This is a genomic window from Paraclostridium dentum, from assembly GCF_012922555.1.
Taxonomy (GTDB): Bacteria; Bacillota; Clostridia; order Peptostreptococcales; family Peptostreptococcaceae; genus Paraclostridium; species Paraclostridium dentum.
Genome location: NZ_WIPK01000003.1, coordinates 1 through 57,671, shown reverse-complemented (window position 1 = coordinate 57,671; position 57,671 = coordinate 1). Strand labels below are relative to the sequence as shown.

The window sequence follows — 57,671 nt, the reverse complement described above, 5'->3', positions numbered from 1 at the left end:
TATAGTATAATAGATTTCGTTACTATAATTTTACTATTTTATTATAACACATTCTTTTTTTTATTTACAAGTACCGCATTGATATGAACTAGCTTTGAAAATCGCCTTATTTCATCGCATTTCGACCAAAATATCCACCTCTGACGTTCTTGATTTCAGATACTGCTACAAATGCCCTAGAATCATAGCTATTTATAGTATTTTGGAAATTATGAAGGTGCTTTCTATCTAAAACAACTTGTAGTATATACTTTACGCCTTCTCTTCCTCTACCTTCTATGACAGTAACTCCAAAACCATGCTGTCTTAAGTACTCTGCAAATTGATCTACATCTTCACCAGTGAAAACTTGAGCTGTTATTAATCCTATTGCAAGTTTTTCCTCAAGTGTGATTCCAACTACGTTACCTGTTGCAAATCCAAGCGCATATGACATTACTTTTACTATGTCCCCCATGTCACCTAACACTTTATCCATAGCAAATAGGTATATTAAAATTTCAAGAAACCCAATGCAAAACGCAAGTTTCTTTTTACCTTTTACTACAAATATAGTCCTAATTGTTGCTAATGTTACATCTGAACATTTAGCCAAAAATATGAGTAAATACCCCAAAACAAATTCCATTTACTAATCCCCCTAAATTATTTTTATAACCTTATCTCATCAATACTCACATTATCACTAGATATTTCTAATATAACAAAACTTCTATAATTTACTCCTCTTGGTAATGATATGCTACCTGGATTTATATATAGTATGTTATTTTTTTCTTTTATTACTGGTGTATGCGTATGCCCAAATATAACAATATCTGCACATATATTTTTAGCTTTTTCATGTAATTGTTCAAGTCCATATTTAACGCCATACTTATCCCCATGACAAACAAATATATTTTTATTTTCTATCTCAAACTCTAATTCATCTTCTGTATTTTCAAAATCGCAGTTCCCTCTAACTGCCATCATCGAAACTCCAGTCATCTTATGAATATATTTTGAATCTATAAAATTATCTCCTGCATGTATAATTAAGTCACATTCTTTTAAATATGGAATAGTTTTATCTATAAACCTATTCATTCTATGAGTGTCACTTATTACCCCAATTTTCATTACTTCACTATCCTTTTATTAAATTCATCTTTCATAAGTTTTAAAGAATTTGCTCTATGACTTATTGAATTTTTTATTGAACTAGGTAATTCTCCAAATGTCTTATTATATTGATTCACTATAAATAATGGATCATATCCAAATCCATTTTCACCTTTTTCTTCAAATGCTATAGTTCCTTCACAAGTTCCTCTTACTACAAACTCTTTTCCACTTGGGAATACTACAGCTATAGCTGATACAAATCTTCCTGTTCTTTGGCTCATAGGTACATTTTTCATAGCTTTTACAAGTTTTTCTCTATTTTGCTCATCAGTTGCATTTTCTCCTGCATATCTAGCTGAGTAAACCCCTGGCTTTTTACCTAAAGCATCCACTTCAAGACCAGAATCATCTGCAACTGCTACCATATTTGTAGCTTTAGCTATAGTTCTAGCTTTTATAAGAGCATTATGCTCAAATGTATGACCATCCTCTACTATTTCTATTCCTGCTAAATCCACATCTTTAAGAGAATATATTTTACAATCAAAATCATTTAGTATAGCTGAAATTTCTTCTAATTTATGAGCATTATTTGTAGCTATAACAACCTCATCTGGAATTTCTTCTCCAAGAACTTCACTTGCTATTTTTCCTAATGCTTTTCTTTGAACTTTAATAAGCTCTTTATTTCCTTTTTCTCCTAATTCAAGTAATGCATTTAAATCTTTTCTAGTAAATGGAGATTCTTCTCCTGTTCCTTGAACCTCTACAAATTCACCTTTGTCTGTCATTATAACATTCATATCAACATGTGCATTTGAATCTTCTTCATAGCATAAATCTAAAACATGTTCTCCATTAACTATACCTACACTTATAGCTGATACAAAGTTTCTTATAGGTAAAGTTCTTATTTGTTTATTTTCATATAAAGAATATAAAGCTTCTGCTACTGCTACAAAAGCTCCTGTTATAGATGCTGTTCTAGTTCCTCCATCAGCTTGAATTACATCACAATCTACCCATATAGTTCTCTCTCCTATTTTAGATAAATCAATAACTGATCTTATAGCTCTTCCTATTAATCTTTGTATTTCTTGAGTTCTTCCATCAACTTTACCTCTTGATGACTCTCTTATTTTTCTTTGGTGTGTAGATCTTGGTAACATAGAATACTCTGCATTTATCCATCCAGTTCCTGAATTTCTTAAGAAAGGAGGTACTTTATCTTCTATAGAAGCTGTACAGATAACTTTAGTTTCTCCCATTTCAATTAATACAGACCCCTCTGCATATCTAGTAAAGTTTCTAGTTATTTTAACTGGTCTTATTTCATCATTTTTTCTACCATCAATTCTCGTCATTTATATTACCTCTTTCAAACATTTTTTAATACCTAGGAAATTGCATTTAGCCTTGAACTATTATAAAAGTAATTTCCAACTTATAAATTTGAGCAACGGACCTGGTTTTTAAGGTCGTTGGCGACATGAGCAAAGCGAATTTTTTTATAGCGAATTCAGACTAATTAACTTACCCGAACTGTAACTCAAATATTGTATATACTATAATATATTAGCATTATTTAACCCTAAATAGTAGTTATTTATTAATATAATTTCCCCAATATTTTTACTTAATAACTTCTTGAACTTCTTCTTTTGAGCTTAAGTTTAATATATCTAAAAACTTAGCTTCATCAATAACTTTGACTCCTAATTCATTAGCCTTTGTAAGCTTTGATCCTGCCTCTTCTCCAGCTAAAACAAATGTTGTAGATTTACTTACACTAGAAGTTGCTTTTCCTCCTCTTGCCTCAATCATTTCTTTTGCATCATTTCTTTTTAAAGTAGGTAAAGTACCTGTTAATACAATCTTCATTCCTTCAAAAATATTAACTATGGATTCATCTTTGTTTTTTATAGATTCTGTATTAACTCCAGACTCTTTTAATTTATTTATAACCGTCATATTTTTTTCTTCTTTAAAGAACTCAACAACACTGTTTGCCATTATATCTCCAAATTCTTCAAGATTAGTTAACTGAAATGCATCTGCATTTATTATTTCATCTAAACTATCAAAATTCTTAGCTAAAACTTTTGCACCTTTAACTCCTATATATTTAATACCTAATCCATTTATTAATCTATATAACTCATTTTGTTTAGATTTTTCTATTGCTTTAATTAAATTTTCAGCTGATTTTTCGCCCATTCTTTCTAAGTTTATTACATCTTCTTTTTTTATGTAATAAAGGTCAGCTATATCTTTAATTATATTATTATCAAGTAATAATCCAACTATAGATTCTCCTAGTCCTTCTATATTCATTGCATCTCTTGAAGCAAAGTGTATTATTCCTCTTCTAATTTGAGCTGGACAACTAATATTTATGCACTTAACTGCAGCTTCTCCCTCTAATCTAACAGTAGGTTCTGAGCATACAGGGCATTTATCAGGGAATTTAAATTCTATTTCATTTCCATCTCTATCATCTTTAACAACTTGAACCACTTGTGGTATTATATCTCCAGCTTTTTGAACTAAAACTGTATCTCCAATTTTTATGTCTTTTTCATTTATATAATCTTCATTATGTAAAGTTGCACGAGAAACTGTTGTTCCAGCTAATCTAACTGGTTCAAGTATAGCTGTAGGCGTTATAGTTCCTGTTCTACCAACTTCAACTATAATATCTATAAGCTTCGTTTTCTTTTGCTCTGCAGGGAATTTATATGCAATTGCCCATCTTGGACTTTTAGCTGTATAACCCATAATCTCTCTTTGTTGTAAATCATTAACTTTAATAACCATTCCATCTATTTCAAATGGTAGTTTTGATCTATTTTCTGTCCAATATTCAATATGTTCTATAACGCCCTCTATATTTGAACAAACTTTGTAATCTGTGCTAACCTTGAATCCTAAGTTTTTAAGATATTCTAATGATTCACTATGACTTTTTAAATTTGTATTTTCAATATACTCTAGGTTAAATATAAATATATCTAAAGGTCTTTTAGCTGTTAACTTAGAATCTAACTGTCTTAAAGTTCCTGCTGCTAAATTTCTAGGGTTAGCAAATAATTGAAGGCCTTGTTCTTCTTGTAATTCATTTATTTTTTCGAAATTTTGCTTAGATATATATACTTCTCCTCTTACTACAACTTCTTCTGTGTCATTAATTTTTAAAGGTATAGTCTTTACTGTTCTTAAGTTTTCTGTTATATCTTCTCCAACTACTCCATTACCTCTTGTTGCTCCCTTTTCAAAAACTCCATTTTTATATGTTAACCCAACTGATAATCCATCTATTTTGAATTCAACTACGTATTCAACACTATCATCAGCTAATTCTCTTACTCTTTTATCAAAATCTTTTAAATCCTTATCTGAGTAAGCATTTGATAAACTAAGCATAGGTATTTTATGTGTTATTTGCGTAAATTTATCTAAAGGCTTACCTCCTACCCTACTACTTGGTGAATCCGCTCTTTTTATTTGAGGATTTTCTTCTTCAATTTTTATAAGTTCTTTCATTAAATTATCATATTCATAATCTGATATCTCAGGAGCATCATCATTATAGTATTTATTGCTATGATAGTTTATTTGATCTATCAATTCATCCATTCTAGTTTTTATCTCCATATAAATCACCTCTTTTAAAATCTATGTAAATCGTACTAATTTCAATGCAATACTATCTTAGTATACCATAATTTTCTTCTTAAAATTACAACTAAACTATTAATATCCTTTTTGAATATTTACAACGTTTTTAAGCTCTTTATTGTTTATGTAATTCTTTAAATTTTCATATATAGTATTAAATGTTCTACTTCTATTTTTATCAGATATCCATGAATTATGAGGGGTTATAGTTACATTTTCAAATTCCCAAAGTTTATTTTCTTTATTTAATGGTTCACTTTCAAATACATCTAAACAAACACCTTTAAACTTACTTATATTATTGATTAAATCATTTTCATTTATTATGTTTCCTCTACCAACATTTATAATTACCGATCCATTTTTCATAGTTTTTAATTTTTCATCATTAATCATTCCTATAGTTTCTTTTGTTGATGGCAAGGTAATAACTACTACATCACATTTTTTTAACCCTTCGTTTATATTTCCTATAGATATACATTCATCAAATCCTACAACGTCTCTACCATCTGTATTAACTCCATAAACATATACTCCAAATGCTTTTAGCCTATCAGCAGCATTTTTTGCAATTGTACCAGTTCCTATAAACATTACTTTTTTATCAGTTAGTTCTTCTAAGTTTATATCTAATTTCCACTTCTTTTGTGCTTGATTTTCATACATTTGTTTTGTATTTTTATATACATTTAAAATATACATAACTATATATTCAGCCATAGGAATACTATAATTTCCTTTGTTATTACATACCGTAATATTATTTTTTATAATTTCATCTTTTGGTATTTGATCTATTCCAACACTACTTAATTGAATTAGTTTCAAATTTTCTAGTTTCGATATATCAAGTGTGTTAAATGGATTATAACCTACTAGCACTTCAATATCTTTATTTTCATTATTTACTTCAGCCTTGGATTCCTTCATATATATCACTTCATATCCTAAATTTACTAATTTACTTATTTCATTATCCTCATATTTATTTGTAACTAATAATTTCATAAAACATCTCCTCCCATATCTAATAGTTAATTATATTTTATCTTAAAAATAAAAGTCCTTTAATTATTAAATAATTAAAGGACTTAATCTATTTTATATAAATACACTATATATTAGAATGCCATCACTGAGGTGTTTTGTGTATTTATTTAATAATATATTGTCCAGTTTTTAATTTTTGATTCTTAAGAAATTATAAGCTTTTAATGTATATAATTTCCAAATTATAAATTTGAACAACGGACCTGTTTTTTATTTATATATTATAGTTTATATTTTCAAATATAAGTTAATACTTTTAATATGATAATATTTTTTAAGGGGTGATTTTATGCTTAAACTTCATCATGACGATAGTTTAAGATATTATATTGAAAATTATAAAATAAATAATATGTTTGATGTAAATTTGAACTCTCATATGGAGCTTCATTGTTTTAATAAAAATGAACTTATAGTTCTTAAAAATACAACTCCAGATTACTTATATTTTCTCGTAGAGGGAACTACTATTAAATTAGAAAATTCTTTTGATAATAATAATATACTTAAATCTTCTATAAATAATTTAAATATTATTGGCTCTTTAGAAATATTTACAGAAAATAAATTTGAATATAGTTTAAGAGCTTTAGATGAATGTATTTTTATAGGAATACCTGTGTCAATTATAAAAGATGTAGCATTTAAAGACCCTACTTTCCTATCATATTTTTGTAAGAGTTTTGCAAACTCTATTTACAATAATGATTTAGAAACAAGTTTTTTAAAAAAAGAAAAAGATGCTATATAGCATCTTATAAAAGGGAATAGATAGTGTTAAAGTCTATCTATTTTATATAGAGTTTTTTTTGTACTAATAAAACAAAAAAAACCATGAAAGTTTTAAAACCTTCATGGCCTCTTTGAGTCATATGTACTTATACCATAATGATAGCAGAATCATTTAGGCTTCGCAACTACTATATTTAATTATTATAATTTTAAATATCCACTTTTTATTTTTCTATGTATAGTAGAAGAATCTATCCCTATTTGTTTTGATGCTTGTGTAATAGAGCCATACTTATCTATTGCTCTAGGTATAATTATTTGATCTACTATTTTATATGCTTCATTTAAATTTACAATACCATTTACAACTATTGGAGATTTCAAGTCATTTTCCTTAGATAAATCATCTAAATTTATTAGCATGTTAAACTCATCTTCTCCTATCGTATTTTTAACTGATAAAACAACAAATCTTTCGATAATATTTTTCAGTTCCCTTATGTTTCCAGGCCAAGAATGATTATTTAACAATTCCATAACCTTAGGAGAAATGCTTATTTCTCTATTATATTTAGTGTTGTATAAATCTAAGAAATATTCAACTAAAGGCATTATGTCTTCTTTTCTTTCCCTTAATGGAGGTATTTTTATAGGTATAACACTAAGTCTATAATATAAATCCTGTCTAAACTTCAAATTATCATGTAAATCCTCATTTGAAATATTAGTAGCACTTACATACCTTACATCAATTTTTATCGGTTTAGTTCCTCCAACTCTAGTAATCGTATTTTCTTGTATAACTCTAAGTAATTTTTTTTGCATTTGAAGTGGCAATTCGCCTATTTCATCTAAAAATATAGTACCTCCATTTGCTTGCTCAAAAAGACCTTTTTTCCCAGACTTTTTAGCTCCAGTAAAAGAACCTTCTTCATATCCGAAAAACTCTGATTCTAGGAGCTCATTAGGAATTGCACCACAGTTAATTGCTATAAATGGTTTATCCCTTCTATGACTATACTTACATATTTTTCTAGCTATAATTTCTTTTCCTACACCAGACTCTCCAGTTATAAAAATGGAAGAATCAGATGCTGCTGCTCTCTTTACTACATTTTTTATATTATCCATAACTTCACTTTTGCTTATATATTCCGAGTTAGTGGCTGTTGTACAATCTTTGGCGTGAGGAGAATCTAAGTTTATAACTCTAGAAATATCTCTACCAGTTAACACTCCCCCTTTTACTTCTCCCTTGTTATCCCATATAGGAACTGCTGTGTATGCTATAACTTTACCTCCAGGATAAACTATATTTTTATAAGTTTTTTTCTTAACTCCTAGCATATTTAGTATTATCGGTTCTTCTACTAATCCCATATAAACTAGTTTGTCAATTTTTCTCCCAAGAACTTCTTTTCTTTTAAATGGTAATATCTCATCACATAAGCTGTTCATCTTTTCAATAACACCATCTTTATTAAATATAACTACAACTTCATCTATATGTTCAATTATGTCCTCTACAACCTTATCTGTTATCATAGATTTTTCAAATAAATAAATATACTGTAATTCATTTTTATAATCTCTAATCGAATAAACATCTACGAACATATTTAAATCTCTAAGCTGTATTTTTTTTCTATTGTTGGAAAAATAGTCATTTTCATTAAATGTACTGTCCAAAACAGATATATTTGATGGCTTGTCCACATCAACAAAATTAAAAATCTTTTTCATTTGTGCATTAAAATCTAGTATTTCCCCAGTTTCACTGCATAAAATTGCTGGATTTTCTAAGTGATTAATAAAGCCCCTAAAATCATTATACACTCTATTCAGCCCTTCCTTATTTAGTAAATTACACCCCTATTAAATATAAAAAACCATTTTCCTACCTAAGAACATTATATCATCTACAATCCATTAATTATAAAATTATTGTTATTTTTTTATTAAATTTGTCATTTTGTCTAATTTAATATGTTTTTTTATATTTTTATGTAATTGGTACTAATTAAATTTAGCCCTAATTATATACTTAGACGCTAAATTAAATAATCCTTGTATATAATATTAAATCACATTATACACAAGGATTATTTTGATTAGGTTTACTATAATATATAAGTTTTTACGACTAGATTAATTTTATAAAATCTATGCATTAACTAGTTCGATTAAATCATCTACACTATCAAGTTTTTCTGTAAGTAATGGAACTATATCTTTAACATCTCCTACTATACCATAATCTGCTATATCAAGTATTGGAGCTGTTTCATTTTTATTTATAGCTATAATAAAATCAGAGTTTTGCATACCTGCTAAATGTTGTATAGCTCCAGATATACCACAAGCTATATACAGATTAGGTTTAACAGTAGTTCCTGTTTGACCAACTTGATGAGAGTGGTCTATCCATCCAGCGTCAACAGCTGCACGTGATGCTCCTACTACTCCACCTAATTTATCAGCTAATTGTTTTAACATTTCAAATCCTTCAGGACTTCCCATTCCAAGTCCTCCAGATACTATTATATTTGCATCTGTTAAAGATACTAAATCTTTTTTAGTCTTAACAGTTTTTATAACTTCTACTCTTATATCATCTTTACTTAAGTTAAATGATATAGGAACTATTTTTCCATTTCTAGAATCATTTTTCTCTGCTTTTTCCATAACTCCAGGTCTAACTGTAGACATTTGAGGTCTAGTGTTAGGGCATATAATCGTAGCCATTATATTACCACCAAACGCTGGACGAGTTTGTTTTAACTTTTTATCATCTGGATCTATTTCAAGTTTTGTACAATCTGCAGTAAGACCAGTACTTACTCTTGAAGCTATTCTTGGAGCTAAGTCTCTTCCTATATGTGTAGCTCCATAAAGTACTATTTCTGGTTTAAATTCATTTATTGCATCAGTTATAACTTTTGTATAAGCATCAGTTGTGAATTTTTCTAACAATTCATCATCTGCAGTGTAAACTGTATCTGCTCCATAAGCAACTAATTCTTTAGCCATAGAATCTACATTTTTACCTAATAATATTGCACAAAGGTTAACACCTATTTCATCAGCTAATTTTCTACCTTCTCCAAGTAATTCTATTACAACTGGTGTTATTGCACCATCTCTTTGCTCTGCAAACACCCAAACATTTTTGTATGAGCTAAAATCTTTTATATTTTCATTTATATTTGTATTCATCTTAACCTCCAACTTATATAATGTGCTTTTGTTTTAGTCCTACTAGTACCGTATTCACAATATCTTCTGGATTACCTTTAAGTATTTCCCCTTTACCTCTTGGATCTGGTGTAAATGATTTAAATACTTTTGTTGGTGATGCTTTAAGTCCTACTTCTTCTCTATTTACATCTAAATCGTCTATAGTCCAAACTTTTACTTCTGTTTTAAATGCTTTTACTATTTTATCAACAGACATATGTCTTGGTTCATTAAGTTCTTTAACAGCTGTTAAAAGAACAGGTTTTTTTACTTTTATTACTTCGTATCCATCCTCTAATTGTCTTTGTACAGTTACTGTATCTCCATCTATAGAGAAATCTTGCACATATGTAACTTGTGGTATATCAAGTTTTTCAGCAATTTGTGGTCCAACTTGAGCTGTATCCCCATCTATAGCCTGTCTTCCAGCAAATACTATATCATAATCGCCTATCTTTTTGATTCCTGCTGCTATTGTATTTGAAGTTGCCCAAGTATCAGCTCCTCCAAACGCTCTATCACTAAGAAGGATTGCTTCATCAGCACCCATAGCTAAACACTCTCTAAGCATAAAGTCTGCTTGAGGAGGTCCCATAGTTATTACTGTTACTTTTGATCCTTCATGTTCATCTTTTAATCTTAATGCCTGCTCTAATGCATTTGCATCATCAGGGTTTAATATACTTGGAACACCATCTCTTATAAGAGTTCCTGTCTCTTTATTTATTCTAACTTCATTAGTATCTGGAACTTGTTTAACGCAAACTAATATTTTCAAAGTCTTTACCTCCATTTAACTAGTATAAAATATTTTTAAAGGCTTAATTTATTTTAAAATGCTTGAAGATATTACCATTTTTTGAACTTCTGATGTACCTTCATATATAGACATTATTCTAGCATCTCTATATATTCTTTCGATTGGATAATCTTTTATAAATCCATATCCACCATGTAATTGTAATGCTTTATAAGCAACTTCATTTGCTATTTCAGCTGCATAGTATTTAGCCATAGCAGATTCTTTAGTCATATTTACTCCTGCATCTTTCTTTTCAGCTGCATCATAAACTAACCATCTAGCTGCATTTACTTTTGTTTCCATATCAGCTAAAGTAAATTGAGTATTTTGGAATTTAGAAAGTGTTTTCCCAAACTGTACTCTTTCTTTTGTATATTTTATAGCTTCATCAAGTGCACCTTGTGCAATACCTAATGCTTGAGCTGCAACACCTATTCTACCAGCATCAAGAGTATTCATAGCTATTTTAAATCCTATACCTTCTTTTCCTAATAAGTTTTCTTTTGGTACTTTTACATTTTCAAATATTAGGTCTGAAGTTTGAGTTCCTCTTATACCCATTTTATCTTCATGAGCTCCGTGAGAGAATCCTTCCCATTTACTTTCTACTATAAATGCAGATGTTCCTTTTAGACCTTTTGATCTATCTGTAACTGCAATTACTATAGCAACATCACATATAGGAGCATTAGTTATAAATGTTTTTCTTCCATTTAATATATAATAATCTCCATCAAGTTCTGCTGTTGTTTGTTGTGCTGAAGCATCAGATCCTGCTCCTGGTTCTGTAAGACCAAACGCTCCTATCATTTCACCTGATGCGATACCTCTTAAATATTTTTGTTTTTGTTCTTCAGTTCCATAGTTAAGTATCGGTAATGATACTAGAGATGATGCTGCAGTTGCATAAGTTCCAGTTGATGCACATCTTCTACTAAGTTCTTCCATTATTATTGCATATGATACGTAATCTGAACCTGCTCCCCCATATTCTTCAGGTACAGTAACGCTTGTATATTTTGTTTTAGCCATTTTGTCTAATAATTCTCTTGGCATTTCCCCAGTTTTATCAATTTCTTCTGGTAAAGTTGCCAATTCTCTACTTACGAAGTCTCTTACTGCTTTTCTTAAAAGTTCTTTCTCCTTATTAAATAACATATTCTCCTCCATTTTATATTCTAAAATTTTTGATATGAGATATTATTAAAAACGAAATCCTTATAAATAATTTCTAGAATCAATATTTAGTTTATTAAATATAAAGATTTCGCTTGTTACAAATATAAATTTTAGGCGAAGCTAAGCATCTCAGAGAAGGCTTGCACACGAGTTCTTACTTGCTCATTGTTTGATGTCTGTTGATCTACTTCTATATATAAAGTAGGAATATCGCTTGATTCTATATCCTTTTTAACTACTGGATAATCATATTCCTCTGGATCACAGAATTTCATCATACAGAATACTACCCCATCTGCTCCTTTAGCTTTTACTTCATCAGCTATCATAGAACCACGTTTTTTATCTGGATCATAAGCTAATGAACAGCCTTCTACATTTGACCATTGTCTTGCTAATCTTTCTAAAGCATCTTTTCCATCTGGAACTAAAGTTCTAAATTGTCTAGATTCTTGAGCTAAATCATCTGCAACAACTGTTATATTATTTTCTTCTAATATCTCTAAGATATCTTTTGAGTCCAGTGATATACCAGTAAGTACAACTTTGCTTCCTGTACATTCTTCAACTTGCATTTTATTTAGTTTAGATATAAGGTTTTTAACTAAATCAGTATGTTCCTCTTTTCTCATAAAGAATCCACTTTTTATAACTAAGTTTCTAACTGAAGGTTTTATTGTTTTTGAATACTTAGGAGCTAACGCTACAAACTCTTGCATTACTCTTCTATGTTCATTGTAAACTTCTATACTTTCATGTAATTTTTCTTCTGTTATTTCATGACCACATATTTTTTCTAATTCTTTTTTTACATGTTTAAATTCATTAACTAAGTATTTTACCCCTGAGTCTAGTTTTCTATTTTGTGGATAAACTAAAGCTATATAAGGTACTTGTGGAACTGCTACCTTCCAGTTTTGACCTAAACATATTAATGTATCGCACATTCCAGGTATTATAACAGCTGAAAGTTCATTGTAAGCTCCTTTAAGTCCATATTCTAGAGATGATTGCATTATTGAACATGCAAATGCTGGAAAATACTGTTTTGCTAGATCTAATTCAGTATGTCCACCCCATATACCTACAGGAAACATTCCTGCTGCATGGATTATTTCTTCTGGACAGTAAACTGGGAAACATCCTATAGCTTTATTTCCAGTATCTTTTTTAAATTTTTTGATAACCTCATTTGGATTATCAATTACCTCTTGCATTCTTGCTAACATAGCTTCCATTATATTTCACCTCTGTTAAGATTTTTTCTCTCATCCATAACTTCAACTAGACCTTGTATTCTAGTTTCAAATTGAGCCTTAGTAAATCCTCTAGGATCTGCTTGGTCTCCATCAAAACCAGCTGATGGTATTCCTGTAATTTCTTCAGTTTTTCTTTGCATTTCATACTGAATTAAACTCATAAGTTTACAGCTTCTATTCATATGATAGAAAGCTCCATCACATTTACCATCTCTTAATGAGTTAACTCTAAACTCTGTCATTTGATCTAAGTTAACATTATTGAACATTCCACTGTAAGCTCTTGCCATTCCATCTAAATCATTAACTTCATATTGAAGAGCCCATGCATGTGGGTAAACACTACCTGTCATATTAACTCCATATTTAGCTAGTGTTTTCATTTTATATCCTATATAAGGCCAACAAGGAATTCCTTCCATCATTATTCTATATTTTTCTTCTCCTCTAAATGTAGAGACTTTATTTCTTTTATTTTCTTCTAATTCATCTATTAAAAGTTTAAATGCTTCTGTAGTTTCCTTTTTACCTCTTGCACAAACTATTACTGCCATATAAGTGAATAAATCAAATCCATTCATTGGAGATGGATCTGAACCTTCAGGTAAACTCATTGAGTATTTCCAAAGTCTACCATTCTCAGCAGATGTCTTCATTACATCTTCAAACTTTTTAGGATCAAATTTTTTGCCTGATATTTTTTCAAGTTGTGTTATAGCTTCTTGGAATTGAGCTTTTATATATTCAACCCTTTCATCTGTAACATGATCTTCATCATTGAAAGGTAAATCTATCATTATCATAGGTATATTTAACTCTTTTGATATATTTTCATACCATTTTATTACTTGGTTACATATATTGTTGCAACATAGTAAAAAGTCTGGCTTTGGCATATCTAAAGTATCACTTTTTCCTTTTTCTAAAAAACCAAAATTTGTTCTAGCATAAGCACATAAATCTATAGAATACCCTTGAGCTTCTGATCTTTCGCATAAATCTAATGATTCTTTTTTTGCAGCTACTCCTGCTGCTTGATTTTCTGGATAACATAAATTTAAATCAAATACCTCTGCTAATTCTTGAGGAAATACTGAAGTTGACCAACCAACAGGTCTACCTTCTTCTTTAGCTTTAAAAGCATTTGCATACTGTTGAGCTAAGAGCTCATTTATTACTGTTTTAGCATCTTTTTTTTCAGACATTTTCATCCCTCTTTACTATTATTTTTTTGTTTCATTGTAGGCATATATAGCTGCTCCTAAGGCACCTGTAAGTTGAGGTATCTCAGGAACTATTATATTAGTCCCTAACTCTCTTTCCATAGCTTTAACGACGCCTGAATTTTTAGCAACTCCTCCAACCATAACTACATCCTCTTTAACTCCAAGTCGCTTTACCAAACTGGCAACCCTTTTAGCAACTGAAGTATGTATTCCTGCAACTATATCCTCTATAGCTATATCATTTGATAAATGTGATATAACTTCTGATTCTGCAAAAACTGTGCATGTATTACTTATGGATACTTCATTTTGAGATCTCATTGATATATCTCCAAGATCAGATACATCCACTTCAACGATTTTTGCCATAACATCTAAAAATCTACCAGTACCTGCTGCACATTTATCGTTCATTAGGAAGTTTAACATAACCCCGTTATTATCTAACTTAAGTGCTTTAGCATCTTGTCCTCCGATATCTATTACTGTTCTAGCTGTAGGTACTAAAAATTTTACACCCTTAGTATGACAACTTAATTCACTTATTTGTTTATGAGTTTCAGCGTATTTCATACGCCCATAACCAGTTACTACAGTATTTTGAATATCAGAACCTTTTATATTAAGCTTTTTATACAAATCTTCAAGAACTCTAGCAGGCCCGCTAGTTCCAGTTCCTGAAGATATTGTAGAGTAAGCTACTATTTCTTTTCCATCTTTTAAAATAAGTCCTTTAGATGCAGTTGACCCTATATCTAATCCCATTGTGTACATTTTGAGCGCCCCTTTTTATCTCTAAACTAGCTCTTTTGAATCATCTAACTTAACAGCTTGAGAGTTAACCATATTTAATATTTCTTCTTCTGTATAACCTAACTCTTTAAGAACTTCTTCTGTATGTTCTCCTACTCTTGGAGCTGGTGTATATTCTTTTATTCCCATAGTTTTAAACTTAACTGGTCCGTTTACTAGCACACCTTCATTTCCATTTGCATATTTAGTTTTAAATAGAAAATCGTTTGCCCAAGCTTGCTCATCTTCAAGTATATCTTCACAACTTTGAACTTTTTCAAATGGAAGGTCTGCTTCTTCTAATAATGCTGACCATTCATCTAGTGTTTTCTCAAGCATTGCTGCTCCAACTATTTCAACCATTTCATCAACGTGTAATGGCATTACTTTTATATCATTGAATCTTTCATCTTCCATTATTTCTGGTCTATTTATAACGTTACAGAATTTTGGAAGCCATTTATTATATTGAATTAATGCAAGTTGTATCCATTTACCATCTTTACATTTGTAAGTAGTCATAAGTGGACTATTTGGCTTAGCTCTTGATATAGGCATTGTGTTTCCATATTGAGCTGTAGTAATCATCATTCCCATTCCATAAAGTGCTGTATGGTATAAACTTACTGTTACTCTATCCCCTTCACCTGTCATTTGTTTTTTGTAAAGAGCTGCTAAGATACCTGCTGTTAATGAAACTCCTGCATAGTGATCTCCAAATGCTGCTGCTGTATTACAAGGAGAAGTTCCTTTTTCCATAAGAGATTGACTAACTCCACCTCTTGCAAAGTATGCTGTATAGTCAAATCCTGGTTTATCTTTTAATGGTCCATTTTCTCCATATCCAAGTATATGAGCATGTATAAGAGCAGGGAATTCATCTTTTAATTGATCATAAGTAAGACCTATTTTTGAAAGAGCTTGTTCTCTAACATTAGTGATAAATATATCAGCTTTAGCTAAAAGCTTATGAATTATTTCTACTCCTTCTTTTGTTTTTACATTTACACTTATACCTTTTTTATTTCCATTCTCTAATTCAAACATTGGATTTTCTTCATCTGTACATGGAGATTTGAAAGTTCCACCCATAACTCTTATTCCATCTCCACCAAGTGGCTCTATCTTAATTACTTCTGCGCCCCAATCCCCAAGTAATTTGGCGCAGCAAGGAGCTGCTACGAAACTTGATAATTCAACAACCCTAACACCTTTTAGTAATGCTTTATTATCCATAACTCAACCTCCTATAATTATAAACATCATATAATATTTAATTTAATTTAATAATTAATAATTCTAAAAATAAGTTTTAAAAACTTTTGAGATAAATTTTATTTTGATACTTATTTTGTTAAGCATTTATCGTGCCAAAAGTTATTTTTTTAATGAAATAGTTAATTTTTACACATTCTCTTGTGTTTTGTTTTTTTATATTTCTATTAATTAATCTAATTTCCATTGCAAAATACCTCTAGAGTATTGCAATTTGCAAGACTTTTTATTTTCACTATTTTTCAAATATATATTTCATTTAAATTTGATTGAAAATTTATCCATTTAGATTGTTGTAAAATTAACTAAGTGTATGTTATGATTTAATCATAATAGCATATTGTTAGTTAATTATTTAATTTCCATATGCTATTTATAGTTATGTGCTTTTTTATATTTTGACTATAATTTGTCATTATATAAATAATTATTATAATAGATGAGCTACTCATATAAATATATTGTTATAGTGTTTTATTTATATTACTTTTTTAATTGTATAATAGCTTGTCTATTAAAAAATAAGGGGGCTTTAATATGAAAATATTAATGTTTAGTACACGTGAACATGAATTACCTGCAATAGCAAAATGGATTGAGGAGAATGGGAACAATGTTCAAGTCGATACAATTGAAGAAGGCTTATCATCAGTGACTGTTGACAAAGCTAAAGGGTACGACGGAATTTCTATTCAACAAACTAATCCAATTGATGACGCTATAATTTATGAAAAATTAAAAGAATTTGGAATAAAACAAATAGCTTCTAGAGCAGCTGGTTTTGATATGATTGATTTAGACCAAGCTACTAAAAATGATTTAGTTATAACTAATGTACCTGCTTATTCACCAAACTCAGTAGCAGAACTTGCGGTAACTCAGACAATGAATCTCCTGAGAAACATGCACCTTATTAATAGAAATGTTAATACTGGGGACTTTAGATGGTCAGCTAATTTAATTGCAAGAGAAATTAGATCTACTACAGTAGGTATAGTAGGTACAGGTAAGATCGGTTCAACTGCTGCACAGTTATTCAAAGGACTAGGTGCAAATGTTATAGCCTATGATGCTTATCCTAACGAAGATCTAAAAGAAATTTTAACTTACAAAGATTCTTTAGATGATCTTATGAAAGAAGCTGACGTTGTGTCTTTACACACACCTCTTACTGAAAGTACAAAACACATGATAAATAAAGATAACCTGAAATTAATGAAAAAAGATGCTTTTTTAGTTAATACAGGTAGAGGTGGAGTTGTTTGTACAGACGATTTAATTGAAGCTTTAGAAAATAAATATCTATATGCTGCTGCTTTAGACACATTTGAAACTGAAGGTACTTTCTTAAACAAAGTAATACCTCATCACGACCTTACTGATCCTCAAGTAAAGAAATTATTAAATATGGAAAATGTCCTATTTACTCATCATATAGGCTATTTTACTACTACTGCAGTTGATAATTTAGTAAGCACTGCATTAAATTGTGTAAAAGAAGTGTTAGCTACTGGTGATAGCGTTAATAATGTATTAAAACTTGTAAATGCTTAATAGCTTTTAGCTATATTTAAATAAATTTATAAACTTAAAAGGCTATCTTAAATCACATAAAGTGACTTAAGATAGCCTTTTATTATATTTATATATATATTAATTTAATTTACTAATCACGGCATAATAATGCTACAGATTCAACGTGCATAGTATGTGGGAACATGTCTACTGGTTGAATTTCTTTACATTTATATCCTCTTTCATCTAAATAAGCTAAATCCCTAGCTAAAGTTGATGGATTACACGATACATATACAACTTTATCAGGTTCCATAGATACTATAGTATCTAGTACTGACTCTTCACATCCCTTTCTAGGTGGGTCTACAACTACTACATTCGCTGTTTTGCCTTCTTTGTATAACTTAGGAACTACTTCCTCTGCTTTACCTACAAAGAATTCTGTGTTTTCTAGCTTATTTAATTTTGCATTTATTTTAGCATCTTTTATAGCATCTCCAACAATTTCAACACCATAAACCTTTTTTGCTTTTTGAGCTAAGAATAAAGATATTGTTCCTATTCCGCAGTAAATATCAAATACTGTGTCATTTTCTTTTAAATCAGCATATTCTAATGCTTTATTATATAAAACTTCCGTCTGTGATGGATTAACTTGGAAAAACGATAATGGAGATATTTCAAAAACTAAATCTCCTATATAGTCATTTATCTTCCCATCACCATATATAACTTTATTTTCTTTTCCTAAAATTACATTAGTTTTTTCTCTATTTGTATTTAAAACAAGAGTTTTAAAACCTGGCACATTTTCCTTTAATACTGACGCTAATTCATTTAAATATGGAAGTTTCTTTCCGTTCGCTACTAAAACAACCATTACCTCTTTAGTTTCAAATCCAACTTTAGTTACTAAATGTCTTAATACTCCTGTATGAGTCTTTTCATCGTATATACTAACATTATAAGCTTTTATATAAGTTTTTATTATTTTAATTATTTTATCATTTACATCATGTTGAATTATACACTTATCTGTAGGAATCACATCGTGACTCTTCTTTTTATAAAAACCTATAACTGTTTTTCCATCTATTTTTTGTATTGGAAATTGAGCTTTGTTTCTATATCTAAATGGATTCTCCATTCCTAATGTTGGATGAACTAGTGTATCATTTAATTTACCGATTCTACTAATAGTTTGCTTTACTTCATTAGTCTTTATGTCTAATTGCTTTTGATAGTCTAACTCTTGTATTTGACAACCTCCACAATCAGATAGTTTATCTGAGCATACTCTTTCAACTCTAAATGGAGATTTTTCTATTATTTCTACTATTTCTCCAACTGCATAGTTTTTTTTAGATTTAGTTATTTTTACTTTTAGCTTGTCGCTTATCAAGCCACCATCTACAAAAACTGTAAACCCGTCATGCTTACCAATTCCAACGCCACCTTGACCTATATCAACAACGTCAACTTCATACTCTCTGTCTTTTAATAGCATAGACTTTTCCTCCGAACATAATAATTAAACTACAAAAACTTATTTTACCAAAAAAATAGGAGCTTATAAAGCCCCTATATTAAATATAGCACAAATTTTTTGAATTTATAGTTTTATAATACTCTACTTGCTCCTCTATATATAACGCCTCTAGCTGTATCAACTGTGATTACTTCACCATCATTTACTAAGTCCATTATATTTTTAGCTGAAACTACTACTGCTTTATCTAGGTTTATACCTACTATAGCAGCATGAGATGTCATTCCACCATCTTCAGTTATTATAGCCCCACATTTTTCTATATATGGATTCATATGTGCATCTGTCATATGAGTTACTATTATATCGCCTTCTTCGAAGTCTAAAACTTCATTTTTATTATCAAATATTCTTACTCTACCTTCTACAGTTTTAGTTCCTACACCTATACCATTAGTTATTTCTTCACTTACTACATGAACTTTTATTAAGTTAGTAGTTCCGCTAACTCCAACTGGAACTCCTGCAGTTATAACAACTAATTCTCCATTTTGTAAGTAAGAAGCTTCTTTAGCTGCATTTATAGAGTTTTCTATAACTTCATCTGTATTTGTAGCTTCGCTTGCCATTATAGGATATACACCCCAAGTTAAAGCTAATCTTCTCATAACTTTTTCATCATTTGTAGCAGCTATTATAGGACATTCCGGTCTGAACTTAGATACCATTCTAGCTGTGTGTCCTGAAGATGTTGAAGTTATTATAGCTGAAGCTTTTAAATCTACTGAAGTTGTACATGTTGCATGACTTATAGCATCTGTAACATTTACTCCGTTAAGTTTCTTATTTTTTAATAATTCATTGTAATTTAAAGTTTCTTCTGTTCTCTTAGCTATAGTAGCCATTGTTTTTACAGCTTCTACAGGGTATTTACCAGCTGCAGTTTCTCCTGATAACATTATTGCATCTGTTCCATCATATATAGCGTTTGCAACGTCTGTTACTTCTGCTCTTGTAGGTCTAGGATTTCTTATCATAGAATCTAACATTTGTGTTGCAGTTATTACTGGTTTACCTAATTCATTACATTTTCTTATCATCATTTTTTGAGCTATAGGTATTTCTTCTGTAGGTATTTCAACACCTAAGTCTCCTCTAGCAACCATTATACCATCAGAAACTTTTAATATTTCATCTATATTATCTACACCTTCTTGGTTTTCTATTTTAGATATTATTTGTATATCTGTAGCATTATTGTTTTCTAATACTTCTCTTATAGCTAAAACATCTGATGCCTTTCTTACGAAAGATGCAGCTATGTAATCTATACCTTGTTGTATACCAAATTCTATATCACTTATGTCTTTGTCTGTTATAGCAGGTAAATTTATTTTTACTCTCGGTACGTTAACACCTTTATGATTTTTAACTATTCCTGAGTTTTCAACTACACAGTGTATTTCTTCCCCTTTTACTTCCTCTACTCTAAGACCAACTAGTCCGTCATCTATAAGTATAGTGTCCCCAGTAGTAACATCTTCTGCAAGACCTTTATAACTTACTGTACACATTTCCTTAGTACCAACAACGTCTTTCATTGTTATTGTGAACTTTTGTCCTTCTTCTAATAAAACCTCTGGATCTTGGAAGTTTCCTGTTCTTATTTCTGGACCTTTAGTATCTAATAATATAGCTACTGGTTTATTTAATTTTTCTCTAACCTTTTTAGCCATATCGAATCTTTCTTTGTGCTCTTCATGAGAACCATGAGAGAAGTTGAATCTGCATACGTTTAATCCATTTTCTACAAGTTGAGTTAAAGTTTCCTCGCTTTGTGATGCTGGTCCTAATGTACAAACTATTTTAGTCTTTTTTATCCCTTTTAACATGTTAGATCCTCCTAATTTATATAGATAATATTTTTACCAATTCATAAGTTTCATCATCAAATTTTCTTTTCATAGCTAAAGCTTCATATATATCTAAATCTATAATCTTATTATCTTTTATACCAACTACTCTAGCTGATTTACCATCTAATAATAATTCTACAGCACGTACACCCATTCTACTTGCAAGTATTCTATCGAATGCACTCGGACTTCCACCTCTTTGAACATGTCCTAATACTGTTATTCTTAAATCAGCTCCTGTTCTAGAAACTATTTCTTTTCCTAGCTCACTAGCGTTTCCAACCCCTTCAGCTAAAACAATTATACTATGTCTCTTTCCTCTTTTTTGAGTAGTTTTTAATCTTTTACAAACATCATCAATTTTGAAATCTATTTCCGGAACTATAACTGTTTCTGCTCCACCAGCAAGACCTGCATATAAAGCTAAATCTCCACAGTGTCTTCCCATAACCTCGACAATGTTAACCCTTTCATGAGATGAAGATGTATCTCTTATTTTCCCTATTGCATCTATTATAGTATTCATTGTTGTATCAAAACCTATAGTATAATCTGTATATGGTAAATCGTTATCTATAGTTCCTGGTATTCCTATTGCTGGGAATCCTAAATCACTTAATTTTTGAGCTCCATTAAATGATCCATCTCCACCTATAACAACAAGACAATCTACTTTATATTTTTTAAGTATTTTTACTGCTACAGCTCTTCCTTCTTCTGTTTTAAATTCTTCACATCTAGATGATTTTAATATAGTTCCACCTCTATGTATTATATCCCCAACTGAAGATAAATTCATTTCTTGTATGTCTTCTTCTATTAATCCTTTATACCCTCTATTTATTCCATAAACCTTACACCCATAGTATATAGCAGATCTAACAACAGCTCTTATAGCTGCATTCATACCTGGCGCATCTCCTCCACTAGTTAATATACCTATAGTTTTCATTAACATTACCTCCTAGTTGATTAATATATTTCATTTTTTAAGGGACATTTTAAGTCCCTATATTATATTTTCATCCCAGTGTAATTAAAAAAATTCAGATAGTAGCGAAACTATCTATTTTTTGTCTATTATATCATAATTTCGCTACTTTTTTATATAATAAAATTTTAAATACCCTTAAAATTTTACTTTTATATTTGTTTTTGGCAATATATGTTCCAATTCATTAATTAAATTTTCGTTTATATTAACCTTTATATGGTTCCATTTATATACCTGTTTTATATTTTCTGCATATATATATATATCATTTTCTCCCGGGTATTTAGTTACTACCGATATTAAATCATTTACTAAGTCTTTATTTTCTATAGAATTAATTTTCAAGTATAAAGTAGGCTTATCTTTATTCCCACTATCATTCATATCTCTTATTTCTCTAGCTATAAGTTTTGCATTTTCGTCTTCTTTTATACTCAATCTTCCATCTATATAAATAATTTTATCTTCTTGGATAATTGTATTATATTTTTGAAGAACTTGAGGAAAAACTATAACTTCTATAACTCCAAATAAATCTTCTAATTCAATTATGGCCATTAAATCATTTCGTTTTGTTGTTCTTATAGTTTTATTTATTACTATACCACCCATCGTTACTTCTCTTTCATTTAAATTTAGATAAGTAATATAGTCGTCTTTTATTTCATTTAGTTCAGCATTATTTATTGTAGTATTTCTTTTTATTTCATCTTTATATTGAGATAATGGATGCCCACTTACATACATTCCTAATACTTCTTTTTCTAAATAAAGTCTTTCTTTTTCTTCTAATTCTTTTACATGTGGTAATGTATACATACTTTGTATATCATTATTTATAGATTCATCCATTTCAAATCCATCAAATAATGAAACTTGTCCTGCTAAATTTTTCTTTCTATCCATAGATATACTTTCAAGAAGTTTTTCATATCCAAGAAGTAAGCTAGCTCTATTGTCGCCCATTTCATCAAAAGCTCCACATTTTATAAGACTTTCAATTATACGTTTATTTAGATCTTTTGAATCTAACCTTTTACAAAACTCATTAAAATCTTTAAATTCTCCGCTACTTTCTCTTTCTTTTATTATATTATTTAATACATTTACACCTACATTTTTTACTGCTGCAAGTCCAAATCTTATACTTTTATCTTCAACTGAAAATTTAGTAAAACTTTTATTTATATCTGGTTTTAAAACATCTATTTTTAGGCTATTACACTCTCTTATATATTCAACAACTTTGTCTGTATTACCCATGACGCTAGTTATTAATGCTGCCATAAATTCGACAGGATAATGAGCTTTTAAATATGCTGTTTCATATGCTAAAACTCCATATGCAGCGGCATGACTTTTATTGAATGCATACTTCGCAAAGTCAATCATATCATCGAAAATTTTGTTACCTATATCTTCAGGTACTCCATTTCTAACACATCCAGCTATTTCAAGTTCTCCATTTTCATCTGTCTTACCATGGATAAAATATTCTCTTTCTTTTTCCATTACATCCATTTTCTTTTTACCCATAGCTCTTCTAACTAAGTCGCTACGTCCGTAACTATATCCACCTAAGTCTCTAACAACTTGCATTACCTGCTCTTGATAAACTAAACACCCATATGTAACTTCCATTATAGGTTTTAGTTTTTTATGAAGATATTCTACATTTTCAGGATTATTTTTATTATTTATATAAACTGGAATAGAATCCATAGGTCCCGGTCTGTATAAAGATATTCCGGCTACTATATCCTCAAAATTATCCGGTTTAAGCTGCTTCATAAAGCTTCTCATACCAGCACTCTCTAACTGGAATACCCCTAGAGTGTTTCCAGATGAAAGCAATTCATAAACTTTAGGATCATCATACTCCATTTTGGAGAAGTTTATTTTTAAATTATGATTTTTTTCTATTAAATCAAGTGCATCTCTTATTACTGTTAAGGTTCTTAATCCTAAGAAGTCCATTTTTAATAGACCTAGTTCCTCTAAAGTTGTCATTGTAAACTGAGTAGTTATAGCATCTTGATGCTTATATAAAGGGACATACTCATCTATTGGCTTTTTAGATATAACAACTCCTGCAGCATGTGTTGATGCATGTCTTAACATTCCTTCTATTTTTCTTGAAACATCTATTATTTCTTTTGTCTCTGAATCTTCTTCATATAATTTTTTCAGATTAGGATTTGTATCTAATGCTTTATCTATTGTCATTCCTAGTGCAAAAGGAATTTCTTTTGCTATATTATCAACTTTGTTATAACTAACGTCTAATACCCTTCCAACGTCTCTTATAGCAGCTTTTGCTCCCATTGTTCCAAATGTTATGATCTGAGCAACATGATCTTCACCATATTTCCTTTTTACATAATCTATAACTTCTTCTCTACGCTCATAACAAAAATCTATATCTATATCGGGCATAGATACACGTTCTGGGTTTAAGAATCTCTCAAATAATAGAGAATATTTTATTGGGTCTATATCAGTAATATATAAAGTGTATGAAACTATAGATCCAGCAGCACTACCTCTACCTGGGCCTACCATAATACTATTTTCTCTTGCAAAATTTATAAAGTCCCAAGTTATCAAGAAGTACTCTACGTAACCCATTTTCTCAATTACACCTAATTCATACTCTAATCTATCTAAAATCTCTTTTGAAGGCTTTTTATATCTCTCTTTAAGCCCCTTAAAGCATAACATCCTTAAATATTCTTGAGGTGTATATCCATCAGGAACATCGTATTGAGGTAAATGTATAGTATTGAAATCAAATTCAACATTACACATTTGTGCAATTTTAGAAGTGTTATCTAAAGCTTCTTGAACTTCAGGAAAAATTTCTTCCATTTCTTCTCTAGATTTAAGATAGAATTCATCACTCCCAAATCTCATTCTAGCTGGGTCATTTACAGTTTTACCCATTTGTATACACATTAATATATCATGTATCTTTGAATCTTCTTTTCTTACATAATGGACGTCATTAGTTGCTACCAATCCAACTCCAATTTCTTTAGAAAGTCTTATTAACTCTCTGTTAACTTCTTTTTGCTCAGGTAAATTATGATCTTGAATTTCTAAATAATAATTTTCTTCGCCAAAAATTTCTTTATACTTCAAAGCTATATTTTTAGCTTTATCATAATTTCTATTCATCAATGCTTGTGATACATCTCCTGCTAGACAAGCAGAAAGTGCAATGATACCTTCACTATGTTTTTTAATTTCATCTATATCAACTCTTGGTTTATAATAAAATCCTTGTACATATGCTGCTGATACTAACTTAATTAGATTTTGATATCCTGTAGTATCTTTAGCTAGAAGTATTAAATGTCCCTGAGATTTATCAAAATTAGGGTCTTTATCTTTCATTCCTCTAGGTGCTGTATAAACCTCACATCCTATAATCGGCTTTATTCCTTCTTTTTTTGCTACTTTAAAAAAGTCTATGGCCCCAAACATACATCCATGGTCAGTTATTGCAACTGCACTCATATTTAATTCTTTAGCCCTGTTTACTAAATTTTTTATTCTTGAAAAACCATCTAGCAAACTATATTCTGTATGAACATGTAAATGTACAAAATCTTTGCTCAAAGACCTCACCTCCTGCTTATAGAAGTAATTTTACCACAATATATCCCTCTTAATCAAAAAAAGAGGCATAATGCCTCTTATTCGAATTTCAATCTTAAATTATCTGCTATTTGTTCTATTTTCCTTAACCTATGGTTAACTGCTGATTTACTTAATTGAGGACTAGCCATTTCTCCAAGTTCTTTTAATGTTAAATCTTCATACTCTATTCTTAAAACTGCTATCTCTCTTAAGTTTGGTGGAATGTGATCTAATCCTACTTTTTGTTGTATATACTTTATATTTTCTATTTGCCTAACAGCTGCATTAACAGTTTTTGATAAATTAGCTGTTTCACAATTAACAATTCTATTTACGTTGTTTCGCATTTCTTTTACTATCTTTGTACTTTCAAGGCTTAATAAAGCTTGGTGAGCTCCTATTATATTTAATAAATCTGATATTTGTTCACTTTCTTTTAGATATACTACGTAATTATTTTTTCTAGATACAGTTTTTGAATTAAATCCTAACGAATTTATAAGATCCTTTAAGGACTCTGCAAATTCTTCATTATTTGTTACAAATTCTAAATGGTAATTTTTTTCTGGATCGCTAATAGAGCCTCCACCTAAAAAAGCACCTCTTATAAAAGCTCTAATACAGTCATTGTCTTTAATAAGACCCTCAGGAACTTTATTCATCGTAAAGAAATAATCTTCTTGAGATAAAATACCTAACTCTCTTAATAAATTTTCCGCACCCATTTCACTAGTAACCATAAGTACATAACTGCTATTTCGTTTTAACATTTGATTTTTGTTTACCGATATCTCTGTGTTAATTCCAAAATTAGATTTTAATAATTTAAAAATCTTTCTAGCAGTCGAGTTTAACTCAGTACTTATTTTTAAATTTAATTTTTTATACCCAGCGATTTGTATACTTCCTGCTAATCTGACTATTGCAGAAAGTTCACTTATATTACAGCATTCATTATCCGAAAAAATTCTAGCTAACTCATTTTTTGTTTCTGCTGAAAAAGACATCTTTCATCACCTATAGTTAATTCTTTTTTAATCTTTTTTTAATCTCGTCTAAAGCAACTTTTATAATTTCTTTTTCATCGTCATATCTAGCTAAATCTACTACTCTATCTAAGTGAACAAACTTAGCATCGATGAAACCTTCCTCTTTTTGAGGAATAGTATCCATATTTCTTGCTTGCATTAAATACCAATATACAGTTTTATGAACTGCTTTATTTTCATCCCAATTTTCCTTGAAAGTATAATGTATTTCACCTAAATACTTTAGTATATCAGCCTTTACACCTGTTTCTTCTAGAACTTCTCTAAGTGCTGCATCTTCCTTATTCTCTCCAATTTCAACTTTTCCTTTAGGCAATACCCAGTCTCCATTAAATTTTCTAAGTAAGAGCACTGCATTACCAAACAATACTACGCCCCCGGCACTAACCTCTTCTCTCATTGGTGTTCACTCCTTAAAATAACATAATAATAAGGATTTCTACATAAATTTTTAAAATCCTTTTTTACTTCTCATTATCATAAATATGACTTAGTGCCAAATTAACAACTACATTAGATATGTAATCTGCATCGTGTCTTATATAGTTACTTTTTATTTCTACTAAATTACATTCTACCACTTTTATTCCCATATCTTCCAGTGTTTGTTTTTGTTTTTTGTCTAATAATACTTGGCTTGCACCATCTTTGTTATAAATTTCAAATACAGGTTTTGGTAAAACTTCATTGTTAGTTATTACTATATCAATTATATTTTCCCCACAATGTTTATTTATAGCATTTATATGGTCTACAACATTAAAGTTATCAGTTTCTCCAGGTTGAGTCATTATATTTGATATATACACTTTAGGAGCTTCAGATTCTTTTATTGCATCAATAACTCCATCTACTAATAAATTAGGCATTATACTTGTATATAAACTTCCTGGACCTATAACAATAATATCTGTGTTTTTTATAGATTTAATAACTTCATCTAGTGGTTTAGCATTTTTAGGTTCTAGTTCTATACTCTTAATTTTTGTATTTTGAACTCTCACTTGATTTGGTATGTTGGATTCACCTTTTACTATATTTCCGTTATCAAGATTTGCTATTAAATTTATATCTTCTAGCGTTACAGGTAAAACTCTACCTGTTATAGCAAAAACTTCACTCATTTTATAAACAGCGGTTTCAAAACTTCCGTAAACTCCATTCATAGCTGCTAAAAATAAATTTCCAAAGCTTTGACCTTTTAAAGCACCCTCTGTAAATCTATATTTCATGACAGCATCCATAGTAGGCTCCATATTAGCTAATGAAAGTAAACAGTTTCTTATATCTCCAGGAGGTAACATACCTAAATCTTCCCTTAATACTCCTGATCCTCCACCATCATCAGCAACAGTTACTACAGCCGTTATATTAGGAGTGTAATGTTTTAGTCCTCTTAAAAAGACTGATTGACCTGTTCCTCCTCCTATTACAACTACTCTAGGTTTTTCTTCTTTTATATTATTTTTTATAGTTTTATTAGAGTTTTCTTTTTTTTCTTTAAGGTATAAAAAAGCTACGCTTATTGAAAAAATCCACCCCACTAATCCTATAAAAATTATTACTGATGTCATAATTCCCTCCAAATTTTATCTAAGAGTGTAATCTCTATGTTTTTTTACAACTCTATAGCCCTTTTTGATCAAATCGTCATAAAGTAAATTAGAAATTGTTACAGATCTATGTCTCCCACCTGTACACCCAATAGCTATAACTAAATGACTCTTTCCTTCTTCAATATAATGAGGTATTAAGAAATCCACCATATCTTCTAACTTAGCAAAAAATTCTCTACTTACATCAGAGTCCATTACGTAATCTCTTACAACTTGATCTTCCCCTGTTTGAGGTCTTAACTCTTCTACATAATATGGATTTGGTAAAAATCTAACATCAAATACTAAATCTGAATCTATAGGTATTCCATGTTTAAATCCAAATGAAACTACAGATATTGTAAGTTTAGGAGTTTTTTCTCCTTCTATATATAACTTGCTTATTTCATCTTTTAAATCCCTAGGTTTCATATTACTAGTATCAATTATACTATCAGCCTTATCCCTTAAGGTTTGAAGAATTTCTCTTTCCTCTTTTATTCCTTCTGTTATTTGAGTAGATTTAGCTAATGGATGATTTCTCCTAGTCATTTTATACCTTTTTACTAAAATATCATCTGCGCAATCTAAAAATAAAACTTCATATTTATAATTTTCTTTTTCTAAGTAACTTAAACTTTCATGTAATGTCTCAAAGAACTCTCTTCCTCTTATATCTATCCCTAAAGCCACTTTGTCTATATTAGAGTTTCCTTGATAACATAACTCCGCAAATTTAGTTATAAGAGTTGGAGGTAAATTGTCTACGCAATAAAATCCAATATCTTCTAAAGATTTCATAGCTTCACTTTTTCCTGATCCAGATAATCCTGTTACTATTATAAATCTCATACTATCTCCCCCTCTTAAAGTTTAATATTTTTTATAAGGCTAAAATCCAAGTTTGCTTCTTTTGCAATTTCTAAGGCTTTTTCAAAATTACCAACGTTATTTGGAGTATGTGCATCTGATCCTATAACAAACTCTACACCTATATTTTTCACCTTGTTTATTTGCTCAACACTCAAGTTGCCATGATGTGAATTTATTTCTAGCAAAGTATTGTGTTTAGCAGCCGCCTTTGCCACTTCATCAATATATACGTCCCCTTTATCTCCAGGGTGAGTAACTATAAATAAATCATTATTTTCAATGGCATTTATTACAGCTCTTGTGTTGTAATCTTTGCAATGTCCTTTAATTCTTAAATAATTAAATGTATGGTTAAGAGCGCTTTTTATAGATGTAGGCATTGATCCAAAATGATAACCCGCCATAGTGTAATCTAACATTTTAGAGATTTTATAATCTACATCTATATTTCCTTTATCATCTAATATATTACATTCCATCCCTAAAAGTATTTCTATTTCAGTATACTTTTCATTAAGCCTGTCTATTTCTTCTCTCATTTTCGCTATATTATCATATTTAACTCCATATGCAATATGCTTATACCCATGATCTGATATACCTATCTTCTCGATATTTTTTTCAATAGCCACTTTTACATTATCTTCAATGCTTCCTTTTCCATGGCTGTATACAGTGTGAGTATGATAATCAGCTATTATTTTCATATTATTATTCATCTCCTAGTATTTTAACTTCCTCTTCTAGCATAATACCAAATTTAGAATTCACTATATTTTTAACTATATATATTAAATCTAGTATATCTTTAGCTGTCGCATTTCCTAAGTTGACTACGAATCCAGAGTGTTTTTCTGAAACTTGAGCTCCTCTTAAAGTTAATCCTTTTAATCCACTATCTTCTATTAGTTTTGCTGCAAAATACCCTTCTGGTCTTTTAAATGTACTTCCTGCACTTGGTAGATTTAAAGGTTGTTTTGTCACTCTACTTTTTGTTAATTCTCTCATAGATTCTCTTATTTCTTCAAAGTTACCTTCTTTCAATTCTATAATTGCAGATAATACAATATATTCCTTTTTACTTATTATACTCTTTCTGTAAGAAAACTGCATTTCTTCATTACTTAATTCGCATATATTTCCTTCAAAATCCATAAGTTTAACACTTTTTACTATATCTTTCATTTCTCCGCCATATGCACCTGCATTCATAGCTACAGCTCCACCTAAAGTTCCTGGTATACCTGCTGCAAACTCAAACCCTGTAAGGCTTTCATTTAATATAGCTTTACCCATAAAAGAAAGTAATGCTCCTGATTGTGCATAAACAGTATTTCCTTCTATTCTAAACTCATTGAAATTGTCAGCTATTTTTATAACTACACCTCTTATTCCTCTATCTCTAACTAAAAGGTTTGATCCATTACCGACAATTAAGTATGGTATCTCTTCCTTTTTTAATAAAGATACTAAATCTTTTAGCTGTTCTTCATTTCTTGGTTTTACTAAAAAATCCGCTGGACCTCCTACCTTAAACGATATGTGATTTTTCATCGGTTCGTCTAAAAGTATGTCTTCCTTATTTAATATATTTAATAAATGTTTATATATAAATTCCTTATTCATTATATTTCCTCCTAATTGGTGTTCTTTATTCATTTAATTTCTTCTTTACATTAAAATTATCCATATACTATAATAATGTATTAAAAACAAAATAACAATATACAAAAAACCTTGAATTGAGACTAAAAAACGTTGATATAACTATCAACGTTTTTTATTTGCTATTAAAGTTTAATCAATCTTCTTTTAAATAACAATTATAATATATATATGGAACTATAATAGCCCCTCCAACTATATTCCCAAGTGTAACTGCTATTAAATTAAAGATTAATTGTAAAATCGATACATCAGCTCCTAGTGCCATTCCCATAGGAATAAAAAACATATTAGCTATACTATGTTCAAATCCACATAAAACAAATAACATAATAGGAAACCAACACGAAAAAATTTTAGAAACTATATCTTTTCCTGCGGTTGCAAACCATACAGCTAAAACAACAATAATATTGCACATTACTCCTTTTAAAAAAGCACTTGTAAATCCTAAGTTTGCTTTGCTTTGTGCTATATTTATAGACTTTATAGCTGCATCTTTAACCAAAGTATCACTAAAATAAACAAACGCCACAAGTGTAATTGCTCCTATAAAATTTGCTATATATACTAATACCCAATTTCTAATCATTTCCTTCGTTGTTATTTTTTTATCCATAACTGCCATTGTCATAAGGTTATTTCCTGTAAATAACTCAGCTCCACAAACTACAACTAACATAAGTCCTATTGGAAATATACTTGCTCCTGCAAATTTTGCTAATCCTGGGTCTTTTATAGTCTGACTAATTAAAATATTACCTAACGCCCCTAACCCGATAAATAAACCTGCTAAAATACCTAGTAATATACTTTTTTTCGTAGATAATTTTGATTTCTTTATCCCCGATTCTATAGTTGCATTCGCTATTTCTATTGGAGTCAAAAAATTTTTATCCATAAAAATTCCCCCTAAAATTTATATATTTAATTATATGAAGCTTGTTGTAATTAATTTCACAAATAATTAGAAACATTACTATAATTTAAAATTCATTTTTAAATTTATCAAAATCTAGTCGAGCCAAGACTTTGACTAAACTTTCTCAATGTTTGAAATTTAATTAAATAAAATAATTTTTTATTTCCTAAATTTTGTATTTTCTTGTATGTCGTTTTTTGTATACAAAGGAATTAATTTGTTGTATAATTGTTGAAGTTGTGTATTTATAAAATTTTTAAATTAATTATAATATTTTTTGTATTAGGAGGAATTTTAAATGAGTGATAAAAAAATGCTTACACCTGCTGAAGTTGCTGAGTATACTTTACATGCAGGAATAAAAAAAGCTACTACTCCAACTAAAAAAGTTTTAGTTTCTGCATTTTTAGCTGGAATGTATATAGCTTTAGGAGCTTTAGGTTCTATTGCTGCATCATATAACTTATTAGCTAATCCAGCTACTTACGGATTAGGAAAAATGGTTGCTGGACTTATGTTCCCTGCTGGTCTAGTACTTATATTAATAGCAGGTGGAGATTTATTTACAAGTAACATTCTTATAACACTAGCAGCGTTAAAGAAAAAAGTAACTTGGGGCCAAACTTTTAAAAACTGGTCTTTAGTTTGGATCGGAAACTTAATAGGTGCTGCTTTTGCTGCCGCTTTAGTTGCTAAATCTGGTGTATTTGACTGGAGTAATGGTTTATACGGGGGAGTTGTTATAAAAACTGCTGTTGGTAAATCAAACATAGAATTCTTTGCAGCTATAGCTTCAGGTATAGTATGTAACTTATTAGTTTGTGCTACTGTTTGGGCTTCATATGCAGCTAAGTCTGTTTCAGGAAAAGTAATAATGGGTTGGTTAGGAATATTCGTATTCGTATGTATAGGAGTAGAACACGTTGTTGCTAATATGGGATATTTATTAGCTGGTTTAATTGTTAAATTAAACCCAACATATTTAGAAGCAGCTCATAAAACTTTAGCTGATGTTGCAAACTTTAACTTTGGAAATGTTTTATTACATAACTTCCTACCAGTTACTATAGGTAACATAATAGGTGGTATGATAATCGCAGGATCTTACTACTTCTTATTTATGAGTAAAAACGAAAATTAATATTATATATTGTTAAACCCTCTTATTATGCATAAGAGGGTTTTTATATGGTTAAATTTTTGTCTTTTTGTTATAATTAATATAATTATCCAATTACGTAAAATGCATTTCAAGGAGGGGATTATCATTTTATCTGTAATTTTTTCATATGAATTTTTGGTTATAGCTCTATATGTTATTAACTTTTTAGTCATTCTTAATATGATATTTAGAGAAAGAAGAAGTATAGAATCTTCAGTTGCTTGGATTTTAATTTTAACAATAGTTCCTCCAGCAGGTTTTGTTTTATATATAGTGTTTGGTAGAAAAATGAACAAAGTTAATATGTTCAAATTAAAAAAAGAGGAAGATAAAAAATTAAAAAGCAGAATGATTGAATCTGCAGATTTCTTACAGTACTCAGAGAAATTTGAACCTAGTATAGTAGAACATAGAGATATGATTTACTCTTTAGCTACCTTAAATAGCGCTCCATATACTACAAACAATAAAGTTTCAATTTATACTGATGGTTACGAATTCTTTGATGAATTAAAAGCTCAATTAAAAAAAGCTAAAAAATATATTCATATTGAGTTTTATATTTTTAAAGACGATGGAATAGGAAATGAAATTTTAGATATTCTTATTGAAAAACTTTCTGAAGGTGTAGAGGTTAGACTTCTATATGATACAGTTGGAAGTAGACTTTTATCTGAAAAAGGAATTCAAAGGCTAAGAAAAGCTGGGGGTAAGATCGGAGCTTTCTTCCCTTCATTCTTAAAGATAATAAACTTCAACTTAAACTTTAGAAATCACCGTAAAATAGTTGTAATCGACGGCGAAGTAGGATTTGTTGGTGGATTTAATGTTGGGGATGAGTACTTAGGAAAAGATCCTAAGTTTGGTTACTGGAGAGATACTCATACTAAAATAGTAGGATCTGCAGTAAATGATTTAAATCTTAGATTTATGATGGACTGGAGATATACTACTCATGAAGATATTAGTTTTACTAAATATTTAAATGATGATATTAATCCGTATAACGGCAATGTAGGAATACAAATAGTTAATAGCGGTCCTGATTTATCAGAAATAGATGAGATTAAATATGGATACTTAAAAATGATTCAAAAAGCTAAAAAATATTTATATATCCAATCTCCATATCTTATATTAAATAGTTCTTTGCTTGATGCTCTAAAAATAGCATGTTTATCAGGTGTAGATGTAAGAATAATGATTCCATCTAAACCAGATCATCCATTTGTATATTGGGCAAGCTATTCTTATGCTGGAGAACTTTTAAAATTTGGAGCTAAAATTTATACTTATGATAAGAATGCTTTTCTTCATTCAAAAACAGTGGTTATAGATGACTCAATTTGTTCTATAGGTACTGCGAATATGGATATCCGTAGTTTTGAACTTAATTTTGAAGTCAATGCATTTATGTATTGCTCTGATGTTGCAATTAAACAAAAAGAGATATTTGAGTCAGATATAGAAAAATGTGTACAAGTAACTCAGGAAATGTATGATAACAGATCTAGAGTTATTCAGTTTAAAGAATCTATATCAAGGCTTCTATCTCCTGTTTTATAAAACAAAAACACCTAAAATAAATATATTATTTTGGGTGTTTTTATTTTATTTTTTGTTATTTTTTTATTTTTTGAAAATTTAGAAATTTGGTAAAAACTTTATAGTAAATACGCTATAATATGTATATCACGACAAATATATTAATATATTATAAAATAAAGTTTTAGTTTAATATCAAGGAGGTTCTGTATGTGTAGATGTTCTCAATGTAACAATGATGTATTTGAAGAATTAGATGAATTTATAGATTCTTTACCTACTAAAAAAGGGGCTCTAATTCAAGTTTTACACCATGCACAAGGTCTATTTGGTTATTTACCAAAAGAAGTGCAACTTCATATTGCAAAAAAATTAGATGTATCACCAGCTAAAGTTTATGGTGTTGTAAGTTTTTACTCTTACTTTACCACTGAACAAAAAGGTGAATATAAGATAAGTGTCTGTCTAGGCACGGTTTGTTTCGTAAAAGGTGCAGACAAAATACTTTCTGAATTTGAAAAACAATTGGGGATTAAATCTGGGGAAACTACATCTGACCTTATGTTCTCTCTTGAAGGTCTTAGATGTGTTGGAGCTTGTGGCCTAGCTCCTGTAGTTGTTGTAAATGGAAAAGTTTATGGTCAAGTTAAGGTTGGTCAAGTAAAAGATATAATAGCTGAATATAAACAAATAGAAGCTACTTGTTAATTAAGGGGGAAGGGAATAGATGAGTAAAATAAAGTCATTTAATGAGTTAAGAGATCTAATCGATGAGTTAAAACCAAATTTATCTTTAAGAAATAATACAATCCATGAAAATAGTAAAAAAGAATTACTAGTTTGTGGAGATACAGGCTGTAGAGCTGCAAATAGTATGCCTATAATCGATAGTCTGAAAGCCGAAATAAAAAATGCAGGTTTAGAAGATATTGTGAGTGTATCTTTAACAGGTTGTTTTGGTTTTTGTGCTCAAGGTCCAATTGTTAAGGTTCATCCTGATAACGTTTTTTATGTAAAAGTTAGTGCCGATGATGCCAAAGAAATTGTTCAAGAACATTTAGTAAAAGGAAATGTAGTAGATAGATTGTTGTATTTGGAAGCTTCAGAAAATAAAAAGGTACATGCTTCTGAGGATATTTCTTTTTATAAACAACAAATGCGTATAGCTCTACATAATTGTGGATATATAAATCCTGAAAAAGTTGAAGATTATATAGCAAACGATGGTTACTTAACGCTTGGTAAATGTATAACTGAGTTAACACCTGAACAAGTTATAGAAGAAGTAAAAATTTCAGGACTTAGAGGTAGAGGCGGTGCAGGATTCCCAACAGGAATAAAATGGGAAGCTACTAGAAAATCTATCTCTGATCAAAAGTATGTTGTTTGTAATGCAGATGAAGGTGATCCTGGTGCATTTATGGATAGATCTATATTAGAAGGAGACCCGCATAAAGTCCTAGAGGCTATGGCTATTTGTGGTTATGCAGTAGGTTCAGATACTGGTTATATTTATATAAGAGCTGAATATCCACTTGCTATAGAAAGACTTCAACTAGCTATATCTCAAGCTAAAAATTTAGGACTTCTTGGTAATAATATATTAGGAACTGATTTTAACTTTAATATAGAACTTAAATACGGAGCTGGTGCATTCGTCTGTGGTGAAGGTACAGCATTAATGAGATCAATAGAAGGTAATCGTGGAGAGCCTAGAATGAAAACTTATAGCTCAACTAAAAAAGGTCTTTGGGATGTTCCAACTTGTGCAAATAACGTTGAGACTTTTGCCAATATACCTCCTATTTTGAGCAATGGCGGTAATTGGTATAAAAATATAGGAACTGAAAAATCTTCTGGAACTAAAGTTTTTGCTCTTGGAGGAAAGATAAATAATGTAGGACTTGTTGAAATACCAATGGGTACAACTCTAAGAGATGTAATATATAATATAGGCGGTGGTATACCGGATGGTCGAGAGTTTAAAGCAGTACTTACAGGTGGTCCATCTGGAGGTTGTATTCCTTCTGATTACTTAGATACTCCTATAGATTTTGATAATTTAAGTAACCTAGGTTCTATGATGGGTTCAGGAGGTATGCTTATTTTAGATGATACTGACTGTATGGTTGATATCGCCAAGTTCTTCTTAGGATTCACAGTCGAAGAATCTTGCGGTAAATGTACACCTTGTCGTATAGGTAATAAGAGACTACTTGAAATATTAACAAAAATAACAGATGGAAAAGGTACTGAACAAGATTTAATAGATTTAGAAAATTTATCTAAAACTATAGTAAGTACATCTTTATGTGGATTAGGAAAATCTGCTCCTAACCCAGTTCTAAGTACTCTTAACTATTTCTATGATGAATATAAATCTCATGTTATTGATAAAAAATGTCCTTCTGGCAAATGTCAAGCACTATTAAACTTTGTTATAACTGATTCATGTATAGGGTGTACAAAATGTTCTAAAGTTTGCCCTGCTGGATGTATATCTGGTTCAGTTAAAGAAAAGCATGAAATAGATGTATCAAAATGTTTGAAATGTGGAGCTTGCATGGACAACTGTAAATTTAATGCAATAATTAAGAGATAAGGGGGATAATCGATGAGTCTAGTTAATTTAACTATAAATGGTAAAAATATATCTGTTGAGAACGAAACTACAATACTTGATGCAGCTAAAAAATTAAATATAAAAATTCCAACATTATGTCATCTTCATATGGATGAAATAAATATGCATAATAAATGCGCTTCTTGCCGTGTATGTATGGTTGATACTAAAAGAGGTTTAGTACCTGCTTGTGCTACTAATGTTAAGGAAGGTATGGAAGTTCAAACTAATACTCCTCGTGCTTTAAATGCAAGAAGAACTGTGGTTGAACTTTTATTATCAGACCATCCTCAAGATTGTTTGGTTTGTGATAAAAATGGAAATTGCGAACTTCAAACTATTGCTCATGACTTAGGAGTAAGAAATATAACTTATCAAGGTGAAAAAACTAATTTAGGAATTGATAATTCTAGTAAGTCTATAGTTAAAAACCATGATAAATGCATACTTTGCAGAAGATGTGAAACTATGTGTAGTGAAATACAAAAGGTAGGAGTTTTATCAGGAGTTAATCGTGGATTTGAAACTATGGTATCTACATTCTTTAACGAAGATATGGCTAAAACTAACTGTTCTTTCTGCGGGCAATGCGTTGCTGTCTGTCCTACAGGAGCTTTATCTGAAGTTAATAATATAGATTTAGTTTGGGATGAGATTAATAACCCTAAAAAGACAACAGTGGTTCAAGTTGCTCCAGCTGTAAGAGTTGCTTTAGGTGAAGAATTTGGGCTTGCTCCAGGTACTATAACTACTGGAAAGATGGTTTCTGCTCTTAAGTTATTAGGTTTTAAATATGTATTTGATACAAACTTTGCAGCTGATATAACTATACTTGAAGAGGCTTCTGAATTTATAAATAGATTAAAGGAAAATAAAAATTTACCAATTTTAACAAGTTGCTGCCCTGCTTGGATAAACTACTTAGAACACCATTATCCTGAATGTTTAAATTTAGCTTCTAGCTGTAAGTCTCCTCAAAACATGTTTGGAGCTATAGCTAAAAACTACTTTACTTCTAAAATAAATATATCTCCTAAAGATATAACTGTAGTTTCTATTATGCCTTGTATCGCAAAAAAATATGAAGTTTCTAGAACTGAACTAGGAAATGATGGTATTTTAGATGTTGACGTATCTATCACTACTAGAGAACTTGCTAAAATGATAAAAGAATCTGGAATAGATTTTTTAAATTTAGATGATGAAAATTTCGATAATCCAATGGGCGAATCTACAGGTGCAGCCGATATATTCGGTACTACAGGAGGCGTATTAGAAGCTGCTCTTCGTACATCTTACGAATGGGTTACTGGTCAAGAACTAGAAAGTTTAGATTTTAAATCTGTTAGAGGTCTTGATGGAATAAAAGAAGCTAGTATTACTATTGGAGACTCAATAATAAATGTTTGCGCTGCTAGTAGTTTAGGAAATGCAAAGAAAATAATGGATGATGTTAAAGCTGGTAATTCTAAATACCACATAATAGAAATAATGGCTTGTCCTGGAGGATGTATAGCAGGAGCAGGTCAACCTTATCACCGCGGAGATTATTCTATAGTTAAATCAAGATCTGAAGGATTATACAATATAGATTCTAACAAAGAAATCCGTAAATCTCATAAAAATCCTGCAGTAAATACACTATATGACGAGTTTTTAGGTAATCCATGTGGTGATTTAGCTCATAAATATCTTCATACTCACTACTTCGATAAAAGCAACTTTTTCGAATGTGATGAAGAATTAGCTAAAGCTACTGAATAGTAAATTTGCTTATATTAAACATAAAAATAAGGTATGACAAATCGTCACACCTTATTTATTTTTATCTATTAAAGTCGCTAACTTCTTTGTAAACTCTTTTGCTGCATCATATCCCATACGCTTTTGTCTAAAGTTCATAGCTGCAACTTCCAAAATCATAGCTGTATTTCTTCCTGGTTTTACTGGAACTATTAGTTTTTCTACATCTATTCCTAATATTTCCTCATACTCTTTATCTAATCCTAGTCTATCATAATAAGTCTTATCATTCCAAGATTCTAATCGTATAACTAAATCTATAACCTTAGAATCTTTAACAGCACCTATTCCATACATGCTTCTTACATCTATTATACCTATTCCTCTTATTTCCATAAAGTGTCTTAATACTTCTGGAGCTTGTCCCATAAGTATATTCTCATCAACTTTAGTTATTTCTACTGCATCATCTGCTATTAATCTATGTCCTCTTTGAACTAGTTCTAACGCTGTTTCTGATTTACCAACACTACTTTCCCCTCTTATTAACACTCCAACTCCAAATACATCAACTAAAACCCCATGTATAGTAGTTGTAGGAGATAATTTTGAGTCTAGGTAATTAGATAATTTATTTATTAATCTTGTAGTATTACGCTTTGTTGCTAAAACTACTCTATTATGTTTTTTAGCCATTTCTATAACATCATCTTTTACTGTTAAACCCCTAGAAACTATTAAAGCTGGAACTTCATAACTAAAAAATTTATCTAGAACCGACCTTCTCACATTCTTATCCATATGACTAAAATAAGTGTATTCTGTTCTTCCTACTATTTGGATTCTATCATAAGTAAAGTGTTCAAAATAACCTGCAAACTGTAAACCTGGTCTGTGTATATCTTGATAGTGAACATAATATTCTACATCATCAGGTAAATTTACTACTTCTAAATCTAAATCTTTTATTAATTGCCTAATTGAAACTGACTTTTCACTTCTCTCATTATCTATTTCCATTGTGTAATTTACTCCTTTATAAAAGTTATTTGTTGTTAAAAAATTTAAATACACTTTCTGCTGAAGACTTATTCATTCCCTCTACTTCTAATAAATCTTCGAAACTAGCAACTTTTATTTCTTCTATGCTTTTAAAGTGACTCAATAATGCTTTCTTTCTTTTTTCTCCTATTCCTTGTATATCATCTAACACTGATTTTGTCAAAGATTTATTCCTTAAACTTCTATGATATGAAATAGCATAGTTGTGAACCTCTTCTTGTATGCTTGCTACAAATCTATACAAATTAGATGTTTTATCGAGTTCTATTTCTTTTTCCTGGGAAATTAATCCTTTTGTTCTATGTTTATCGTCTTTATACATGCCCCATAGAGGAATATTGACACCATATCTGTCTAAAACTTTTTTAACTGCGCTTACTTGACCTTTTCCCCCATCTAACAGTATTAAATCTGGAAAGTTTTCATACTTCATTCTTCTTTCCACTATTTCTGCCATAGAGTCATAATCATTTGGACCTTCAACTGTTTTTATCTTATATCTTCTATACTCTTTTTTATCCTTTTTACCATCTGTAAATACAACCATTGATCCAATAGAATCTACACCTTGTATATTTGATATATCAAATGATTCTATTCGTTTTGGTGTATCTTTCAACCCTAAAATATTTTTAAGTTCTTCAAGAGCACCTATACTCTTTTGATACTTTAATTTATTTAGATTTGAGAACTTTTCTAGATATTCAATAGCATTTTTTCTAACCATTTCTATCAAGTTCTTCTTGTCACCCTTCTGAGGAACCTTTATGTTTACCTTTTGACCTTTTTTATCTGTTAACCATTCTTCTAAAACAAAACTATCTTCTATCTCATCTTCTATTATAATTTCTTTAGGTATATAATCTTGAGATATATAAAACTGTTTAACAAAAGATGATAAAATAGATTTACGAGAACTATCCATAACACCTTCTAAAATAAAATGTTCTCTTCCTACTATTTTTCCATTTCTTATAAAAAACACTTGTACACAAGCTTCGTCATGTGCTCTTGCCATAGCTATTATATCTTGATTTAAATCTGAAGTTCCTGAGTCTATTTTTTGTTTTTGAACCATATCTTCTAAACTTCTAATTTTATCTCTATAAATTGCTGCATCTTCAAAATTAAAATCCATTGCACATTTATTCATTTTTTCTTTTAAAATTTCTATTAATCTTTCTTCTTTTCCAGATAAAAACAAAATTACTTCCTCTATCATTTTATTATATTCTTCTTTACTTACTTCACCTGTGCATGGTCCTATACATTTTTTAATATGTTTATTTAAACATGGGCGAACTTTATTTGCTATTGCTTTTTCTATATCTATATTACATGTTCTTATAGGATACGTATTTCTTATTATCTCAAGAGTATCATTTACAGCAGTTATATTTGTATATGGCCCAAAATATTTAGCCTTATCCTTTAAAACCTTTCTTACTTTTAAAACCCTTGGATAATCTTCATTTACAGTTACTTTTATATATGGGTATGTCTTATCATCTCTAAGAAGCACATTATACTTAGGTCTGTATTGCTTTATCAAATTACATTCTAAAATTAATGCTTCTAATTCTGAATCTGTTATTATATATTCAAATTTGGCAATGTTCTTCACCATTGATTTTACTTTCGATGTATGATTTTTAGAGGATTGGAAATATTGCCTTACTCTATTTTTAAGAGATATAGCTTTTCCAACATATATAATCTTATCATTTTCATTTTTCATTAAATAAACCCCAGGTTCTGCTGGAAGCTTTTTTAACTGTTCTTGTATATCAAACATTATTTCACCTCGGCTTTAATTTATAATAAAATTATACCCTAAATTACATTCAAATAATAAGATATTTAAAGTAAGTCTTAAAATAATTAAAGAAGGATAAATACAAGTTTTAATAACTTTAAAAGCCTTTTATAGCTTAAAGTCTACCTTATATTTATCCTTCTAATTTAAATTACTTTATATTCAAATTTTTTATTTCTTTGCTTTTCCTCCATTAACTTGTAAGAAATATGTTCCTGCAGATTCTCTTGTTTTAAACTCTGGAGAATCTTTGTATTTATCAACATTTTCAGAAGTTAATCCTACTATATCTATAGATCCTGTCTCATATAAATTAAGAGCTGCATTTGCATCTTTAACTATCTTAGTATTTACTTTATCTATCTTAACTGAGCTTGCATCCCAATAATCTGGATTTTTACTCATTGTAAATACATCTTCTATTTTCCAATTGCTTAATGTAAATGGTCCATTATAGTATATCTTATCTGCCGCAGTTCCGTACTCACTTCCGAATTCTTTTACAGCCTTTTCATTTTGTGGTAAGAATGATTTGAAGAACATTAAACTATCAAAATAGTGAACTGGTCTTACTAAATCTACTTTTAATGTATAATCATCTACTGCTTTTATTCCTACACCATCTGCATTATCTGTTTTTCCTAAATTGAAATCTTTAGCTCCTACTATATCATACATAATGAATCCGTAAGTTGATGCTGTAGCTGGATCTAAAGTTCTCTTCCATGAATATTCAAAGTCTTTAGCCGTTACTGGGTCTCCATTTGACCATTTAGCATCTTTTCTTAAATGGAAAGTCCATGACTTACCGTCTTCTGACTTTTCCCATTTCTCAGCAGTTCCTGGAATTAGCTTACCATCTTTATCTTGTTTAACTAATCCTTCCATAGTATTCATCAATACTTCTGATGAAACTGTATCTGTAGCCTTACTTATATCCAATGTAGGTATATCTGATGTAAGAGATAAGTTAAGTTCTTTTTTACCTTCTCCTAATTCTACCCAGTTATATATTGCATCAACTCCAAAAGTTGGAGTAAGTCTTCCACTTACATATGGTTTTTGAAGGTAAGATACACCTTTTTGGTAAAGAGGAGATAAGAATCCATCTTCTAACATCATCTTTTCAGCTTTTGCATATTTTTCCCAACTTTCTTTTTGACTTCCAGCTGTTTTACCTTCTTCTAAAAGTTTATCATATTCTGGATTACTATATCCTGTGTTCTTAGCATATTGTAATCCACTTTGCATAGTCTCTAAGAATGTTAGTGGGTCTGGGTAATCTGGTGACCACCCTGAATGAGTAAGTTGGAAATCTCCCTTTTCTTCTAATGCAAGTTTTTGTTTAAATGGCTGTACTTTTATCTCTACTTTTAATCCTGGTAATGCATTTTGAAGTTCTGCTTGCATAAACTCAACTTCTTTTTTAGCACTTTCTGAGTCAAATGATAATAATTCTAATGTTACAGTATCAAATCCAACCTCTTCTTTAGCTTTTTCCCATAGTTTAGTTGCTTCTTCTTTGTTGTATTTATAACCCATGTCTCCAGCTACTTCTCTATAATCCTTGCCATCTTCATTAAAAGCTAATTTTTCTGCAACTATATAGTCAGCTGCTGTACATCCATTATTTATTATTGTGTCACATAGAGTTTCTTTGTCTATAGCCATAGATATAGCTGCTCTTGCATTTTTGTTAGCAAGCACTTCATATGGATCTCCTGCTGCTCCACTTCCTGATGAAGAACCACCACTGTTACTACATCCAACCATACTCATTACAGTTATTGCTGCAGTAGCACTCATTAAGGCCATTTTCTTTTTAAAAACCATTGAATTACCTCCCCAAATAAGTTAATTTTTAAGTACTTTTGTGATAATGCATATATATGTTTTTATATTATATGTGCCTAAATTTGTCCTTAATTCCTAGATTTATATTTTTATAATAAAATAGCAGGAATATATAACTTTTGATACATTCCTGCTATTTTAAATTTTAACTAAAGATTACTTACTAGCACCTTTACCTCCATTTATTTGGAAGAAGTTTACTGAAGCTTTTAATGTTGTTTTAAATTCTGGAGAATCTTTGTATTTATCAACATTTTCAGAATTTAATATTGCTATATCTATAGATCCTGTTTCATATAAGTTAAGAGCTGCATTTGCATCTTTAACTATCTTAGTATTTATTTTATCTATCTTAACTGAACTTGCATCCCAGTAATTAGGGTTTTTACTCATTGTGTACATATCTTCTATTTTCCAGTTGCTTAGTGTAAATGGTCCATTATAAACAACCTTATCTGATGCAGTTCCGTACTCACTTCCAAACTCTTTTATAGCTTTTTCATTTTGTGGTAAGAATGATTTGAAGAACATTAAACTATCAAAGTAGTGAACTGGTCTTACTAGATCTACTTTTAATGTATAATCATCTACTGCTTTTATTCCTACTCCATCTGCATTATCAGTTTTTCCTAAGTTGTAATCTTTCGCACCTACTATATCATACATAATGAATCCATAAGTTGATGCTGTTGCTGGGTCTAAAGTTCTTTTCCATGAGTATTCAAAATCTTTAGCTGTTACTGGATCTCCATTTGACCATTTAGCATCTTTTCTTAAATGGAAAGTCCATGATTTACCATCTTCTGATTTTTCCCACTTCTCAGCAACTCCTGGAGCTAACTTACCATCTTTATCTTGTTTAACTAAGCCTTCCATAGTATTCATAAGTACTTCTGATGAAACTGTGTCTTCAGCTTTACTTATATCTAATGTAGGTATATCTGAAGTATTTGTTATGTTAAGTTCTTTTTTACCTTCACCTAATTCTACCCAATTGTATATTGCTGGAACTCCAAACGATGGAGTAAGTCTTCCGCTTACATACGGTTTTTGTAAATATGAAGATCCTTGTTGTACCAATGGAACTAGGTATGCATCATCTAACATCATTTTTTCAGCTTCTGCATATTTAGCCCAACTCGCATCTTGAGTTTCTGAATTTTTAGCTTCTTCTATAAGCTTATTATATTCATCATTTTTATAACTTGTATTTTTAGCATATTGTATTCCTGGTTGCATAGTTTCTAAGAATGTTAATGGATCTGGATAATCTGGATTCCAAGATGCATAAGATAAATCAAAATCGCCTTTACTTTCTAAATCAAGTTTTTGTTTAAATGGTTGTGACTTTATTTCAACTGTTAATCCTGGAAGAGCACTTTGAAGTTCTGATTGCATAAATTCAGCTGTTCTTTTACTACTTTCAGAATCAAATGATAATAATTCTAATTTTACTGTATCAAAGCCAACTTCTTCTTTAGCTTTTTCCCATAGTTTAGCAGCTTCTTCTTTGTTGTGCTCATATCCCATTTTTCCAGCTACTTCTCTATAATCTTTGCCCGCTTCATTATATGCTAATTTTTCCGCTACATAGTATGACGCCGGTATTGTTCCATTATTTAATATAGTATCGCACATTGCTTGTCTATCAACCGACATAGCAATTGCAGCTCTAGCATTTTTATTCGCAAGAACATCTGATACTTTACCTTCCCCTTTTCCTGTGCTGCTGCCTCCACCAGATGTATTCCCTCCTGTGCTACTACATCCAACTAACGCCATAACAGCTATTGCAGATGTTGCACACATTACAGCCATTTTTTTCTTTAAAACCATAACACATCCCCCTTATTGGTTATTTCAACCATATTAATTTATTAATTTACATTATAGGATAATTTTTTTAAAATGTCATTATTTTTTGAATATTTATTTTTTAGACATACTTTATTTTTTGTCATGCAAATTACATTTTATTATGCTCATATTAATTTATATTAATTAAAATTAGACTTTATTCAATAAAACCCTTTAATTAAATTTTTTAAATATTGTAAATTTTTTATATAAATTATTGTTTTTTTTGCAAAACCGTACTAATATTATAATAAAACTAATTTCAGTACCGTTATAAATTTAAAATCGGATGGGAGGATTAATATTTTGAAAAAATTTAATATGTTAATTATATTAAATTTAGTTATAAGTTTTTCATATTGTTTTTTTAATGGTTTTGAAAGATTTTCTTTTATAAATTCATCTTTCATGATAGGACTATTTTATTTAACACTAGGAATTTTCTTTTATGTTACAGAACAAGGTTTTTTTAATTTAACAATTTATGCATATAATAAAGTTTGTAATCAAATTCAAAAAAGCAGAGGCTTGTTGTCTGAAGGAAATATAGATATAGATGATTATATAAAAAGAAGATACCATTTTACTAACACAAATTCACTTTTATCATCAGGTTTAATCATATCTTTAAGCACGTTAATAATAAGTTTCACAATTTATTCATAAGTTTACATAATGCATCATAAACTTAATAAAACTACATTTCAAATAGTTTCAAAATTCTGATATTAATACATATCAGAATTTATTTTTAAATTAATACTATTTTATTCAAGGGGGTGTAGCGATGGGTCGCTATATTTTAAAACGTCTTACTCTTATGCTTATGACACTACTAATCGTTATTTCTGTTACATTTTTCTTGGTAAGATTATTACCTGGAAGCCCATTTAACGACGAGAAGTTGAATGCACAACAAGTCGAAATGATTAACAAGCAGTATGGTTTGGATGCACCTGTCCCAGTTCAATATGTAAGATATATGACAGGAGTTTTTACAGGTGATTTAGGAAGATCTTTCAAGTATGACAATAAAAAGGTTGAGGATTTAATAAGTACTCGTTTAAAACCTTCTGCTATGTTAGGTGCTCAAGCGCTAGTAATAGGAAGTGTGGTTGGTTTAACTTTAGGTATAGTAGCTGCACTTAAAAAGAATACTTTCTGGGATTACTTTGCAACTGTAATTTCTGTTTTAGGAGTTTCTGTTCCATCATTCGTTTTAGCCGCACTATTGCAATTGTACTTAACTACACGACATCAAATTTTCCCAGTTACTTGGGGTATGCCTATAGGCTCAGATTTTAGATATGCTTGGACTGTTTTACCATCTATAGCATTAGCATTTTTTTCTATAGCAAGTATAGCTCGTTTTACTAGAACTGAACTTGTTGAAGTTTTAAATGCAGATTATATAGTAACTGCAAAATCTAAAGGTTTAACTAAAGCCGCTGTAATAGTAAAACATGCTTTAAGAAATGCTTTAATACCAGTTGTAACTATGCTTGGACCTTTAACTGTTGGTCTGCTTACTGGTTCTCTAGTTGTTGAAAAAGTTTTCGCTGTTCCTGGATTAGGAGATTTATTAGTATCATCTATAACTACTAATGACCTATTCTGTATATCAGGTGTTTCTATATTCTATAGTGCACTTTATATAGGAGTTATCTTATTAGTTGACATCCTTTATGGAATAATCGATCCTAGAATTCGTGTTGCAGGGGGGAAAGCTTAATGATAGATAAAGTTATTATTGATGGTAAAGAAGTTCAACTTACTGCTGACTTATTTGAAGTCAGTCCTGCTGATATGACTCAGCATGAAGCTATAACTAGACCAAGTTTAACATTTTGGCAAGATGCTAGAAAAAGGCTGTTTAGAAATAAAGGGGCCCTTACAGGTTTAATCATATTATCTATAATATGTTTTCTTACTATATTTGGCCCAATGTTTAATGAATATGCTTATGATCAACAAAATTTACGTCATGCTAAATTACCTCCAAGAATGCCTGTTGTTTCTTCTTTAGGAATCATGGACGGTACTAAAATAGAGAAAAAATTTGATGGAACTCAAGAAAGAGTTGATTCATACAAACAAAAAGGTGTAGAAGATGGAGTTAATCACTGGTTTGGTACAGATGACTTAGGACGTGACTTATGGACTCGTACTTGGACTGGAGCTAGAGTATCTCTTTTTATAGCTATACTAGCTGCTATTTATGATTTATTAATCGGTGTTACTTATGGTGGTGTTTCTGCTTATTACGGTGGAAAAGTAGATATGTATATGCAACGTTTTATTGAAATACTGACTGGTATACCTAGTTTAGTTATACTTACATTATTTATCTTAGTATTTGAACCAGGTGTTTTATCAATGTCCCTTGCAATGGCGATCTCCGGATGGACCGGAATGTCTAGAATAGTTCGTTCTCACGTTCTTAGAATTAAGAATCAAGAGTTCGTTTTAGCTTCTAGAACATTAGGTGCATCTGATAAGAAGATAATTGTAAAACACTTATTCCCTAATATAATAGGGCCCGTAGTTGTTATGATGATGTTCTCATTACCTTCTGCTATATTCTATGAAGCATTCTTAAGTTTTATAGGGTTAGGACTGCAACCTCCATATGCATCATTAGGAGTATTGATAAACGATGGATTTAAACAGTTACAAACAAATCCGTATATGATGTTTATACCTTCAATGGTAATATGTTTATTAATATTTAGTTTAAACTTACTTGCTGATGGATTAAGGGATGCTGTTGACCCTAAAATGCGTAATCAATAGTTAGAAAGGGGATGAGTTTTGTGGAAAAAGAAAAATTGTTACAAGTTAAGAATTTAAAGGTTCACTTCAAAACTTTTGGTGGTGAAGTTCAAGCCGTAAGAAATGTTACTTTTGATCTACATAAAGGAGAAACTCTCGCGATAGTTGGAGAATCAGGTTCTGGTAAATCTGTTGCCTGTAAAACTATTATGAGAATAATGTCTTCAAATGCTATTATAAAAGAAGGCGAAATTTTATTTAACGGAAAAAATTTAGCAAAATTACCAGAAAAAGAAATGGAATCTATAAGGGGTAAAGATATAGCAATGATATTCCAAGACCCTATGACTTCATTAAACCCTACTACTACTATTGGTAAGCAAATAGCAGAAGGTATAATAAAACATCAAGGATTATCTAAAGATGAAGCAATGAAAAAAGCTATTGAACTTATAGACCTTGTTGGTATACCTTTCCCTGAAAAGAGAGCGAAACAATATCCGCATCAATTCTCAGGTGGTATGCGTCAACGTATAGTTATAGCCATTGCTCTTGCTTGTAATCCTAAAATCCTTATAGCGGATGAGCCTACTACAGCTCTTGATGTTACTATACAAGCTCAAATACTAGAACTTATAAAAGATATTCAAAAGAAAACTGGAGTTGCTGTTATATTTATAACTCATGACCTTGGTGTTGTTGCAAATATGGCAGATAGAGTTGCTGTTATGTACGCTGGTAAAATAATAGAAGTCGGTACTTCTGATGATGTATTCTATAATCCTCAACATCCATATACTTGGGGGCTACTAGCTTCTATGCCTAGTTTAGATGTTGGTGAAAATGATTTATATAATATACCAGGTACACCTCCAGATTTAATGAATCCGCCTGAGGGTGATGCTTTTGCCTTACGTAATACAAATGCTCTTAAAATAGATTTTGTTGCAGAGCCTCCTATGTTTAAAATAAGTGAAACTCATAGTGCTGCTACATGGTTATTACACCCTTTAGCTCCTAAAATAGAAAGACCTGCAAGTATAGGAAGAAAGAAGGTGTCTTCAAATGACTAAGAAAAAACTATTAGAAGTTAAAAATCTTAAGCAATACTTTCCAATAGATAAAAGTACAGTTGTAAAAGCTGTTGATGATATAAGTTTTCATATTTATGAAGGTGAAACTTTTGGTCTTGTTGGAGAGTCTGGTTCTGGTAAATCTACTACTGGTAGAGCTATAATAAGATTATATGACCCTACTGCTGGTGAAATAGTATTTGATGGTAAAAATATATCAAGTAAAAAATTAGATAAAAATATTAAATCATTTGTAAATAAAAATATGCAAATGATATTCCAAGATCCTATGGCTTGTCTTAATCCTCGTATGACCGTTATGGATATAATAGCTGAAGGTCTTGATATACATGGATTATGTAAAACAAAGGAGGAAAGAACTAAGACTGTTTATGAATTATTAAGAACTGTTGGATTAAATGAACAACATGCAGGAAGATATCCTCATGAGTTCTCTGGAGGTCAAAGACAGCGTATAGGTATAGCCCGTTCATTAGCTATAGAACCTAAGTTTATAATAGCTGACGAACCTATATCTGCTCTTGATGTTTCTATCCAAGCTCAAGTTGTTAACTTACTTAGAAAGTTGCAAAAAGAAAAAGGCTTAACTTATTTATTTATAGCTCATGACCTTTCAATGGTTAAATATATAAGTGATCGTATTGGAGTTATGCATCACGGAAGATTAGTTGAGTTAACTACTTCTGAAGAACTTTATGCTAATCCTCTACACCCTTATACAAAATCATTGTTATCAGCTATACCACTTCCAGATCCAGAGCATGAAAGACATAGAGTTCGTATAAAATATGATCCTAGTGTTCATGATTATTCTGAACATAAACCTAAATGGGTTGAAATAAGACCAGGACATTTTATTTTCGGTTCTGATCCTGAAATGGAAAAATATGAAAAAGAATTAGCTGATCGAGAAGCTACTAACTAATTAAATTTAAAAAGGAGATGTCTTAAATTTAAGACATCTCCTTTATTTTATTTCTCAAAGTATTTTTTTAAGAATAATCCTGTATATGAACCTGGCTTTTTAGAAACTTCTTCCGGTGTTCCTGTTGCAATTATTTTTCCACCCTTATCTCCACCTTCTGGTCCAAGATCTATTATATAATCACATGTTTTTATAACATCTAAATTATGTTCTATGACAACTATAGTATTTCCTGTATCTGCTAGCCTTTGCAGTACAGTTATTAATTTATCTACATCAGCCATATGAAGTCCTGTCGTTGGCTCATCTAATATATATAAAGTTTTTCCTGTAGCTCTTTTACTTAACTCTGTTGCTAGTTTAATACGTTGAGCTTCTCCTCCTGATAATTGAGTCGATGGTTGTCCTAATTTTATATATGAAAGCCCAACATCCATAAGAGTATCTAATTTTCTTTTTATTGTTGGTATGTTCTCAAAGAAAGCTGAAGCTTCTTCAACATTCATATCTAAAACATCTGATATTGTTTTATCTTTATATTTAACCTGAAGAGTTTCTCTGTTGTATCTTTCTCCCTTACATATTTCACAAGGAACATAAACATCCGGTAAGAAATGCATTTCTATTTTTATTATCCCATCACCTTTACAAGCTTCACATCTTCCACCTTTAACATTAAAACTGAATCTTCCTTTTTGATATCCTCTAGCTTTAGCTTCATTAGTTGATGCAAATAAATCTCTTATTAAATCAAATACACCTGTATAAGTTGCAGGATTTGAACGCGGAGTTCTTCCTATTGGACTTTGATCTATATTTATTATCTTATCTATATTTTCTATTCCTTTTATTTCTTTATGTTTACCTGGCTTATCTCTTAATCTGTTAACTTTTGTAGCTATACCTTTATATAAAATATCATTAATTAATGTACTTTTTCCTGATCCAGATACACCTGTAATACAAGTAAACTTTCCTAATGGAATTTTAGCATTTATATTTTTTAAATTATTTTCTGATGCTTTAACTACCTCTATGAAATTACCATTTCCTTCTCTTGTAGTTTCAGGTATTGGTATAATCTTTTTGCCACTTAAATATTGTCCTGTTAATGAGTTAGGATTTCTAAGTATTTCATCAAGAGCTCCTTCTGCTACTATTTCTCCACCATGAACTCCTGCTCCAGGACCTATATCTACTATATAATCAGCTTCCCTCATTGTATCTTCATCATGTTCTACAACTATAAGAGTATTTCCTATATCAGTTAAATGTCTTAAAGTTTTTATTAATCTGTCATTATCTCTTTGGTGTAATCCTATACTAGGCTCATCTAAAACATATAATACTCCTACAAGAGCTGAACCAATTTGTGTCGCTAATCTAATACGTTGAGCTTCTCCTCCTGATAATGTACCAGCCTTTCTAGATAAGTTTAAATAATCTAGTCCAACATCTCTTAAGAATGATGCTCTAGCTTTTATTTCCTTTAAAATCTCATGAGCTATGAACTTTTGCTTATCTGTTAGGTTTATATTTTCAATATATTCTATAAGCTCATTAACTGAGTAATCAGTTACTTCCATTATATTTTTATTATCTACTAGTACAGATAAAACTTCTTTTCTTAATCTATTTCCTTTACACTTAGGACAAGGTCTTTCTCCCATAAACTCTTCTATTTTTTCTCTAGAATGTTCTGAGTTTGTTTCTCTATATCTTCTCTCTAAGTTTACTATTACACCTTCAAATGGAGCTTTGTATAATCTGTTTCCTCCATACTTTGATTCATATACAAATTCAACCATAACATTATCATGCCCATAAAGTAGCTCTTGAACAAATTCTTCAGGTAAATCTTTAAATGGAGTAGCTAAATCCACATTAAATTTTTCAGCTAAACTCTTTACCATTTTACTATAGTAAGTATCATCATTAGTTCCAACTGAACCCCAAGCAGCTATAGCCCCTTGTTTTATAGAAAGTTCTTTATTTGGAACTACTAGATCTGGATCAACCTCTTTACTCTCACCTAATCCATTACATGTGTCACAAGCTCCAAAAGGACTGTTGAAAGAGAACATTCTAGGAGATAACTCCTCTATTCCTATACCATGTTCTGGGCATGCAAATTTAGTTGAATAAAGAATTTCTTCTCCATCTATTATTTGAGCTATAACTAAACCTTCAGATAGCTTTACAGCAGTTTCTATAGAATCAGCTAATCTATTTTCTATACCATCTTTCATCACAATTCTATCAACTACTACCTCTATATTATGTTTTTGGTTTTTATTTAAATCTATTTCATCTGTAACTTCATAATTAGTTCCATCTACTCTTAATCTTACAAATCCCTCTTTTTTTATGTTTTCAATAACTTTCTTATGCGTTCCCTTTTGGCCTCTAACTACAGGTGATAATATTTGTAACTTAGTTCTTTCTGGGAAATCCATCATCTTATCTACTATTTCTTGTACTGTCATTTGACTTATCTTTTTCCCACATGTTGGGCAATATACTTCGCCGACTCTTGCAAATAATAATCTTAAATAATCATATATTTCTGTTACTGTACCTACTGTAGAACGAGGATTTTTTGATGTTGTTTTCTGATCTATTGATATAGCTGGTGATAATCCTTCAATATACTCTACATTAGGTTTTTCCATTTGACCTAAGAATTGTCTAGCATATGCAGATAGACTCTCTACGTATCTTCTTTGTCCTTCTGCATATATAGTGTCAAAAGCTAAAGATGATTTCCCCGATCCTGAAAGACCAGTAAAAACAATAAATTTATCTCTAGGCAAAGTTAAATCTACATTTTTTAAATTATGCTCTTTAGCTCCTTTTATTATAATTTTATCATTCATATACTTTTTCCTTTCATACTCAACTTTATAAGTAATTAATTTAATTTATCTTCTAATTCTTTTATCTTATCTCTTAATTGTGCGGCTCTCTCAAATTGAAGATTTTGTGCAGCTTCCATCATTTCTACTTTAAGATTTTCTATTGATTCTCTTATACTATCTTCATTATTTTCATTTATATCTCCATAAACAGCTTCTTCATCTGCAACGACCGTTGCTTCTATTCCTTTTCTTATTCCTTTTTGAATTGTTGTCGGAACAATATTATTAACCTCATTATAATGCATCTGTATTTCTCTTCTTCTCTTTGTCTCTTCTATAGCACTTTGCATAGATCTAGTTATCTTATCTGCATACATTATAACTTTTCCATTTGAATTTCTAGCTGCTCTACCTATAGTTTGTATAAGAGAAGTTTCTGATCTTAGGAAACCTTCTTTATCAGCATCTAGTATTGCAACTAGCGAAACTTCTGGGATATCTAAACCTTCTCTTAATAAGTTTATACCCACTAATACGTCAAATTTACCTAATCTTAAATCCCTTATTATTTCTATTCTTTCTAATGTATCTATGTCTGAATGTAAGTACTTAACTTTAATCCCTATATCTTTAAGATAATTAGTCAAATCCTCACTCATCTTTTTAGTTAAAGTAGTTATAAGAACTCTTTCTCCTTTTTCTGTAATAGAGTTTATTTCTCCAACTAAATTATCAATTTGATTATTTATAGGTCTTACTTCAATTATTGGATCTAAAAGTCCAGTAGGTCTTATTATTTGTTCTGCTATTGTAGTTGAATGTTCTATTTCATAAGGTCCTGGAGTTGCAGTTACAAATAGTATTTGATTTATATTCTCCTCAAATTCATTAAAGTTTAAAGGTCTATTATCATAAGCTGAAGGTAATCTAAAACCATTATCTATAAGAGACGATTTTCTTGACCTATCGCCTGCATACATACCTCTTACTTGAGGAACTGTTACGTGAGATTCATCAACTATGATTAAAAAGTCATCTGGGAAGAAGTCCATTAATGTATATGGTTTTTCTCCCGGTTCTCTTCCTGTTATATGTCTAGAATAATTTTCTATCCCCTGGCAGAACCCTATCTCTTTTAACATTTCTATATCATATCTAGTTCTTTGGTCTATTCTTTGTGCTTCAACTAATTTATCATTTTCTTTAAAATAATCTACTCTATCTTTCAATTCTTTTTGAATGTCAATTATTGCTTTATCTATTCTTTCTGGTGTTGTAACATAGTGAGATGCCGGGAATATAACTACATGATTTCTAAGCCCTACAAGTTTTCCTGTTAAATAGTCTATCTCTGTTATTCTATCTATTTCATCTCCAAAAAATTCTATTCTAATAGCTCTTTCATCGGTATTAGCTGGGAATATCTCTAGAATATCACCTCTAACTCTAAAAGTTCCACGTGTGAAATTAACATCATTTCTTTCATATTGTATCTCTATTAATTTTTTTATGATTTCATCTCTATCTTTCTCCATACCTGGTCTTAAAGAAACCATAAGTTTTTTATAATCTTCTGGATCCCCTAATCCATATATACATGATACAGAAGAAATTATTATACAATCTCTTCTTTCTAAAACTGCAGCAGTTGCTGAATGTCGTAATTTATCTATCTCATCATTTATACTTGCATCTTTTTCTATATACGTATCACTATGTGCTACATAGGCCTCAGGTTGATAATAATCATAGTAACTTACAAAATACTCAACCGCATTCTCTGGGAAAAATTCCTTAAACTCACTATAAAGTTGTGCTGCTAAAGTTTTATTATGAGCTATTATTAAAGTAGGCTTATTTACGTTTTTTATTATATTAGCCATGGTAAAAGTCTTTCCTGATCCCGTAACTCCAAGTAATGTATTGAACTTTTCATTTCTATTTAAAGCATCTGTAATTTTATCTATAGCTTCAGGTTGGTCACCTGTAGGCTTATATTCCGATTGAATTTTAAATTCCACAATATCCACTCCTAACCGAACATTAGTTCACATTATAATATCTTAATTATAACATAGGTTTTAAATTTTTTTCACTCTATATTAATATTCTCTTATTTAAAGTATTTTAAATATTTTTATTTAAAAATTTACTTCATTTGAGATAGTGTTTATGGAAATTACTTAATATTCCTAAATTTAAAGTTTTAAATATATACTCCATAAACTAATTTACCCATTATCTAGGCAGCTTTCTCCATTGTTTAAAAATCTTTTTAAATAAAAATATTACTATTTTATAGATAATTTTATATATTATAAATGAATTTTCATTAACTAAAATTTACATAAATAAAAAGAGATATCTTTATATAAAGATATCTCTTTTTATTTATGTAAATTATTTCCTTAAATTTTTAACTTGTTCTAAAATCTTTATATCTTCCTCGTTTGTTGGTTCTTCTAGTACTATATTATGAGGCATCTTAGCTCCATTTTCATCTACACATACAAAAGTTAAAAATCCTTCAACTATAATACTTCCATCTCTAATAACTTTTCCATAAACAGTCAAACTAGTTTTACCAGCATATACAATTGCTGATTTTATTTTTATAATATCACCTTTTTTTATAGGTTTTGTAAATTTAACTTCATGTACTTTTAAACAAACTAAATTTTCAGGATGTCCATATTCATTTGCTACTGTTATAAAACAACTCTCAACAAACCACTCTGTCATCCTTCCTGCAAATAATGTCCCATGGTGATTTAAATCTTCACTTTTAACAAGTCTATGTGTATCGTAAAACTCCATATAAATACCCCCCTGGTATATCTTAGTTAATGTATAAGACTTTTCTTATATACTAATTATACTATACGTAAAAATAGCAATATACAACATGTTTTTTGTTAAATTTTTTTTACAAACATTTATAAAAAAATGAGGCCTCTATGGGGGATAGAGACCTCTTAAATGGGGGAGATTGAGTATTTATTTATACTTATATAATGTCCGATTCTAAGATTTATATACATTATTTTAAAACTTTTTTATTTATTTTTATTTAAGCGTAGTCTTTTTATATTTTACACATCAAAAAAGTGGTTAGTATTAAGTTACAATGCAGAAGTCATTTTAAAGCATCTTTCCTTATCATTTAACTCATACAGTACAAGCGTAATTCTTCTTTATTTTACACAATAAAAAGTGGTTAAGGTTTAGTTTGCAATGCCGAGGTCATTCAAAGCATTTTCTCTTATCATTTAATCCACTCTCGTACAAGTGTAATTCTTTTATATTTTACACATCAAAAAAGTGGTTGATATTTAGTTTGCAGCGAAGTGGTCATTTAAAGCATCTTTTCAGCTTTATGACCCAAGCGCAAACTAAATATCAACCACACTACAATTTCCGTAAAATAAAAAAGATTACGCGGCTACGTCCTACTCTCCCAGGCAGCTTCCCACCAAGTACCATCGGCGCTAAAGAGCTTAACTTCTGTGTTCGGAATGGGAACAGGTGTATCCTCTTTGCTGTAATAACCGCATAATCTTTATTTAGAGTTAGTACTCTAAAAACTGAATAACATTTATAAGATTAAATAATCTTGGTCAAGTCCTCGATCTATTAGTATCGGTAAGCTACATACATTGCTGCACTTACACCTCCGACCTATCAACCAGGTAGTCTTCCTGGGATCTTACCCTTACGGTGGGAAATCTTATCTTGAAGTTGGCTTCGCGCTTAGATGCTTTCAGCGCTTATCCATTCCGTACATAGCTACCCAGCCATGCCCTTGGCAGAACAACTGGTACACCAGAGGTACGTCCATCCCGGTCCTCTCGTACTAAGGACAGGTCTCCTCAAATTTCCTACGCCTGCGACGGATAGGGACCGAACTGTCTCACGACGTTCTGAACCCAGCTCGCGTACCACTTTAATGGGCGAACAGCCCAACCCTTGGGACCTACTACAGCCCCAGGATGTGATGAGCCGACATCGAGGTGCCAAACCTCCCCGTCGATGTGGACTCTTGGGGGAGATAAGCCTGTTATCCCCAGGGTAGCTTTTATCCGTTGAGCGATGGCCCTTCCATGCGGAACCACCGGATCACTAAGTCCGACTTTCGTCCTTGCTCGACCTGTATGTCTTGCAATCAAGCTCTCTTCTGCCTTTACACTCTACGCACGATTTCCGACCGTGCTGAGAGAACCTTTGAGCGCCTCCGTTACTCTTTGGGAGGCGACCGCCCCAGTCAAACTGCCCACCTGACAGTGTCCCAATACCTGATTCAAGGTATCTGGTTAGAATCTCAGTACTACAAGGGTGGTATCCCAAGGATGGCTCCACC

Annotated in this window: 43 protein-coding genes and 2 rRNA genes; 12 read left to right on the top strand and 33 right to left on the bottom strand. The window is 30.3% G+C overall.

The features are described 5' to 3' along the window. Positions 1–106: 106 nt before the first annotated feature. The 5 genes from GFJ41_RS07830 to GFJ41_RS07810 form a co-directional block, all read right to left on the bottom strand. On the bottom strand, positions 107–628 hold the full coding sequence (locus GFJ41_RS07830; protein WP_021430240.1) for a DUF2179 domain-containing protein: 522 nt from the start codon (positions 626–628) through the stop codon (positions 107–109). 23 nt (positions 629–651) lie between these two features. Beyond that, positions 652–1,122, bottom strand: coding sequence for a metallophosphoesterase (locus GFJ41_RS07825; protein WP_114542349.1), 471 nt, complete (start codon positions 1,120–1,122; stop codon positions 652–654). Beyond that, positions 1,122–2,471 (bottom strand): ribonuclease PH, encoded by a 1,350-nt coding sequence (rph, locus tag GFJ41_RS07820; protein WP_170075037.1) that lies wholly within the window; start codon positions 2,469–2,471, stop codon positions 1,122–1,124. Before rph ends, GFJ41_RS07825 begins: the two co-directional genes overlap by 1 nt. A 268-nt stretch (positions 2,472–2,739) precedes the next feature. Next, the gene (gene ligA / locus GFJ41_RS07815; RefSeq protein WP_170075036.1) at positions 2,740–4,761 is read right to left on the bottom strand and encodes an NAD-dependent DNA ligase LigA; all 2,022 of its coding nucleotides are present in this window, start codon (positions 4,759–4,761) and stop codon (positions 2,740–2,742) included. 99 nt (positions 4,762–4,860) lie between these two features. After that, positions 4,861–5,796: a phosphoglycerate dehydrogenase gene (locus tag GFJ41_RS07810; protein WP_053832115.1), complete on the bottom strand. Its 936-nt coding sequence runs from the start codon at positions 5,794–5,796 to the stop codon at positions 4,861–4,863. Between the two features lie 331 nt (positions 5,797–6,127). On the opposite strand from GFJ41_RS07810, the gene GFJ41_RS07805 reads away from it, so the two are divergent. After that, the gene (locus tag GFJ41_RS07805; RefSeq protein WP_035117162.1) at positions 6,128–6,589 is read left to right on the top strand and encodes a cyclic nucleotide-binding domain-containing protein; all 462 of its coding nucleotides are present in this window, start codon (positions 6,128–6,130) and stop codon (positions 6,587–6,589) included. Between the two features lie 182 nt (positions 6,590–6,771). On the opposite strand, the gene GFJ41_RS07800 is transcribed toward GFJ41_RS07805, so the two are convergent. From GFJ41_RS07800 to GFJ41_RS07765, 8 genes are all read right to left on the bottom strand, one after another. Continuing rightward, positions 6,772–8,313, bottom strand: coding sequence for a sigma-54 interaction domain-containing protein (locus GFJ41_RS07800; RefSeq protein WP_226888381.1), 1,542 nt, complete (start codon positions 8,311–8,313; stop codon positions 6,772–6,774). A gap of 420 nt (positions 8,314–8,733) precedes the next feature. Further along, positions 8,734–9,786: an electron transfer flavoprotein subunit alpha/FixB family protein gene (locus GFJ41_RS07795; RefSeq protein WP_035117164.1), complete on the bottom strand. Its 1,053-nt coding sequence runs from the start codon at positions 9,784–9,786 to the stop codon at positions 8,734–8,736. A gap of 13 nt (positions 9,787–9,799) precedes the next feature. Next, positions 9,800–10,585 carry an electron transfer flavoprotein subunit beta gene (gene etfB, locus GFJ41_RS07790; RefSeq protein WP_035117166.1) on the bottom strand — a complete coding sequence of 262 codons (786 nt, stop codon included), beginning with the start codon at positions 10,583–10,585 and terminating at the stop codon, positions 9,800–9,802. Between the two features lie 48 nt (positions 10,586–10,633). Then, positions 10,634–11,767 (bottom strand): putative isocaproyl-CoA dehydrogenase AcdB, encoded by a 1,134-nt coding sequence (acdB, locus tag GFJ41_RS07785; protein WP_021430248.1) that lies wholly within the window; start codon positions 11,765–11,767, stop codon positions 10,634–10,636. 131 nt (positions 11,768–11,898) lie between these two features. After that, positions 11,899–13,026: a (R)-2-hydroxyisocaproyl-CoA dehydratase subunit beta gene (hadC, locus tag GFJ41_RS07780; RefSeq protein ID WP_170075035.1), complete on the bottom strand. Its 1,128-nt coding sequence runs from the start codon at positions 13,024–13,026 to the stop codon at positions 11,899–11,901. Then, a complete protein-coding gene (hadB, locus tag GFJ41_RS07775; RefSeq protein WP_021430236.1) occupies positions 13,026–14,252 on the bottom strand; it encodes a (R)-2-hydroxyisocaproyl-CoA dehydratase subunit alpha in 1,227 nt (408 codons plus the stop codon). Before hadB ends, hadC begins: the two co-directional genes overlap by 1 nt. Before the next feature lie 18 nt (positions 14,253–14,270). Next, positions 14,271–15,047 (bottom strand): acyl-CoA dehydratase activase, encoded by a 777-nt coding sequence (locus GFJ41_RS07770; protein ID WP_021430301.1) that lies wholly within the window; start codon positions 15,045–15,047, stop codon positions 14,271–14,273. Between the two features lie 21 nt (positions 15,048–15,068). Continuing rightward, a complete protein-coding gene (locus tag GFJ41_RS07765) occupies positions 15,069–16,301 on the bottom strand; it encodes a CaiB/BaiF CoA transferase family protein (protein ID WP_053832117.1) in 1,233 nt (410 codons plus the stop codon). Between the two features lie 576 nt (positions 16,302–16,877). Between GFJ41_RS07765 and GFJ41_RS07760 the strand changes: the two genes are divergently transcribed. After that, positions 16,878–17,894 carry a D-2-hydroxyacid dehydrogenase gene (locus GFJ41_RS07760; RefSeq protein ID WP_170075034.1) on the top strand — a complete coding sequence of 339 codons (1,017 nt, stop codon included), beginning with the start codon at positions 16,878–16,880 and terminating at the stop codon, positions 17,892–17,894. Positions 17,895–18,006: 112 nt separating this feature from the next. On the opposite strand, the gene rlmD is transcribed toward GFJ41_RS07760, so the two are convergent. From rlmD to GFJ41_RS07705, 11 genes are all read right to left on the bottom strand, one after another. Then, on the bottom strand, positions 18,007–19,365 hold the full coding sequence (gene rlmD, locus GFJ41_RS07755; protein WP_021430269.1) for a 23S rRNA (uracil(1939)-C(5))-methyltransferase RlmD: 1,359 nt from the start codon (positions 19,363–19,365) through the stop codon (positions 18,007–18,009). A 113-nt stretch (positions 19,366–19,478) separates the two neighbouring features. After that, positions 19,479–21,239: a pyruvate kinase gene (gene pyk, locus GFJ41_RS07750; protein WP_170075033.1), complete on the bottom strand. Its 1,761-nt coding sequence runs from the start codon at positions 21,237–21,239 to the stop codon at positions 19,479–19,481. Positions 21,240–21,255: 16 nt separating this feature from the next. Beyond that, entirely contained in the window at positions 21,256–22,215 is a 960-nt protein-coding gene (gene pfkA / locus GFJ41_RS07745) for a 6-phosphofructokinase (protein ID WP_021434155.1), read from the bottom strand. Between the two features lie 177 nt (positions 22,216–22,392). Beyond that, positions 22,393–25,878: a DNA polymerase III subunit alpha gene (locus GFJ41_RS07740; RefSeq protein WP_170075032.1), complete on the bottom strand. Its 3,486-nt coding sequence runs from the start codon at positions 25,876–25,878 to the stop codon at positions 22,393–22,395. A 77-nt stretch (positions 25,879–25,955) separates the two neighbouring features. Next, entirely contained in the window at positions 25,956–26,906 is a 951-nt protein-coding gene (gene whiA / locus GFJ41_RS07735) for a DNA-binding protein WhiA (protein WP_021430259.1), read from the bottom strand. 16 nt (positions 26,907–26,922) lie between these two features. Further along, a complete protein-coding gene (locus tag GFJ41_RS07730) occupies positions 26,923–27,348 on the bottom strand; it encodes an NUDIX hydrolase (protein WP_021430207.1) in 426 nt (141 codons plus the stop codon). Between the two features lie 64 nt (positions 27,349–27,412). Continuing rightward, positions 27,413–28,522, bottom strand: a complete 1,110-nt coding sequence (gene mgfK / locus GFJ41_RS07725; protein ID WP_170075031.1) for a gluconeogenesis morphogenetic factor MgfK — start codon at positions 28,520–28,522, stop codon at positions 27,413–27,415. A gap of 15 nt (positions 28,523–28,537) precedes the next feature. Then, positions 28,538–29,395 (bottom strand): RNase adapter RapZ, encoded by an 858-nt coding sequence (gene rapZ / locus GFJ41_RS07720; RefSeq protein ID WP_021430270.1) that lies wholly within the window; start codon positions 29,393–29,395, stop codon positions 28,538–28,540. Between the two features lie 14 nt (positions 29,396–29,409). Then, positions 29,410–30,123, bottom strand: coding sequence for a PHP domain-containing protein (locus tag GFJ41_RS07715; RefSeq protein ID WP_021430183.1), 714 nt, complete (start codon positions 30,121–30,123; stop codon positions 29,410–29,412). A 4-nt stretch (positions 30,124–30,127) separates the two neighbouring features. Then, positions 30,128–31,042 carry a UDP-N-acetylmuramate dehydrogenase gene (gene murB, locus GFJ41_RS07710; protein ID WP_170075030.1) on the bottom strand — a complete coding sequence of 305 codons (915 nt, stop codon included), beginning with the start codon at positions 31,040–31,042 and terminating at the stop codon, positions 30,128–30,130. Between the two features lie 175 nt (positions 31,043–31,217). After that, the gene (locus GFJ41_RS07705) at positions 31,218–31,982 is read right to left on the bottom strand and encodes a formate/nitrite transporter family protein (RefSeq protein WP_170075029.1); all 765 of its coding nucleotides are present in this window, start codon (positions 31,980–31,982) and stop codon (positions 31,218–31,220) included. A 319-nt stretch (positions 31,983–32,301) separates the two neighbouring features. Here GFJ41_RS07705 and GFJ41_RS07700 point away from each other — a divergent pair, with 319 nt between their 5' ends. From GFJ41_RS07700 to GFJ41_RS07680, 5 genes are all read left to right on the top strand, one after another. Next, on the top strand, positions 32,302–33,144 hold the full coding sequence (locus GFJ41_RS07700; protein WP_170075028.1) for a formate/nitrite transporter family protein: 843 nt from the start codon (positions 32,302–32,304) through the stop codon (positions 33,142–33,144). A gap of 102 nt (positions 33,145–33,246) precedes the next feature. Continuing rightward, the gene (gene cls, locus GFJ41_RS07695) at positions 33,247–34,731 is read left to right on the top strand and encodes a cardiolipin synthase (protein ID WP_170075027.1); all 1,485 of its coding nucleotides are present in this window, start codon (positions 33,247–33,249) and stop codon (positions 34,729–34,731) included. 189 nt (positions 34,732–34,920) lie between these two features. Then, positions 34,921–35,418, top strand: coding sequence for an NADH-quinone oxidoreductase subunit NuoE family protein (locus tag GFJ41_RS07690; protein WP_170075026.1), 498 nt, complete (start codon positions 34,921–34,923; stop codon positions 35,416–35,418). A 19-nt stretch (positions 35,419–35,437) separates the two neighbouring features. Beyond that, on the top strand, positions 35,438–37,312 hold the full coding sequence (locus tag GFJ41_RS07685) for an NADH-quinone oxidoreductase subunit NuoF (protein ID WP_170075025.1): 1,875 nt from the start codon (positions 35,438–35,440) through the stop codon (positions 37,310–37,312). Positions 37,313–37,324: 12 nt separating this feature from the next. After that, positions 37,325–39,097, top strand: a complete 1,773-nt coding sequence (locus tag GFJ41_RS07680) for an NADH-dependent [FeFe] hydrogenase, group A6 (RefSeq protein WP_035117197.1) — start codon at positions 37,325–37,327, stop codon at positions 39,095–39,097. A gap of 51 nt (positions 39,098–39,148) precedes the next feature. On the opposite strand, the gene hprK is transcribed toward GFJ41_RS07680, so the two are convergent. The 4 genes from hprK to GFJ41_RS07660 all read right to left on the bottom strand — a co-directional run bounded on the left by hprK (position 39,149) and on the right by GFJ41_RS07660 (position 45,644). Further along, positions 39,149–40,096, bottom strand: a complete 948-nt coding sequence (gene hprK / locus GFJ41_RS07675) for an HPr(Ser) kinase/phosphatase (protein WP_021430144.1) — start codon at positions 40,094–40,096, stop codon at positions 39,149–39,151. Between the two features lie 25 nt (positions 40,097–40,121). After that, on the bottom strand, positions 40,122–41,933 hold the full coding sequence (gene uvrC, locus GFJ41_RS07670; protein WP_035117198.1) for an excinuclease ABC subunit UvrC: 1,812 nt from the start codon (positions 41,931–41,933) through the stop codon (positions 40,122–40,124). A gap of 192 nt (positions 41,934–42,125) precedes the next feature. Continuing rightward, complete coding sequence (locus GFJ41_RS07665; RefSeq protein ID WP_085282918.1) at positions 42,126–43,787, bottom strand: ABC transporter substrate-binding protein; 1,662 nt, start codon at positions 43,785–43,787, stop codon at positions 42,126–42,128. 177 nt (positions 43,788–43,964) lie between these two features. Then, the gene (locus GFJ41_RS07660) at positions 43,965–45,644 is read right to left on the bottom strand and encodes an ABC transporter substrate-binding protein (RefSeq protein WP_052169216.1); all 1,680 of its coding nucleotides are present in this window, start codon (positions 45,642–45,644) and stop codon (positions 43,965–43,967) included. A gap of 327 nt (positions 45,645–45,971) precedes the next feature. Here GFJ41_RS07660 and GFJ41_RS07655 point away from each other — a divergent pair, with 327 nt between their 5' ends. The 5 genes from GFJ41_RS07655 to GFJ41_RS07635 all read left to right on the top strand — a co-directional run bounded on the left by GFJ41_RS07655 (position 45,972) and on the right by GFJ41_RS07635 (position 50,456). Further along, a complete protein-coding gene (locus GFJ41_RS07655) occupies positions 45,972–46,331 on the top strand; it encodes a DUF3899 domain-containing protein (protein WP_035117199.1) in 360 nt (119 codons plus the stop codon). A gap of 121 nt (positions 46,332–46,452) precedes the next feature. Continuing rightward, a complete protein-coding gene (locus tag GFJ41_RS07650; RefSeq protein WP_021430151.1) occupies positions 46,453–47,397 on the top strand; it encodes an ABC transporter permease in 945 nt (314 codons plus the stop codon). Beyond that, positions 47,397–48,458 (top strand): oligopeptide ABC transporter permease, encoded by a 1,062-nt coding sequence (gene opp3C / locus GFJ41_RS07645; RefSeq protein WP_170075024.1) that lies wholly within the window; start codon positions 47,397–47,399, stop codon positions 48,456–48,458. The genes GFJ41_RS07650 and opp3C overlap by 1 nt, the downstream gene beginning before the upstream one ends. A gap of 11 nt (positions 48,459–48,469) precedes the next feature. After that, the gene (locus GFJ41_RS07640) at positions 48,470–49,510 is read left to right on the top strand and encodes an ABC transporter ATP-binding protein (RefSeq protein WP_035117200.1); all 1,041 of its coding nucleotides are present in this window, start codon (positions 48,470–48,472) and stop codon (positions 49,508–49,510) included. Continuing rightward, positions 49,503–50,456 (top strand): ABC transporter ATP-binding protein, encoded by a 954-nt coding sequence (locus GFJ41_RS07635; RefSeq protein WP_021430148.1) that lies wholly within the window; start codon positions 49,503–49,505, stop codon positions 50,454–50,456. The genes GFJ41_RS07640 and GFJ41_RS07635 overlap by 8 nt, the downstream gene beginning before the upstream one ends. A gap of 47 nt (positions 50,457–50,503) precedes the next feature. On the opposite strand, the gene uvrA is transcribed toward GFJ41_RS07635, so the two are convergent. The 5 genes from uvrA to GFJ41_RS07610 form a co-directional block, all read right to left on the bottom strand. Continuing rightward, a complete protein-coding gene (gene uvrA / locus GFJ41_RS07630; protein ID WP_035117201.1) occupies positions 50,504–53,332 on the bottom strand; it encodes an excinuclease ABC subunit UvrA in 2,829 nt (942 codons plus the stop codon). A 35-nt stretch (positions 53,333–53,367) separates the two neighbouring features. Continuing rightward, on the bottom strand, positions 53,368–55,335 hold the full coding sequence (uvrB, locus tag GFJ41_RS07625) for an excinuclease ABC subunit UvrB (RefSeq protein WP_150886705.1): 1,968 nt from the start codon (positions 55,333–55,335) through the stop codon (positions 53,368–53,370). Between the two features lie 379 nt (positions 55,336–55,714). Then, positions 55,715–56,131, bottom strand: a complete 417-nt coding sequence (locus GFJ41_RS07620) for an acyl-CoA thioesterase (RefSeq protein WP_035117202.1) — start codon at positions 56,129–56,131, stop codon at positions 55,715–55,717. A 619-nt stretch (positions 56,132–56,750) separates the two neighbouring features. Then, positions 56,751–56,867, bottom strand: a 5S ribosomal RNA gene (gene rrf, locus GFJ41_RS07615). A gap of 60 nt (positions 56,868–56,927) precedes the next feature. Then, positions 56,928–57,671, bottom strand: a 23S ribosomal RNA gene (locus tag GFJ41_RS07610); the annotation flags it as partial.

Excerpts from the sequence above, each read along its gene's own strand:
- GFJ41_RS07650 (WP_021430151.1), top strand. The coding sequence starts at position 46,453 with ATGGGTCGCTATATTTTAAAACGTCTTACTCTTATGCTTATGACACTA.
- GFJ41_RS07685 (WP_170075025.1), top strand. The coding sequence starts at position 35,438 with ATGAGTAAAATAAAGTCATTTAATGAGTTAAGAGATCTAATCGATGAG.
- murB (WP_170075030.1), bottom strand. The coding sequence starts at position 31,042 with ATGAATAAGGAATTTATATATAAACATTTATTAAATATATTAAATAAG.
- GFJ41_RS07640 (WP_035117200.1), top strand. The coding sequence starts at position 48,470 with ATGAGTTTTGTGGAAAAAGAAAAATTGTTACAAGTTAAGAATTTAAAG.
- GFJ41_RS07810 (WP_053832115.1), bottom strand. The coding sequence starts at position 5,796 with ATGAAATTATTAGTTACAAATAAATATGAGGATAATGAAATAAGTAAA.
- GFJ41_RS07805 (WP_035117162.1), top strand. The coding sequence starts at position 6,128 with ATGCTTAAACTTCATCATGACGATAGTTTAAGATATTATATTGAAAAT.
- cls (WP_170075027.1), top strand. The coding sequence starts at position 33,247 with ATGCATTTCAAGGAGGGGATTATCATTTTATCTGTAATTTTTTCATAT.
- hadB (WP_021430236.1), bottom strand. The coding sequence starts at position 14,252 with ATGTCTGAAAAAAAAGATGCTAAAACAGTAATAAATGAGCTCTTAGCT.
- uvrA (WP_035117201.1), bottom strand. The coding sequence starts at position 53,332 with ATGAATGATAAAATTATAATAAAAGGAGCTAAAGAGCATAATTTAAAA.
- GFJ41_RS07730 (WP_021430207.1), bottom strand. The coding sequence starts at position 27,348 with ATGAGAGAAGAGGTTAGTGCCGGGGGCGTAGTATTGTTTGGTAATGCA.
- hadC (WP_170075035.1), bottom strand. The coding sequence starts at position 13,026 with ATGGAAGCTATGTTAGCAAGAATGCAAGAGGTAATTGATAATCCAAAT.
- pyk (WP_170075033.1), bottom strand. The coding sequence starts at position 21,239 with ATGTTAAAAGGGATAAAAAAGACTAAAATAGTTTGTACATTAGGACCA.
- GFJ41_RS07665 (WP_085282918.1), bottom strand. The coding sequence starts at position 43,787 with ATGGTTTTTAAAAAGAAAATGGCCTTAATGAGTGCTACTGCAGCAATA.
- rph (WP_170075037.1), bottom strand. The coding sequence starts at position 2,471 with ATGACGAGAATTGATGGTAGAAAAAATGATGAAATAAGACCAGTTAAA.
- GFJ41_RS07705 (WP_170075029.1), bottom strand. The coding sequence starts at position 31,982 with ATGGATAAAAATTTTTTGACTCCAATAGAAATAGCGAATGCAACTATA.
- GFJ41_RS07635 (WP_021430148.1), top strand. The coding sequence starts at position 49,503 with ATGACTAAGAAAAAACTATTAGAAGTTAAAAATCTTAAGCAATACTTT.
- rapZ (WP_021430270.1), bottom strand. The coding sequence starts at position 29,395 with ATGAGATTTATAATAGTAACAGGATTATCTGGATCAGGAAAAAGTGAA.
- GFJ41_RS07680 (WP_035117197.1), top strand. The coding sequence starts at position 37,325 with ATGAGTCTAGTTAATTTAACTATAAATGGTAAAAATATATCTGTTGAG.
- GFJ41_RS07760 (WP_170075034.1), top strand. The coding sequence starts at position 16,878 with ATGAAAATATTAATGTTTAGTACACGTGAACATGAATTACCTGCAATA.
- GFJ41_RS07795 (WP_035117164.1), bottom strand. The coding sequence starts at position 9,786 with ATGAATACAAATATAAATGAAAATATAAAAGATTTTAGCTCATACAAA.
- uvrC (WP_035117198.1), bottom strand. The coding sequence starts at position 41,933 with ATGTTTGATATACAAGAACAGTTAAAAAAGCTTCCAGCAGAACCTGGG.
- GFJ41_RS07800 (WP_226888381.1), bottom strand. The coding sequence starts at position 8,313 with ATGAAAAAGATTTTTAATTTTGTTGATGTGGACAAGCCATCAAATATA.
- GFJ41_RS07715 (WP_021430183.1), bottom strand. The coding sequence starts at position 30,123 with ATGAAAATAATAGCTGATTATCATACTCACACTGTATACAGCCATGGA.
- mgfK (WP_170075031.1), bottom strand. The coding sequence starts at position 28,522 with ATGACATCAGTAATAATTTTTATAGGATTAGTGGGGTGGATTTTTTCA.
- rlmD (WP_021430269.1), bottom strand. The coding sequence starts at position 19,365 with ATGCTATTAAAAGACAGAGAGTATGAAGTTGACGTTGTTGATATAGGT.
- GFJ41_RS07620 (WP_035117202.1), bottom strand. The coding sequence starts at position 56,131 with ATGGAGTTTTACGATACACATAGACTTGTTAAAAGTGAAGATTTAAAT.
- GFJ41_RS07660 (WP_052169216.1), bottom strand. The coding sequence starts at position 45,644 with ATGGTTTTAAAGAAAAAAATGGCTGTAATGTGTGCAACATCTGCAATA.
- hprK (WP_021430144.1), bottom strand. The coding sequence starts at position 40,096 with ATGGAAATAGATAATGAGAGAAGTGAAAAGTCAGTTTCAATTAGGCAA.
- ligA (WP_170075036.1), bottom strand. The coding sequence starts at position 4,761 with ATGGAGATAAAAACTAGAATGGATGAATTGATAGATCAAATAAACTAT.
- acdB (WP_021430248.1), bottom strand. The coding sequence starts at position 11,767 with ATGTTATTTAATAAGGAGAAAGAACTTTTAAGAAAAGCAGTAAGAGAC.
- GFJ41_RS07770 (WP_021430301.1), bottom strand. The coding sequence starts at position 15,047 with ATGTACACAATGGGATTAGATATAGGGTCAACTGCATCTAAAGGACTT.
- GFJ41_RS07700 (WP_170075028.1), top strand. The coding sequence starts at position 32,302 with ATGAGTGATAAAAAAATGCTTACACCTGCTGAAGTTGCTGAGTATACT.
- GFJ41_RS07765 (WP_053832117.1), bottom strand. The coding sequence starts at position 16,301 with ATGGATAATAAAGCATTACTAAAAGGTGTTAGGGTTGTTGAATTATCA.
- GFJ41_RS07830 (WP_021430240.1), bottom strand. The coding sequence starts at position 628 with ATGGAATTTGTTTTGGGGTATTTACTCATATTTTTGGCTAAATGTTCA.
- whiA (WP_021430259.1), bottom strand. The coding sequence starts at position 26,906 with ATGTCTTTTTCAGCAGAAACAAAAAATGAGTTAGCTAGAATTTTTTCG.
- GFJ41_RS07825 (WP_114542349.1), bottom strand. The coding sequence starts at position 1,122 with ATGAAAATTGGGGTAATAAGTGACACTCATAGAATGAATAGGTTTATA.
- GFJ41_RS07690 (WP_170075026.1), top strand. The coding sequence starts at position 34,921 with ATGTGTAGATGTTCTCAATGTAACAATGATGTATTTGAAGAATTAGAT.
- pfkA (WP_021434155.1), bottom strand. The coding sequence starts at position 22,215 with ATGAAAACTATAGGTATATTAACTAGTGGAGGAGATGCGCCAGGTATG.
- opp3C (WP_170075024.1), top strand. The coding sequence starts at position 47,397 with ATGATAGATAAAGTTATTATTGATGGTAAAGAAGTTCAACTTACTGCT.